At 71.8% G+C, this 56,807-nt stretch carries 47 protein-coding genes and 1 tRNA gene (2 of these 48 cut by a window edge); 19 read left to right on the top strand and 29 right to left on the bottom strand.

Translation table 11 applies throughout. From position 1 onward, the window contains the following. Positions 1 to 919, bottom strand: partial view of a dynamin family protein gene (locus OG259_RS26990; RefSeq protein WP_443052142.1) — the 5' portion only. The gene continues 692 nt to the left of window position 1, outside the view; the window shows 919 of its 1,611 coding nt (coding positions 1-919); its start codon is at positions 917 to 919; the stop codon falls past the left edge of the window. A 303-nt stretch (positions 920 to 1,222) separates the two neighbouring features. On the opposite strand from OG259_RS26990, the gene OG259_RS26985 reads away from it, so the two are divergent. Then, positions 1,223 to 1,295 (top strand) — tRNA-Arg (locus tag OG259_RS26985). Positions 1,296 to 1,405: 110 nt separating this feature from the next. Further along, positions 1,406 to 2,221 (top strand): sortase domain-containing protein, encoded by an 816-nt coding sequence (locus tag OG259_RS26980; protein ID WP_443052019.1) that lies wholly within the window; start codon positions 1,406 to 1,408, stop codon positions 2,219 to 2,221. Positions 2,222 to 2,265: 44 nt separating this feature from the next. Here the strand turns inward: OG259_RS26980 and OG259_RS26975 are convergent, their stop codons facing one another. From OG259_RS26975 to OG259_RS26965, 3 genes are all read right to left on the bottom strand, one after another. Continuing rightward, complete coding sequence (locus OG259_RS26975; protein ID WP_328944608.1) at positions 2,266 to 3,603, bottom strand: esterase-like activity of phytase family protein; 1,338 nt, start codon at positions 3,601 to 3,603, stop codon at positions 2,266 to 2,268. A 140-nt stretch (positions 3,604 to 3,743) separates the two neighbouring features. Further along, the gene (locus tag OG259_RS26970) at positions 3,744 to 4,658 is read right to left on the bottom strand and encodes a hypothetical protein (protein ID WP_328944607.1); all 915 of its coding nucleotides are present in this window, start codon (positions 4,656 to 4,658) and stop codon (positions 3,744 to 3,746) included. Between the two features lie 130 nt (positions 4,659 to 4,788). Continuing rightward, on the bottom strand, positions 4,789 to 6,480 hold the full coding sequence (locus tag OG259_RS26965; RefSeq protein ID WP_328944606.1) for a DUF2079 domain-containing protein: 1,692 nt from the start codon (positions 6,478 to 6,480) through the stop codon (positions 4,789 to 4,791). A 52-nt stretch (positions 6,481 to 6,532) separates the two neighbouring features. On the opposite strand from OG259_RS26965, the gene OG259_RS26960 reads away from it, so the two are divergent. Further along, on the top strand, positions 6,533 to 7,687 hold the full coding sequence (locus tag OG259_RS26960) for a winged helix DNA-binding domain-containing protein (protein WP_328944605.1): 1,155 nt from the start codon (positions 6,533 to 6,535) through the stop codon (positions 7,685 to 7,687). Positions 7,688 to 7,787: 100 nt separating this feature from the next. Here OG259_RS26960 and OG259_RS26955 read toward each other — a convergent pair whose 3' ends face one another. The 4 genes from OG259_RS26955 to kdpF are packed head-to-tail and all read right to left on the bottom strand — an operon-like array spanning position 7,788 to position 12,332. Further along, a complete protein-coding gene (locus OG259_RS26955; RefSeq protein ID WP_328944604.1) occupies positions 7,788 to 8,462 on the bottom strand; it encodes a potassium-transporting ATPase subunit C in 675 nt (224 codons plus the stop codon). Between the two features lie 5 nt (positions 8,463 to 8,467). Next, entirely contained in the window at positions 8,468 to 10,573 is a 2,106-nt protein-coding gene (kdpB, locus tag OG259_RS26950) for a potassium-transporting ATPase subunit KdpB (protein WP_328944603.1), read from the bottom strand. Then, the gene (gene kdpA, locus OG259_RS26945; RefSeq protein WP_328944602.1) at positions 10,570 to 12,234 is read right to left on the bottom strand and encodes a potassium-transporting ATPase subunit KdpA; all 1,665 of its coding nucleotides are present in this window, start codon (positions 12,232 to 12,234) and stop codon (positions 10,570 to 10,572) included. Before kdpA ends, kdpB begins: the two co-directional genes overlap by 4 nt. An 8-nt stretch (positions 12,235 to 12,242) precedes the next feature. Beyond that, entirely contained in the window at positions 12,243 to 12,332 is a 90-nt protein-coding gene (kdpF, locus tag OG259_RS26940) for a K(+)-transporting ATPase subunit F (RefSeq protein WP_150264922.1), read from the bottom strand. 452 nt (positions 12,333 to 12,784) lie between these two features. On the opposite strand from kdpF, the gene pucL reads away from it, so the two are divergent. Beyond that, entirely contained in the window at positions 12,785 to 13,702 is a 918-nt protein-coding gene (pucL, locus tag OG259_RS26935) for a factor-independent urate hydroxylase (protein WP_328944601.1), read from the top strand. A 9-nt stretch (positions 13,703 to 13,711) separates the two neighbouring features. Here pucL and crcB (OG259_RS26930) read toward each other — a convergent pair whose 3' ends face one another. Beyond that, positions 13,712 to 14,065: a fluoride efflux transporter CrcB gene (crcB, locus tag OG259_RS26930; protein WP_328944600.1), complete on the bottom strand. Its 354-nt coding sequence runs from the start codon at positions 14,063 to 14,065 to the stop codon at positions 13,712 to 13,714. Beyond that, positions 14,062 to 14,505, bottom strand: a complete 444-nt coding sequence (gene crcB / locus OG259_RS26925) for a fluoride efflux transporter CrcB (RefSeq protein WP_328944599.1) — start codon at positions 14,503 to 14,505, stop codon at positions 14,062 to 14,064. Before crcB (OG259_RS26925) ends, crcB (OG259_RS26930) begins: the two co-directional genes overlap by 4 nt. A 363-nt stretch (positions 14,506 to 14,868) precedes the next feature. Between crcB (OG259_RS26925) and OG259_RS26920 the strand changes: the two genes are divergently transcribed. Beyond that, entirely contained in the window at positions 14,869 to 16,131 is a 1,263-nt protein-coding gene (locus tag OG259_RS26920) for an IS701 family transposase (protein ID WP_328944598.1), read from the top strand. A 33-nt stretch (positions 16,132 to 16,164) separates the two neighbouring features. On the opposite strand, the gene OG259_RS26915 is transcribed toward OG259_RS26920, so the two are convergent. The 4 genes from OG259_RS26915 to OG259_RS26900 form a co-directional block, all read right to left on the bottom strand. Beyond that, entirely contained in the window at positions 16,165 to 18,195 is a 2,031-nt protein-coding gene (locus OG259_RS26915; RefSeq protein WP_328944597.1) for a helix-turn-helix domain-containing protein, read from the bottom strand. Between the two features lie 190 nt (positions 18,196 to 18,385). Further along, on the bottom strand, positions 18,386 to 19,270 hold the full coding sequence (locus tag OG259_RS26910; RefSeq protein WP_328944596.1) for an AfsR/SARP family transcriptional regulator: 885 nt from the start codon (positions 19,268 to 19,270) through the stop codon (positions 18,386 to 18,388). Between the two features lie 298 nt (positions 19,271 to 19,568). Continuing rightward, positions 19,569 to 20,036, bottom strand: a complete 468-nt coding sequence (locus tag OG259_RS26905) for an anthrone oxygenase family protein (protein WP_328944595.1) — start codon at positions 20,034 to 20,036, stop codon at positions 19,569 to 19,571. A 73-nt stretch (positions 20,037 to 20,109) separates the two neighbouring features. After that, positions 20,110 to 21,780 (bottom strand): vWA domain-containing protein, encoded by a 1,671-nt coding sequence (locus OG259_RS26900; RefSeq protein ID WP_328944594.1) that lies wholly within the window; start codon positions 21,778 to 21,780, stop codon positions 20,110 to 20,112. 215 nt (positions 21,781 to 21,995) lie between these two features. Between OG259_RS26900 and OG259_RS26895 the strand changes: the two genes are divergently transcribed. Further along, positions 21,996 to 22,691 (top strand): DNA-binding response regulator, encoded by a 696-nt coding sequence (locus tag OG259_RS26895; RefSeq protein WP_328944593.1) that lies wholly within the window; start codon positions 21,996 to 21,998, stop codon positions 22,689 to 22,691. 21 nt (positions 22,692 to 22,712) lie between these two features. On the opposite strand, the gene OG259_RS26890 is transcribed toward OG259_RS26895, so the two are convergent. Further along, complete coding sequence (locus tag OG259_RS26890; protein WP_328944592.1) at positions 22,713 to 23,600, bottom strand: ABC transporter permease; 888 nt, start codon at positions 23,598 to 23,600, stop codon at positions 22,713 to 22,715. Beyond that, entirely contained in the window at positions 23,597 to 26,320 is a 2,724-nt protein-coding gene (locus tag OG259_RS26885) for a CocE/NonD family hydrolase (RefSeq protein ID WP_328944591.1), read from the bottom strand. The genes OG259_RS26890 and OG259_RS26885 overlap by 4 nt, the downstream gene beginning before the upstream one ends. Before the next feature lie 127 nt (positions 26,321 to 26,447). Here OG259_RS26885 and OG259_RS26880 point away from each other — a divergent pair, with 127 nt between their 5' ends. Beyond that, a complete protein-coding gene (locus OG259_RS26880) occupies positions 26,448 to 26,870 on the top strand; it encodes a GNAT family N-acetyltransferase (protein ID WP_328944590.1) in 423 nt (140 codons plus the stop codon). A 91-nt stretch (positions 26,871 to 26,961) separates the two neighbouring features. Here OG259_RS26880 and mmsA read toward each other — a convergent pair whose 3' ends face one another. The 4 genes from mmsA to iolC are packed head-to-tail and all read right to left on the bottom strand — an operon-like array spanning position 26,962 to position 32,152. Further along, positions 26,962 to 28,464, bottom strand: a complete 1,503-nt coding sequence (gene mmsA / locus OG259_RS26875) for a CoA-acylating methylmalonate-semialdehyde dehydrogenase (protein ID WP_328944589.1) — start codon at positions 28,462 to 28,464, stop codon at positions 26,962 to 26,964. A 14-nt stretch (positions 28,465 to 28,478) separates the two neighbouring features. Next, entirely contained in the window at positions 28,479 to 30,365 is a 1,887-nt protein-coding gene (gene iolD / locus OG259_RS26870) for a 3D-(3,5/4)-trihydroxycyclohexane-1,2-dione acylhydrolase (decyclizing) (RefSeq protein WP_328944588.1), read from the bottom strand. Then, positions 30,362 to 31,186 (bottom strand): 5-deoxy-glucuronate isomerase, encoded by an 825-nt coding sequence (gene iolB / locus OG259_RS26865; protein WP_328944587.1) that lies wholly within the window; start codon positions 31,184 to 31,186, stop codon positions 30,362 to 30,364. The genes iolD and iolB overlap by 4 nt, the downstream gene beginning before the upstream one ends. 9 nt (positions 31,187 to 31,195) lie before the next feature. Further along, a complete protein-coding gene (gene iolC / locus OG259_RS26860) occupies positions 31,196 to 32,152 on the bottom strand; it encodes a 5-dehydro-2-deoxygluconokinase (protein ID WP_328947184.1) in 957 nt (318 codons plus the stop codon). 202 nt (positions 32,153 to 32,354) lie between these two features. Here iolC and OG259_RS26855 point away from each other — a divergent pair, with 202 nt between their 5' ends. Together OG259_RS26855 and OG259_RS26850 are read left to right on the top strand one after the other, a co-directional pair. Further along, on the top strand, positions 32,355 to 33,290 hold the full coding sequence (locus OG259_RS26855) for a sugar phosphate isomerase/epimerase family protein (RefSeq protein ID WP_328944586.1): 936 nt from the start codon (positions 32,355 to 32,357) through the stop codon (positions 33,288 to 33,290). A gap of 262 nt (positions 33,291 to 33,552) precedes the next feature. Beyond that, positions 33,553 to 33,750 carry a helix-turn-helix transcriptional regulator gene (locus OG259_RS26850; RefSeq protein WP_328944585.1) on the top strand — a complete coding sequence of 66 codons (198 nt, stop codon included), beginning with the start codon at positions 33,553 to 33,555 and terminating at the stop codon, positions 33,748 to 33,750. Positions 33,751 to 33,825: 75 nt separating this feature from the next. Here the strand turns inward: OG259_RS26850 and OG259_RS26845 are convergent, their stop codons facing one another. Continuing rightward, complete coding sequence (locus OG259_RS26845) at positions 33,826 to 36,096, bottom strand: MMPL family transporter (RefSeq protein ID WP_328944584.1); 2,271 nt, start codon at positions 36,094 to 36,096, stop codon at positions 33,826 to 33,828. 163 nt (positions 36,097 to 36,259) lie between these two features. Here OG259_RS26845 and OG259_RS26840 point away from each other — a divergent pair, with 163 nt between their 5' ends. After that, positions 36,260 to 36,928 (top strand): TetR/AcrR family transcriptional regulator, encoded by a 669-nt coding sequence (locus OG259_RS26840; protein ID WP_328944583.1) that lies wholly within the window; start codon positions 36,260 to 36,262, stop codon positions 36,926 to 36,928. Here the strand turns inward: OG259_RS26840 and OG259_RS26835 are convergent. Continuing rightward, the gene (locus tag OG259_RS26835) at positions 36,906 to 38,114 is read right to left on the bottom strand and encodes a cation:proton antiporter (RefSeq protein ID WP_328944582.1); all 1,209 of its coding nucleotides are present in this window, start codon (positions 38,112 to 38,114) and stop codon (positions 36,906 to 36,908) included. The two genes, OG259_RS26840 and OG259_RS26835, sit on opposite strands and share 23 nt — an antisense overlap. 199 nt (positions 38,115 to 38,313) lie before the next feature. Here OG259_RS26835 and OG259_RS26830 point away from each other — a divergent pair, with 199 nt between their 5' ends. Together OG259_RS26830 and OG259_RS26825 are read left to right on the top strand one after the other, a co-directional pair. Continuing rightward, positions 38,314 to 38,538 (top strand): heavy-metal-associated domain-containing protein, encoded by a 225-nt coding sequence (locus OG259_RS26830; protein ID WP_266892055.1) that lies wholly within the window; start codon positions 38,314 to 38,316, stop codon positions 38,536 to 38,538. Positions 38,539 to 38,609: 71 nt separating this feature from the next. After that, positions 38,610 to 40,853: a heavy metal translocating P-type ATPase gene (locus OG259_RS26825; RefSeq protein WP_328944581.1), complete on the top strand. Its 2,244-nt coding sequence runs from the start codon at positions 38,610 to 38,612 to the stop codon at positions 40,851 to 40,853. Positions 40,854 to 41,368: 515 nt separating this feature from the next. On the opposite strand, the gene OG259_RS26820 is transcribed toward OG259_RS26825, so the two are convergent. Together OG259_RS26820 and recD2 are read right to left on the bottom strand one after the other, a co-directional pair. Beyond that, positions 41,369 to 42,658 carry a citrate synthase gene (locus OG259_RS26820; protein ID WP_328944580.1) on the bottom strand — a complete coding sequence of 430 codons (1,290 nt, stop codon included), beginning with the start codon at positions 42,656 to 42,658 and terminating at the stop codon, positions 41,369 to 41,371. Between the two features lie 179 nt (positions 42,659 to 42,837). Continuing rightward, the gene (gene recD2 / locus OG259_RS26815) at positions 42,838 to 45,069 is read right to left on the bottom strand and encodes an SF1B family DNA helicase RecD2 (RefSeq protein WP_328944579.1); all 2,232 of its coding nucleotides are present in this window, start codon (positions 45,067 to 45,069) and stop codon (positions 42,838 to 42,840) included. 189 nt (positions 45,070 to 45,258) lie between these two features. Between recD2 and OG259_RS26810 the strand changes: the two genes are divergently transcribed. Beyond that, entirely contained in the window at positions 45,259 to 45,495 is a 237-nt protein-coding gene (locus tag OG259_RS26810; protein WP_328944578.1) for a type II toxin-antitoxin system VapB family antitoxin, read from the top strand. Beyond that, on the top strand, positions 45,492 to 45,908 hold the full coding sequence (locus OG259_RS26805) for a PIN domain nuclease (RefSeq protein ID WP_328944577.1): 417 nt from the start codon (positions 45,492 to 45,494) through the stop codon (positions 45,906 to 45,908). The genes OG259_RS26810 and OG259_RS26805 overlap by 4 nt, the downstream gene beginning before the upstream one ends. 34 nt (positions 45,909 to 45,942) lie before the next feature. Here the strand turns inward: OG259_RS26805 and OG259_RS26800 are convergent, their stop codons facing one another. From OG259_RS26800 to OG259_RS26790, 3 genes are read right to left on the bottom strand one after another with little or no spacing between them, the layout of a single operon-like run. After that, positions 45,943 to 46,746, bottom strand: a complete 804-nt coding sequence (locus OG259_RS26800) for a sugar phosphate isomerase/epimerase family protein (protein WP_328944576.1) — start codon at positions 46,744 to 46,746, stop codon at positions 45,943 to 45,945. Beyond that, positions 46,743 to 47,894, bottom strand: coding sequence for a dihydrodipicolinate synthase family protein (locus OG259_RS26795; RefSeq protein ID WP_328944575.1), 1,152 nt, complete (start codon positions 47,892 to 47,894; stop codon positions 46,743 to 46,745). Before OG259_RS26795 ends, OG259_RS26800 begins: the two co-directional genes overlap by 4 nt. Continuing rightward, a complete protein-coding gene (locus tag OG259_RS26790) occupies positions 47,891 to 49,042 on the bottom strand; it encodes a Gfo/Idh/MocA family protein (RefSeq protein ID WP_328944574.1) in 1,152 nt (383 codons plus the stop codon). Before OG259_RS26790 ends, OG259_RS26795 begins: the two co-directional genes overlap by 4 nt. A gap of 110 nt (positions 49,043 to 49,152) precedes the next feature. On the opposite strand from OG259_RS26790, the gene OG259_RS26785 reads away from it, so the two are divergent. The 3 genes from OG259_RS26785 to OG259_RS26775 all read left to right on the top strand — a co-directional run bounded on the left by OG259_RS26785 (position 49,153) and on the right by OG259_RS26775 (position 53,479). Next, a complete protein-coding gene (locus OG259_RS26785; RefSeq protein ID WP_328944573.1) occupies positions 49,153 to 50,238 on the top strand; it encodes a LacI family DNA-binding transcriptional regulator in 1,086 nt (361 codons plus the stop codon). A gap of 205 nt (positions 50,239 to 50,443) precedes the next feature. Continuing rightward, positions 50,444 to 51,115 carry a DUF4097 family beta strand repeat-containing protein gene (locus OG259_RS26780; RefSeq protein ID WP_328944572.1) on the top strand — a complete coding sequence of 224 codons (672 nt, stop codon included), beginning with the start codon at positions 50,444 to 50,446 and terminating at the stop codon, positions 51,113 to 51,115. 78 nt (positions 51,116 to 51,193) lie between these two features. Next, the gene (locus OG259_RS26775; protein ID WP_328944571.1) at positions 51,194 to 53,479 is read left to right on the top strand and encodes a S9 family peptidase; all 2,286 of its coding nucleotides are present in this window, start codon (positions 51,194 to 51,196) and stop codon (positions 53,477 to 53,479) included. Positions 53,480 to 53,535: 56 nt separating this feature from the next. Here OG259_RS26775 and OG259_RS26770 read toward each other — a convergent pair whose 3' ends face one another. Together OG259_RS26770 and OG259_RS26765 are read right to left on the bottom strand one after the other, a co-directional pair. After that, on the bottom strand, positions 53,536 to 54,099 hold the full coding sequence (locus OG259_RS26770) for an AAA family ATPase (protein ID WP_328944570.1): 564 nt from the start codon (positions 54,097 to 54,099) through the stop codon (positions 53,536 to 53,538). A gap of 47 nt (positions 54,100 to 54,146) precedes the next feature. Next, positions 54,147 to 55,142: an EamA family transporter gene (locus OG259_RS26765; protein WP_328944569.1), complete on the bottom strand. Its 996-nt coding sequence runs from the start codon at positions 55,140 to 55,142 to the stop codon at positions 54,147 to 54,149. A 110-nt stretch (positions 55,143 to 55,252) separates the two neighbouring features. Here OG259_RS26765 and OG259_RS26760 point away from each other — a divergent pair, with 110 nt between their 5' ends. Both OG259_RS26760 and OG259_RS26755 read left to right on the top strand, forming a co-directional pair. Then, on the top strand, positions 55,253 to 56,182 hold the full coding sequence (locus OG259_RS26760) for a LysR family transcriptional regulator (protein ID WP_328944568.1): 930 nt from the start codon (positions 55,253 to 55,255) through the stop codon (positions 56,180 to 56,182). 113 nt (positions 56,183 to 56,295) lie between these two features. Continuing rightward, a protein-coding gene (locus OG259_RS26755; RefSeq protein WP_328944567.1) for a glycoside hydrolase family 3 protein crosses the window boundary here: on the top strand, positions 56,296 to 56,807 show its 5' end (the start). 1,321 nt of this gene lie beyond the right edge of the window; only the first 512 of its 1,833 coding nucleotides appear in the window; the start codon lies at positions 56,296 to 56,298; its stop codon lies beyond the right edge, outside the window.

Here is a 56,807-nt window from a genome sequence, read left to right as displayed (position 1 = left end):
CGCCGGCCAGTTCGGGGAGCCGGGCGTCGAGGGAGTCGATGACGCCGCCGGCGGTGCGGTCGGCGGCCTGCTGGCGGGCGGCGGGGTCCTCGGCCCGGTGGGCGAGCCAGCCGCGGAGGGCGGCGACGGCGGAGTCGGGGAGCAGCCCGCTGCCGCCGTCGGCGGATTCGGGGAGCTCGGGGATGGTGAAGCGGGGCACGTCGCCGAGGCCGGCCTTGTCGAGCAGGGCCTCGTACTGGCGGGAGACCTCGCCGATGACCGTGTGGGGGACGCGGTCGAGGACGGTGACGAGGGTGGCGTCGTACTCCTTGGCGGTACGGAGCAGATGCCAGGGGACGGCGTCGGCGTACCGCGAGGCGGTGGTGACCATCACCCAGATGTCGGCGGCGCAGATCAACTCGGAGGCGAGGAGCCGGTTCTCGACGACGAGGGAGTCGATGTCGGGCGCGTCGAGGAGGGCGAGGCCGCGGGGCATGGAGGCGGCCGTCTCGACGCGCAGGGAGTTCTCCTCGGGGGGCGCCTCGTCGGCGGGGTGGTCCTCGTCGGCCTGGGGCAGCCAGACGCGGGTGAGCTGGGGGAGGACGCGCATCCCGGCGAACCAGTGGTGGTCCTCGGGGTGGCAGACGAGCACGGGGGTGCGGGTGGTGGGCCGGAGCACGCCCGACTCGCTGACGCGCCGCCCGACAAGGGAGTTGACGAGGGTGGACTTGCCGGCGCCGGTGGAACCTCCGACGACGGCGAGGAGCGGGGCATCGGGATCTTTGAGCCGGGGCACCAGATAGTCGTCGAGTTGGGCGAGCAACTCGGCCCGGGTCTGCCGGGCGCGTGGTGTGTCGGGGAGAGGGAGGGGGAGACGCACGGCGGCGACACGGTCGCGCAGGGCGGAGAGTGCGTCGATCAGCTGAGGCCGTTCGTCCAAGGTCACCACATGCGAAGAATGCCCAATTTATGAGTGTTTTTGAAGCCTATTGCGGCCCTGCGCGCCGAAGAGAGGGGTGGTGACCGGAACCTCAGGCATAACGAGTGCACAACACCCGCCCCGAGCGATGCGAAAAGCGCTGCGCGAATCGCACCTGCCTGCGATTATCGTTCCGCTTCACCGAACCTCCACATCGTGCCACGCAGGTGAAGCAACCGGGCCAAGGCGATCGGAGCCCTATCCTTGTCCCGGCGGGCCACACCCCACCCCACAAGGGGCTCCTGGCCACACGGCCACCACCCGGCCCCCGTAGCTCAGTGGATAGAGCAGGTGCCTTCTAAGCACTTGGCCGCAGGTTCGAGTCCTGCCGGGGGCGCACGGAACGAGACCCTCCTTCGGGAGGGTCTTTTTGCTGGTCGCCGAAATCCGCGGGTCCGGTCCTCCCCCGTGGGTGCCGGGCCGTGCGGAGTGGGTCATTCTTGGGGTATGGGTGCCAAGCGTGGTGGGTCCCTCCGGAAGGGCGCGCGTGGCGGCCGGGGTTCCCGCTGGGCACTGGCCGCCGTTGTCGCCGCGGTCCTCGCCTTCGTCGCCGCGGTGGCCGGCTACTCCGGCCGTGGGGAGAGCGGTAGCGGTAGCCGTACGTCCGCGGGAGTGCACGGTCCGGCGTCGGCAGTGGTCCCCTCGGTCTCGGCGCCGGGCCCCTCGGCCTCCCCATCGGTCCCTTCCGCCGGGGCTCCTTCCCCCGCTTCCTCGGTCGCTCCGGTCGCCGCGCCCGTTCCCTCGCCCGGGGAGCCCGTCGTCGCCGAGATGTCCATACCGTCGATCGGGGTCGAGGACCTGGATGTCATGCCGTACGAGGGGACGACCGACGACCGCGCGGGTACCCGCATCCAGGATCGTGGCGTGGCGGCGAGTCCCTACGGCGAGCGCGGTGGCGTCGGGCCGGGCGGGATCGGCAACTATCTGGTGACCGCGCACCGGCTCTCGGCCGGCGGGCCGCTGCGTGAGCTGCCCTCGGTCGCGGTGGGGGATCTGGTGCACGTCACCGCCCGGGGCACCGTCTACACCTACGAGATCGTCGAGACCCGGACCACGTCCTTCCGCTCGGCCCGCTCGCTCGCCGAGCAGCGGGCCGCGGTGCCGGGTGAGCCTGGCGAGAAGCCCACCCGGGCCATGATCACGCTCTCCACCTGCGCGACGCCGGAGGACAACGCGGCGGGTAACTTCTGGCGGGACGCCCAGCACAATCCCGAGCACCGGATAGACAAGATCGGCGTCCTGACCTCGACGCGGCCCGCATAGGAGGACCTCCCGCCCCTGGCGCCGTCCCTCGCGTACGGCTGCGGTCAGCGGAGGCGGCGGGGCAGGTGGACGCGGACCAGGGTGGTGTCCACGTCGCTGTCGACCAGGCGGCCGTTCGCGTCGAAGGCCTCGGGGCCGTCCGTCATGCCGAAGTCGTTGTCGTTGAGGAGGACCAGGGTCGACGGGCCTTCGACGGCGATGCCCTCGATCTTTCCGGGGACGCCCTCGACCGTGTTCAGGTCGACCACCAGACGCTTGGCGAGGAACGGGCCGTCGGCGGCCGTCTCGTCGTCGAGCTGCTCCAGGGTCGGGGCGGCCGTGGTGTCCCAGGTGGTGCCGAGGATGTTCGAGCCGCGGCGGAGGCGTACCTCGTAGACGCGGGAGGACTTGTCCGTGCGCTCCTGGACGAGGAGGCGGTCGCCGCCCGACGCCACGACGGAGGAGATCTTCAGCTCGGACGTCTTCGTCTGGCCCGGCTCGACGACGCCGACCTGGTCGAAGCGGTACGCGTACTCCGCCGTGACCCTGTTCTCGCGGGTCGAGAAGCGCAGCAGGCGGGTGCTACGGGAGTCCTCGCCGGACGCCTTGTCGGGGTTGAGCAGCGGGCTCTGGAGGGCCATGACCAGGTCGCCGCCGGGGAGCAGCGCGAGGCCCTCGAAGCCGCGGTTGATCTTGCGCTTGAGGAAGACGGCCGGGAGGGACTCGATCACCGGGTAGTCGGCGCCGGTCAGACCGAGGCCCTTGGGGACGTGCCGGGCGAGCACCCGGCCCTTGGCGGAGACGTGCACCAGCGACGGGCCGTACTCGTCGACCAGCCAGAAGCTGCCGTCCCGGTCGCGCACGAGGCCCTCCGTGTCGAGGCCGTTCGCGTTGTACGGGAGCGGGGTCGTGGCCCTGTAGTCGTACGGGGCCTCGTCGCGGCCCGGCTGGTTGGGCAGGCCCGTGACGGGGGCGCCGGAGGTCGTGGTGAGCGGGATCGCCTTCAGCACCTGGATCCGGTCGCCGACCGCGCGGACCTTCACGATCGCCGGGTCGAAGCCGGGGACCGGGAACGTCCGCCGCTTGTCCTTGCCGACGGCTATCTGGCCGTTGGGGCCCCGGTCGGTGACCGTCCAGTACTCGCCGCGCCGCTCGGCCGGGTAGAGGTCGCTGCCGATGCCGCCCAGGTCGACGTCCCGGTCGTCGTCGACGCTGCCGGGCAGCAGGCCGTTGCTGAAGGCGGCCAGCGGGATGTCCGGCAGGGTCGAGGTCGAGACGACCCGGGCGGCGGAGCCGTGCCGTGCGGGCTCCGCCTCGGCCGTACCCATGACCACCGAGAGCGCGAGCGCGGTGGACAGGGGCAGGACCACGGTGGCGGGCCGGCGCAGGAGGCGCGGAATCATCTGAACTCCCTTGAACACGTGGAATGTCGCCCGTGGAGGCGCCTCATGGTCCAATTCCGGCCACAACGGCGGGCATCGTGTTCGCGACGGCGAGGGGAGTCCTGGGTGAACGCGTGGCTCCACTCCGGAGGAATCGGGGCTCAGTAGCGGTCGAGGATCAGCTGCGTCTTGAGGATGTCCCCGTGGTACAGCCAGCCGTTGGCCTCGGCGACGGCGATGGCGTCGTCGTGCAGGTCGGCCGCGTCGGCGTGGGAGTCGGTCTTGAACGACAGCTCGACCACGTACTCCGTGCCCGTCCCGCCCGCCCCGACGACCGGCAGCACCTCGATGCTCGCGTCGTCCGAGGCGCCCCACGCTCCGCCGTACACCTTCGCCGTCACGGGACCGTGGGCGCGGGAGGCCTGGAGGGTGGTCTTGCCCCAGGCCGCGCTGCGCCAGTCCTCCAGCTTGCCCGGGATGTCGTCGACCAGCCAGGTGCGGCCGGTCGTACTCGTCGGCATCGCCGTGCCCGAGTAGCCCGTGGCGCTGTGGCTCTTCTCGGTGCTGAAGCTGAGCGTCTGCTTCGCGTAGCCCCAGTCCACCTCGGCGTCGTAGTTGGTGTCGCCGCTGTCGAAGCCGGCGGCGTTGGCCGTGGTGAGCGCGGCGTCGATGTTCCCGTCGGTGACCGGGAAGCGCTTCTTGTACGTCTCCTCGAACGAGGACCCGGACTTGTGACGGAGCCGGACGCTCCAGCCCTCGGCATCGAGTGCCAGGGCGTCGGTGTCGTAGTAGCTGTAGGAGCGGGACTTGGCCGAACCGGTGATCCCGAAGGCCGACTTGACCGCCGAGGTCGGGGCGTGGGACGCGTCGAGCGCCACCGCGGTGAGGTTGATCTTCACCTCGTACGTCGGGACGGCGTTGCTCGCGGCGTACGCCGGGGAGGTCGGGGCGAGGAGCGCGACGGCGACGGCGAGGGCGACGGCGGAACCGACCGCGGCCGGGCGCGCGGCCCGCGCGGTGGACGCGCCGGTGGACGTACCGGTGGACGTACGGGCGAACGTACGGGTGAAGGTCATGCGGCGATGGTCACGAGGGAGGGTGAGAACCGTGTGTCTCCCGGAGGTGGGTTCGGTGAACCGGCGGCGTCGGGCCACCTCTCCTCTCGGTCCCTCCCCCGGGCGTCTCCCGGTCCTCTCTTCCGTGCGGCTACCGCAGCAGGAGGCTCGTGCCCACGTCCCCGGGTACGGCCTCGCGGATCGGGGTGCTGTCCGGGCCCGGGAGGCGCATACCGGGGATCGGGGTCCGGGTGGTGCGGTGGAGGAGGACCGTGCCGTCCTCCTGCCAGACCCGCGTGTAGCCGTGGGCGAGGAGGAGTTCGACCTGTCGGCGCTGGTCCTCGGTGGAGGCGAAGGGGAAGGTGCGGTCCTTCACCCGGAGGAGGAACCAGTCGGCGCCGCGCGGGGTCCCGTCGGCGATCACCACGTGCGTACGGGCGGTCAGGCGGGGCGCGATGGTGTTGTCCGCCTCCACCGTGGCGCCGTCCGGGATGAGTTCGGCCGCCGTGGCTAGGGGGCGTTTGTCCGGGGAGGGCTGCCAGAAGTCCGGGCGGACGAGGAGGCCGAGACCGAGGCCGACGGCGGCCGCCGAGGAGAGGGCGATCCCCGTGATCGCCCACCGACGGGACAGGATTCCCCCCTTCCGGTGCAGCCGCCCCAGCGTTTCGAGCGCCGCCGTCAGGAGGATCGGCCACAGGAAGGCGTCGTAGTGGTTGATCACGGGCCAGTGGTTCGGGTTGTCCGAGAGGACCCGTTCCGCGAGGAGCGGTAAGGCGAGCAGGAACGTCGGGGAGCCCAGCGGGAGCAGGGCCAGGGTGCCCAGGATCCAGGCCACCATGGCGACCTTCACCGCCGGGGCGACGGCGACCTGGAGCAGCACCCACGGCTCGGTGAGGACACGGGCCAGGGCGGCGCCCGGGTCGGCGCCGAGGCTGCCGTACGACCAGTAGTAGCCCTCGGGGCCGCCCATCGCAGGCAGGAACCAGCTGATCACCACGGCGGACACCAGCGGTCCGGCCAGGGCCAGCCCGACCCCCGTGATCCTGCCCGTGCGGTGGCCCGCGCGATGGGCCCGTACCGCCAGGACCAGGCCGAAGGCGCCGACGACGAGGCCCATGTCCTCCTTGGCCGTGCACAGCAGCGCCGCCCAGCAGGCCGCCGCGCCGTACCGGTGGGCGAGGCCCCGTTCCAGCATGAGGAGGGTGAACGGGACGGCGAAGGCCACCTCGTGGAAGCCGTTGTACGAGGCGTTCAGGAGCGGCCATCCCAGGGCGTACACCAGGCCGCCGAGGTCCGCCGCCCTCCGTACCGTGCGCGGGTCCGCGCCCGCGAAGCAGTGGCGGGCGATGCGGCGGACCACCGGCACGCCCACCGCGAACAGCGCGGCCTGCGCGAGGACCAGGACCCGCGGGTCGTCCCACACCCAGTACAGCGGCGCGAGCAGGGCCAGCGCCGGGGTGAAGTGGTCACCGAGGAGGGAGAAACCGGGCGGGAACTCGTGGTGCACGTTCTTGATCGGCGACCTCGGCAGCTCGAAGTGCGCGTACGCGCGGACCGCCTGGTCGAAGATGCCGAGGTCGAAGCCGGTGAGCCGCATGGCCGTCCAGGACTGCAGCCCGAGGCCGCAGCAGACGAGGAAGCAGAGGACGGTGAGGGCGATCCCCCTGCTCGCCGCCCCGCGCCCGCGTGACGCGGCCTCGCCGCTCCCCTGCGCCCGTGTCCCCGGTGTGCGTGGCGCGGCATCCGGACCGGCTTGAGGGACGACCGGCGTACGCGCACGTGGCACGCGGGCCGTTTCCTCCGGCTGCGGTCGTACGGGTGTGCGCGTCGATATCTCCCCCATGGCCAAGACCCTACGGTGTGTGTTCGACGCCCCGGGGAGGGAGAATCGCGCCATGGTGATCAGCGCGCGCGCCCTCAACCGTTCCACCCTGGCCCGGCAGTTGCTGCTCGACCGGGTGCCGATCGGCGTCGAGGACGCCGTACGGCGGGTGGTGGCGCTGCAGGCGCAGCAACCCGGTTCGCCCTACGTGGCGTTGTGGAACCGGGTGGCGGACTTCGATCCGGCGCGGCTCGACAAGGCCGTGGCGGGCTTCGAGTTGGTCCGGTCGACCCTGATGCGGCTCACGCTGCATCTGGTGCACGCCGAGGACTACCGGGCCTTCCGGGAGGGCATGGAGCCGACGCTGCGCGGTTCACGGCTCCACGACCCCCGGTTCAAGGCGGCGGGGTTCACGGCCGGCGACGCCGACGCGCTGCTGCCCGAACTCCTGGCGTACGCCGGGGAGGCGACGCGGACCGGGGCCCAGATGCGGGAGCGCCTCGAAGCGGCGCGGGGCGGGCCGGTGGACGCCGTGGTGTGGCGGATGATCCGGCAGTACGCGCCGCTGTGGCACGCGCCGACGGGGCCGCCGTGGTCGTTCGGGGCGGCGCAGGCGTTCGTGACGGCGAGCACGCCGCTGCCGGTGCTGGGCGACCCTGAGGCGGCGACGGCGGGACTCGCCGTGCTGATCCGGCGCTATCTGGAGGGCTTCGGGCCCGCGTCCGTACCCGACATGGCGCAGTTCACCCTGGCGCCGCGAGGGAAGGTGCGCGAGGCGCTACGGCTGCTCGACGGCCACCTGGAGCAGCTGGAGGGGTCCGACGGGACCGTGCTCCACGACGTGCCCGGGGCGGTCCTGCCCGACGAGGACGTCCCGGCACCGCCCCGGCTGATGGCGATGTGGGACAGCATCCTGCTGGCCTACGCGGACCGCAGCCGCGTGATCCCGGCCGAGTACCGCAAGCACGTGATCCGCGTGAACGGCGACACGCTCCCGACGCTGCTCGTCGACGGGTACGTGGCCGGCGTCTGGCGTCCCGTCGAGGGAGGCATCGAGGCCTCGGCCTTCCACCCGCTGCCCGCCCGGGTCTGGGCGGAACTCGCGAGCGAGGCCGAGGCACTCGACGGCTTCCTCGCCGCCCGGGACCCCCGCGTCTACAGCCGCTACGACCACTGGTGGGTCAAGGGGCTCCCGGCGGCCGAGACCCGGATGCTCCCGGGCGCCTGACCGGCGCGGTTCAGCCACCGGGGCTCCCGGAGGGGCTGTTCCAGCCACCGGGGCTCCGGGCGGGGACTGTTCAGCCACCGGGGCTCCCGGCAGGGCCTGTTCAGCCCTTCGCCGTCGCCAGCTGCTTGAGGGCGATGTTGAGCTGGAGGACGTTGACGCGGGGTTCGCCGATGAAGCCGAGGATGCGGCCGTCGGTGTGGTCGGCGACCAGCTTGTCGACCGCCGCGACGGTGAGGTGGTTCTCCTCGGCGATGCGGTGGACCTGGAGCTTCGCGTACTCCGGGGAGATGTGCGGGTCCAGGCCGGAACCCGAGGACGTGACGGCCTCGGCGGGGACGTCCGACGGCTTCACCTTGTAGTCGGCCGTCGAGTTGTCCTTGATGACGGCCGCCTTGGCGTCCTTCACCCACTGGACCAGGTCCGCGTTGTCGCCCGAGCGGTTCGTGGCGCCGGACAGGATGATCGAGTACTGGGTGTTGACGCTGTTGGAGCCCAGGCCGTTCGACGGGCGCGGCTGGAACCACTTCAGGTCCGGGGCCGCCGTCTCCTCGCCGTCCTTCAGCGGGAGGTTGTAGGTCTGGCCGATCAGTTCCGAGCCGACGACCTTCCCACCCGCGTCCTTGATCTCGGAGCCGTCGGCCTTGTCGGGGAAGGCCACTTGGGCGATCCCTGTGACGGCCAGCGGGTAGAGGACACCGCACACGACGGTCAGGACGAGCAGGGCGCGGAGGCCGGCCCAGAGCAGACGTCCGGTGCTTCCTACGGAGTTGTTCATGATCGTCAGCCGATTCCGGGAATGAAGGAGATGAGGAAGTCGATGATCTTGATGCCGATGAACGGGGCGCCCAGGCCGCCCAGGCCGTAGATCCCGAGGTTCCGGCGGAGCATCGAGTCCGCGCTGCTCGGGCGGTAGCGCACGCCCTTCAGGGCGAGCGGGACGAGGGCCACGATGATCAGGGCGTTGAAGATGACCGCGGAGAGGATCGCCGACTCGGGCGAGGACAGGCCCATGATGTTGAGCTTGTCGAGCGACGGGTAGGCGACGGCGAACATCGCGGGGATGATCGCGAAGTACTTCGCCACGTCGTTGGCGATGGAGAACGTCGTCAACGCACCCCGGGTGATCAGGAGTTGCTTGCCGATCTCGACGATCTCGATGAGCTTGGTCGGGTTGGAGTCGAGGTCGACCATGTTGCCGGCCTCCTTCGCGGCCGACGTGCCCGTGTTCATCGCCACGCCGACGTCCGCCTGCGCGAGCGCGGGCGCGTCGTTCGTACCGTCGCCGGTCATCGCGACCAGCTTCCCGCCCGCCTGCTCCCGCTTGATGAGGGCCATCTTGTCCTCGGGCGTCGCCTCCGCGAGGAAGTCGTCGACGCCCGCCTCCTCGGCGATCGCCTTCGCGGTCAGCGGGTTGTCACCCGTGATCATGACCGTCCTGATGCCCATGCGGCGCAGCTCGTCGAACCGCTCCCGCATGCCCTCCTTGACGACGTCCTTCAGGTGGATGACACCCAGGACCCGCGCGCCCTCGCCGTCCTCCAGAGCCACCAGCAGCGGCGTGCCACCAGCCTGGGAAATCCGGTCCGTGAGCGCCTGCGCGTCCTCGGAGACACTGCCGCCCCGCTCCTTCACCCACGCCACGACCGAACCGGTCGCGCCCTTGCGGACCTTCCTGCCGTCCACGTCCACGCCCGACATCCGGGTCTGCGCCGTGAACTCGACCCACTCGGCGCCGACCAGCTCGCCCTGGTGGCGCTCGCGAAGGCCGTACTTCTCCTTCGCCAGGACCACGATCGAGCGGCCCTCGGGCGTCTCGTCCGCGAGCGACGACAGCTGGGCGGCGTCGGCCAGTTCGGCCTCCGTCGTCCCGGCGACCGGCGCGAACTCCGAGGCCTGCCGGTTGCCGAGCGTGATCGTGCCCGTCTTGTCCAGGAGCAACGTCGACACGTCACCGGCCGCTTCGACCGCGCGCCCCGACATGGCCAGGACGTTGCGCTGGACCAGGCGGTCCATGCCCGCGATGCCGATCGCGGAGAGCAGCGCACCGATGGTGGTCGGGATCAGGCAGACCAGGAGCGCCGTGAGGACGATGAGGGAGGTCTGCTCGTCGGCGCCCGCGTAGATCGCGAACGGCTTCAGGGTGACGACGGCGAGCAGGAAGACGATCGTCAGCGACGCGAGCAGGATGTTGAGCGCGATCTCGTTCGGCGTCTTCTGCCGGGCCGCGCCCTCGACCAGGCTGATCATCCGGTCGATGAAGGTCTCACCCGGCTTCGTCGTGATCCTCACGACGATCCGGTCGGAGAGGACCTTCGTGCCGCCCGTCACCGCGCACCGGTCGCCACCCGACTCGCGGATGACCGGGGCCGATTCGCCCGTGATCGCGGACTCGTCGACCGACGCGACGCCCTCGACGACGTCACCGTCGCCGGGGATGATGTCGCCGGCCTCGCAGACCACCAGGTCGCCGATCTTGAGCTCGGTGCCGGGCACCCGCTCCTCGTGCGTGCCGATGATCCGGCGCGCCACGGTGTCGGTCTTGGCCTTGCGCAGGGTGTCGGCCTGCGCCTTGCCCCGGCCTTCCGCAACGGCCTCCGCCAGGTTGGCGAAGATCGTGGTCAGCCACAGCCAGGCGGTGATCGCCCAGCCGAACCAGTCCCCCGGGTTCATGACGGCGAGGACGGTGGTGACGATCGAGCCGATGAGCACCACGAACATGACCGGCGACTTGATCATCACGCGCGGGTCGAGCTTCCTGATCGCGTCCGGGAAGGACGTGACCAGCTGCTTGGGGTCGAACAGTCCGCCGCCGACGCGTCCGGCCTCGGCCGGTCGGCCGCTGGGTGCCTCCGGCTGCGGAGGCCGGGTGGGAGTGATGGTGCTCATGCTGCGAGCCCTTCGGCGAGCGGTCCCAGCGCGAGCGCCGGGAAGTAGGTGAGACCGGTGATGATGAGGATCGTGCCGACCAACAGGCCCGTGAACAGCGGCTTCTCCGTGCGCAGGGTGCCCGCCGTCTCCGGCACCGGCGTCTGCTCGGCCAGCGAACCCGCCAGCGCGAGCACGAACACCATCGGGAGGAACCGGCCGAGCAGCATCGCGATGCCGATCGTCGAGTTGAACCACTGCGTGTCCGCGTTCAACCCCGCGAACGCCGAACCGTTGTTGTTGGCACCCGAGGTGTAGGCGTAGAGGATCTCCGAGAAGCCGTGCGCGCCGGAGTTCGTCATCGAGTCCGCCGGCGTGTCCAGCGCCATCGCCACCGCCGTGAAGCCGAGGACGAGAGCGGGGGTGACCAGGATGTAGCAGGCCGCGAACTTGATCTCGCGGGTGCCGATCTTCTTGCCCAGGTACTCCGGGGTGCGGCCGACCATCAGACCGGCGATGAACACCGCGATGACCGCCATGATCAGCATGCCGTAGAGGCCGGAGCCGACACCGCCGGGCGCGATCTCGCCCAGCTGCATGCCCAGCATCGTGATCCCGCCGCCGAAACCGGTGTACGAGGAGTGGAAGGAGTTCACCGCTCCGGTCGAGGTCAGGGTGGTGGCGACCGCGAAGATCGACGAGCCGCCGATCCCGAACCGGGTCTCCTTGCCCTCCATCGCCCCACCGGCGATGTCGAACGCCGGGCCGTGGTGCGCGAACTCCGTCCACATCATCAGCGCGGTGAAGCCGAGCCAGATCGTGGCCATCGTGCCGAGGATCGCGTACCCCTGCTTGATCGAGCCGACCATCCGGCCGAACGTCCGCGTCAGCGCGAACGGGATCACCAGGATCAGATAGATCTCGAAGAGGTTCGAGAGCCCGTTGGGGTTCTCGAAGGGGTGGGCCGAGTTGGCGTTGAAGTATCCGCCGCCGTTCGTGCCCAGCTCCTTGATGACCTCCTGCGAGGCCACCGCCCCGCCGTTCCACTGCTGCGTCCCGCCCATGAACTGACCGACCTCGTGAATGCCGGCGAAGTTCTGGATGGCGCCACACGCGACCAGCACCAGAGCGCCGATCACCGAGATCGGGAGCAGGATGCGGACCGTGCCCCGGACCAGATCGGTCCAGAAGTTGCCCAGCTCACCCGTACGGGACCGGGCGAAGCCGCGGACCAGGGCGACCGCGACCGCGATGCCCACGGCCGCCGACACGAAGTTCTGCACCGCCAGGCCGCCGGTCTGCACGACGTGGCCCATGGCCTGTTCGCCGTAGTACGACTGCCAGTTGGTGTTGGCGACGAACGAGGCGGCCGTGTTGAAGGCCTGGTCCGGGTCGATCGACACGAAGCCGAGCGAGCCGGGCAGCGAGCCCTGCACCCGCTGCAGGAGATACAGGAACAGCACACTCACCGCGGAGAAGGCGAGGACACCGCGCAGATAGGCGGGCCAGCGCATCTCCACCGACGGATTCGCGCCGATGCCCTTGTAGATCCACTTCTCGACGCGCAGGTGCCTGTCGGAGGAGTACACCCTCGCCATGTAGTCACCCAGCGGCCGGTACGACAGACCCAGCGCGACCAGGAGAGCAAGGAGCTGGAGCACTCCAGCAAGAACGGGACTCATATCCGTGCTCAGAACCTCTCCGGCTTGACGAGGGCGAGGACGAGATAGACCAGCAGGGCGGCGGCCACGAGCAGACCGACGATGTTCTCGGCACTCACAGCTTGGCCACCCCCTTGGCGATGAAGGCCACCAGCGCGAAGACCGCGATCGTGGTGACGACGAAGGCCACGTCGGCCATCGTGAGCTCCCGGATGCAGGAAGAAGGAAGAACGGATTCTCGGACGAGACGAGGAAACCTCTCCCCGGCTGCTTCGCCGCCTCCGTTGACGTGCCCCTAACGCCGTCAATGCCCGTCTTGACGCGTCCCGTACGTACGGGTGACCCGGCCCACGGGTTTCGGGCTCCCCCTGGTTCGGCGCTCACCCATTGCCAGTGGCCGGAAGGGGACATATCTTCGAGCGAAACCTACGGACCGGGATGCTCGTCAGTCCCGGGGCGGCCCGCCGTTCACGGGTCGGACGGCGGGGAGCGGACCCTCAGGGACGACGGGGGCGCTGGACGCCGGGCGTACGGGATATCCGTATCCACGTACCCGCAGGAGCTGAGCAGCATGAGCAAGCACGTCCTGGCGCAGAACCAGTACGGCAAGGCCGAGAACCGCATCGTCGCCGTGACCCGCAAGGGCGACGACGGCGCATGGCACGAGATCCGCGACCTGAACGTGTCGGTGGCGCTGCGCGGTGAGTACCGCGACGTCCATCTGACCGGCGACAACGGCAACTGCCTGCCGACCGACACCACCAAGAACACGGTCTACGCCTTCGCCAAGGAGCACGGCGTGGCCTCCCCCGAGGCCTTCGGCATCCTCCTGGCCAAGCACTTCGTGACCTCGCAGCCGGTGATCCACGAGGCGCAGATCCGGGTGGAGGAGTACGCCTGGGAGCGGATCTCGGTACCCACCCGCAAGGAGCAGCACTCCTTCGCCCGCAAGGGCCAGGAGGTCCGCACCGCGCAGATCACCTACTCGGAGAACACCGGTCTCCAGGTCCTCTCGGGCCTCAAGGACCTCACCGTCATGAACTCGACGAACTCCGAGTTCCACGGCTTCATCAAGGACAGGTACACGACGCTCCAGGAGGCGTACGACCGGATCCTCGCCACCAAGGTCACCGCCCGCTGGGCGAACTCGGCCCCGGCGGCGGCGGACGAGGAGCACGACTGGGACCGCTCGTACCAGAAGGTGCGCCGGCACATGCTGGAGGCGTTCGCGGAGACGTACAGCTACTCGCTCCAGCAGACGCTGCACGCGATGGCCGACCGCGTCCTGGACAACGTCTCCACGGTCAACGAGGTCCGGCTCAACCTGCCGAACAAGCACCACTTCCTGGTGGACCTGGAGCCCTTCGGCCTCAAGAACGACAACGAGGTCTACTTCGCGGCGGACCGGATGTACGGCCTCATCGAGGGCACCATCCACCGTGACGGCGTGCAGCCGGTGATCGCGACCAGCGACTGGATCACCGCCTGAGGAACCGGATCACCACAGCCTGGCCGTCTCCACTCCCAGCCATACGGCTCCGAGTCCGGCGGCCAGGCTCGCGGCGACGTTGAGCGCCGCGTACCCCTTCGCCCCGCCCTCGTACAGCTTCAACGTCTCGTACGAGAAGGTCGAGTACGTCGTGAGCGCCCCGCACAGGCCCGTGCCGAGCAGCAGATGGAGCTGGGCCGACGTCACCCCGGTGAGCAGTCCCAGGACGAACGAGCCCACGACGTTCACCGTGAACGTGCCCCAGGGGAAGCCGGGGCCGAAGCGGGCACGCGCCGCACGGTCCGTGAGGTAGCGCAGGGGCGCGCCGACGGCGGCGCCCGCGACGACCAGCAGCCAGTTCACGCGCGCCCCACCCGGCCCCGTCCCACCCTGGCGTGCGCGGCCCTGGCGCCGGCGACGCCGGCCCAGACGGCGGCGAGCGCGGTGACGAGGGTGCCGCCCAGGTAGAGCAGACCGCGCGTCGGGTCCCCGGCGCTCAGCAGCCGCTCCGTTTCGAGGCTGTACGTCGAGAAGGTGGTGAACCCGCCGCAGAATCCGGTGCCCAGGAAGGGGCGGAGGAGCGGGTGCGGGGGCGCCGTCGACCATTCGGTCGGCCGCTCCGTCAGCAGGACCATCAGGGTGCCGAGGAGCGCGCACCCGATCACGTTCACCGTGAACGTGGTCCACGGGAAGGCGCTTTCGGGGGTCGGCCAGACGAGTCCCGCGCCGTAGCGGGCGGAAGCGCCGAGCGCGCCGCCGGCGGCCACCACCGCGACGACCGGCAGTTCCGCGCGCAGCCCCATGGCCGCAAGCCTAAGCGGGACGGTTCAAGGCGAGGCGCACAGGCGCGGCCCCCGGCCTGGGGCATTAACCGGGGTCCGGCCTGTGCAGCCTCGCTCTGCGATGGTCCGGCCACGCCCTGCGACGGGTCAAAGCGGGGCCGCCGAGTGTGTCAGATCCCCTGCGGGGTATTCCGGAGGGCCCTGGCGGGGCTCCGTGCGGGGTGGGTGGAGACGGCTGTGACCTGCGACGACACGGCGGGAGGTGGTCCGGCCACCATCCGGCGGCCGATTCGGGTGCCGGGTACACCTCGTCCCCGGGGGTGGTGTCGGGCGACGGTGGTGGAGCAGCGGGAGGGAGCTGCGCAACCTTCGGGCAGGAGTGTCGTGAGTACATCCGTCGCAATCAAGCGCAGGGCCGTCACCGGGGCTGTTCCTCCGGCTGTCCCCCTGGGCGTCGTCAGGTCCGTCGGCGCGGCCGGCTCGCGCGAGGACGTCTACGCCGAGCTGTGTGCCGCGCTGTTCTCCGGCTTCCCGCGCCGTGACCAGCGTCTGAAGGCCGAGCAGTACCTGCACGGCCTGCTCACCGCGCAGGGCCGCAAGTCCATCCGTAACATCGCCGCGCAGATAGGCGGTCCCGCCGCCGAGCAGAGCCTGCACCACTTCGTGTCCAGCTCCACCTGGGACTGGCAGCCGATGCGGGCGTCGCTGGCCCGGTACCTGGAGCGGAACAGCTGCCCGCAGGCCTGGGTGGTGCGGCCGATGCCGATCCCGAAGGCCGGGGAGCACTCGGTGGGCGTGGACCGGCGCTTCGACCCGGAGCGCGGGCAGGTCTTCCACGGCCAGCAGGCGTTCGGCGTGTGGTTCGCGAGCGACGAGCTGAGCGTCCCCGTCAACTGGCGGCTGTTCCTGCCGGACCCCTGGGTGAACGACCGCACGCGGCGCGACCGCGCGGAGGTTCCCCAGGAGGCCGGCGAGGAGACCCTGGAGGAGTGCGCGGTGGCGGCGGCGCTCGACACCGCCCGCTGGCCCGACGTGACCCGCAAGCCGGTGCTGCTCGACATCCGGGGCGGCGCGGGGCGGGCGGCCCTCACCCGGCTCGCCGGGGCCGGGGTGCCGGTCGTGGCCCGGATCGGTCCGGGCTCCCGGCTCGCGATCGCCGACCGTTCACTGCCCGGTTTCGGGGCGGGCCCGCTGTCCGCGCTGCAGATCCTGGAGTCCCTCAAGGGCCTGCGCAGGCCGGTGAGCTGGGTGGACACGGTGGCCGGTGCGCGGACCTCGCGGACCTCGCTCGCCACGGCCGTCCGGGTGGCACTGCCCACGCCGGGCGGGGAGCGGATGCGGCCGCTGGTGCTGCTCGGCGAGTGGGACGACCCGCGGCGGCCCCCGGCCCGGGTGTGGATCAGCGATCTGACCGGTTCGCCGGTCGGTTCCCTGCTGCGGCTCACCAAGCTGGCCCGCCGGGTGGAGCGGGACTTCGTGGAGGTCGGCGAGGGGGCGGGGCTCCGGGACTTCGTGGGCCGTTCGTTCCGCGGCTGGCACCGGCACATCACGCTTGCCTCGGCGGCCCACGCGGCGACGGCCATGTCGTCCACCGACTGGGAGGCGTCCTACGGCTCCGGTTACGGATCGGGGCGTACGGCGAGCTGACCCGGCCGGGCGATCGGGTGCCGCGCTCCGGCGTCAGACACCGCGCTCCGGCGGACCCGGCAGCGGTCGGACCGGGTCCGTCGTGGCGCGGCCCCTGGCCAGGACCTCCCGGGTTCGCTGGAGGCGCAGTGCCAGCTGGACCTCCAGGACCTGGCCCGGTTTCTGCCACTCGGGGCCGAGGAGTTCACCGATGCGTTCCAGGCGGCGCGAGACCGTGTTGGGGTGGACGTGGAGCGCCTCGGCCGCGTTCGTGGGGCTGCCGCCGGAGGCGAAGTACGCCTCCAGGGTGTGGGTGAGGTCGGTGAACCTCTCGGCGTCGTAGTCGAGTACGGGTCCGATCGCCGCCTCGACGAAGCCGTCGACGTCGTTGTCGTCGGAGAGCAGCAGCCCGAGGAAGCCCAGGTCCTGCACGGAGGCCGCCGAGCCGGTGCCGCCTAGCGCGCTCATCGCGTCGAGGCAGCGTCCGGCCTCCTGGTGCATCCGGGCGACGCCGTCCGGGCTCCAGCCGGGGCCGGCGGCGGCGACGGAGACGGGGTGTCCGAGCAGCGGGGACAGTTCCGCGGCGACGGCCTTGGCGGCGGCCGAGGCGTCGATGCCCGGGAGGAGCAGCACGATGCAGCCTCCCTGCACGGTCTTCAGACCGCTGAGCCGGTACGCGTACGAGGACGCCCACACCACGGCCCTGCCCTGTTCGCCGCCCTCCGGTCGTGCGAGCACGAGGACGTGCGGTTTGCGCAGGTCGACGCCGAGGCGGCGGGCGCGCTGGGCGATCTGCTGGGGTGCGTGCGGCGGGTCGGCGATGAGGTCGTCGAGGAGTTCGTCGCGGACGGGGCCTTCGGCGACGGCGGTGGAGCGGCGCATGAGGAGGAGGAAGGCGACGGACTGGGCGGCGAGTTCGAGGAGTCGCTCGTCCTCGCCGGTGAGGCCGCCGGCGGCGCGGATGACGAGGCCGCCGAGGTCCTCGGAGCCGGCGATGACGGGGGCGACCCAGGTGTCGTCGTCGGCGAGGACCGGGCGGCGGCGGGCGTGCGCGTCGAGCGAGGCCTTGGCGACGGCCTCCTCGTCGAGGCCGGGTATGTCACCGGCCGTGGCGAGGGACTGGCCGCCCTGGTCGCGGATCGTCACGGTCGCGTCGAGGGCGTCGGCGGCGGCCTTGGCGACGCTGCCCAGGTCGCCGCCCGCGAGGACGAGGTTCATGATGCGGCCGTGGGCCTCGCTGACGTGTCGCATCCGGGTGAGGCTGGTGCGGACCCGGGAGCTGTCCCGTTCGAGTTCGGAGACTTCGGCCCGGGTGCGGTCGAGGAGTCCGGCCTTCTCGACGGCGAGTGCGGCGAGGTCGGCGAGGGCGGAGAGGAGTCCGATCTCCTCGGCGGTGTGGTCGCGGACGCGCCGGTCGGCGCCGTGGAGTACGCCGATCACGGTGTCGCCGCTGCGCAGCGGCGCGGCCATGATCGCGTGCAGGTCCTCGGTGCGCAGGGCCGCTTCGGCGGCCTCGTCGAAGGCCGGTGCGTGGACGCCCGCGTCGAGGGAGCCGGAGGGGGCGAAGCGTTCGTCGGCGAGGTAGTCGGCTGTCCAGACGGCTTCGCCGTGCAGCTGGACGGCGCCGGCCAGCCCGTACCCCTCGGCGATCCTGAGTCCGGGGGTGAGCCGCGGGCCCTCGGCGCGGCCGGGGCGGGAGCCCTCGGTGGTGTGGACGTAGCAGGCTCCGTGCGGGCCGCGCAGGGTCACGTACGCGAGGTCGAGGCCGAGGAGCCGGCGGGCGCGGCGGGTGATGACGCGCAGCAGGCTGTCGAGGTCGTACGAGAAGGTCAGGTCGCGGGCGGTGTCGGTGAGGGTGGCGAGCCCGGCCTCGCGGCGCGCGTCCTGCTCGCGTCCGGCGTTCACCTCGGCGGCGAGGGCGACGGCCCGTTCGAGGCGGTCGAGTTCCCCGTCGGCGAGTCCGGAGAGCCGGGCCTCGTCGAGGAGGCCGTCGAAGTCGGTGGCCGGGGCCCGTCGGGCGAGCAGTTCGAGGACCGTGAGCAGCGCGTCGGCACCACCGGCTCCGTCCGCGCCGTGCAACGTCATGGCCCCAACCCCCGTAGTCGAGCGAAATCGGGCACCTAGGAGGAAACCCGCACTGCTCGCCGAAACTAATTCGGCTTCGGGAGTCGGTCAACGGTGAGTTGCCGCACTTCATTCCCCACCGGTAACTACCGGGGTCGGATCGTGGTTCCCTCCGCCGGTCCGCCCGGCCGTCGGCGGCCCCGCCGGACCGTCAGCCGACGGAACCCGCCGGTACCAGCCGGGCCCGGGCCGGGTTGTACTGGGCGGGGATGCGGGGCGCGTACACGGGACGGACCGTGGTGTGGCGTACGGCGAGGACCGAGCGCTGGAGGCGGCGGAGCCGCGCCGAGGGCTCCATGCCGCTCTCCCCCTTGAGTGCCACGCGCAGCCGCTCGTACACGGTGAGGGCCTCGTCGTGCTGTCCGCAGCGCAGCAGGGCCACCATGTAGTGGGCGTGGAGGGGCTCGTTGGTGCGGTAGCGGGCGACGAGTCCGGAGAGCTCGGAGACGAGTTCGGCGTGTCGGCCGAGGCCCAGCTGCGCTTCCATCCACTGGTCGAGGACGCTCAGCCGGGAGGTTTCGAGTCGCTCGATCTCCCTGCGGAGGCGGGGTCCGGCGGCGACGCCCGCATAGGGTTCGCCGCGCCAGAGGGCGAGTGCCTCACCGAGGCGGAGCGCGGCGCGCGAGAGGTCGCCGGCCTCCATGGCGCGGTAACCGGCGCCGGCGGCGCGCTCGAACTGCCGGACGTCGTTGGTGCCGCCGCCGGTGTCGAGCCGGTAGCCGCCGGGCTGGGAGACGAGGATCGCGTCGGCGGTGCGCCGGTCGGACCAGCCGGGACCGGGTTCCGCCGGAGCGGCGACACCGCGCAGCGCACCGGCGATCAGGGTGCGCAACTCGATTATGTGGGCCTGGAGTTCGACGCGGGCGCCGCGCGGCGCGCCGGACGGCCACAGTTCCTCGGTGAGCACGGTCACCGGGACGACCTGGTCGGCGCTGGCCGTGAGCAGGGCGAGGAGTTGCCGGGGCGCGGCGGCTGTCGGCGTGATCGACACCCCGTGCTCACGTACCGACAGTCCCCCCAGAATCCGGACGTCCACCTTGCCCCCTCAGTGCCTGTGCGGTGTCAGCGCGTGGGATGACTCTCGATGATTAGAAAAGACCCCCGTAGGCATGTCAATAAGAAACCGGAGGGTATGGAAACCCAACCCGGGATATCGGGGTGATTCACCCCCTTTGGGTAGGTATAGCGGCGTAAGATTTTCGTCACTGGCGCAGACCAATACATGCCGGAAGACGGTTTCCGGACTCAGGGGTACGCTTTCGCAGGGCTCTTGCGGATGCGGAGGAGGCCGACACGCACGAGTTCACGCCAGAAACCGGCCGCGGGGTACGGTTCTACAGAACCGCCGCTGCGGTCAGCAGCCCGAACGCGACGACGATCAGGGGCGTACGGACACGGTGGAAACCGTTCCAGCGCTTCTCGAAGGCGGCCCGGACGGCCGACGGGTCGTCACCCGTGGCCTCCGAGGCGGCCAGCGCGCTGTTCAGCGGGATGTTGCCGCCGAGGGTGACCGCGTGATTGAGGGCCGCGCACACCAGCCCCGCGAGGACCAGCCACTTCTGGGTGTCCGTCCGCCCGTCGACGGGGACGAAGAACGCGGCGGCGGGGAAGGCGATCACCCCGAGGAAGACGATCAGGAACACACCCCTCGGCACGGCTTCGTTGATCCGGCGCATCGCCGTGACGAACTCGGCGTCCGTCAGGCGCGCGAGGGCGGGCATGATCCCGGTCTGGAAAATCAGCATGAAACCGGCGTACAGGCCGGTGGTTCCAACAGCGAGGGCGAGCAGTAGGGAGGCCATGCGGCCATTCTGGCCCGCGAGCGGCCGTCGTGACCCGCAAGCGGCCGATCCGACCCACTGCCCGCCGCGCGCCTCAGCTGTACGGGTCGCCCGACCGCAACTCGCCCTCACGGGTGGCGCCTTCGCCGGAAGCGCCGCCCGGCTGACCGCCCGAGCCTCCGTCCTGACCCCCGTCCCGACCTCCGTCCTGGCCTTCGGTCTGCCTGATCAGCCCGTCCGCCTGCCGTACGGCCTCGGCCAGCTCGCGCACCACCGCGGAACCCGACCGGCCCGAGATCGACTCGGCGCGCTCCGCGAGCGCCGGGAGACCCGGGGCGCCCGGCAGCGCGCCGCCCCGCAGCGCGTCGGCGAAGTAGGCGGTGATCGCGGTCAGTTGCAGGCTGTCGTGGCCGTCGCCCCAGATGTCGGCGGTGAGGCCGGCCGTCCCGACCGTGCCGGAACGCTCGTGGGGCGCGCGCGTGGCCGGGTCGAGCCAGCGGACGGTGGCGGTGGCGACCGGGCCGGTCGCCCCGGCCCTGGTCCGCACCGCGTACAGCGCGGTGACGGTGTGACCCGCACCGACCTCGCCGCCGTCGACCCGGTCGTTCCGGAAGTCCTCGTCGGCGACCTCCCGGTTCTCGTAGCCGATCAGCCGGAACTTCTCGACGGTCCGCCGGTCGAAGGACACCTGCGCCTTGGCGTCACGCGCGCGCAGTTCGACATGGGCGGGCAGCTGGTCGACGAAGACCTTGCGGGCCTGCGCGGAGTTGGAGACGTACGTGGTCTGGCCGTCGCCCCGGTCGGCGAGCTGCTCCATGAACGCGTCGCCGTAGTCGCTGCCCACGCCGACGCCGAACAGGGTGATCCCGTACTCCTTCCGCTCCTCCTCGATGCGTTCGAGGATCGTCCCCGCCTCGGTGGAGCCGGTGTTGGCGAGCGCGTCGGAGAGCAGCACGACCCGATTGGTGGCGCCCTTGCGGTGACCGTCGACGGCCACGTCGTAGCCGGTGCGGACGCCCGCCTCGACGTTGGTGGAGGAACTCGTCGCGAGGGAGTCCACCACCTCGCGGATCCGGCCGCGGGCGTCACCCACCCGCGTCAGCGGCAGCCGGGTCTCGGCCTGGTCGCTGAAGGTGACGAGGCCGATCGAGTCGTCGTCGCGGAGCTCGTCGGCGAGCAGCCCGAGCGACTCCTTGACCAGGTCGAGCCGTCCCGGCTCGGCCATCGAGCCGGAGACGTCGACGACGAAGGTGAGGGCGGCAGGCGGGCGTTCGGCGCCCCGGTCCGCCGCGCGCGTGGCCAGTCCGACCCGGACCAGGGACCAGCCGTCCCGCCCGGCGCGGGCCCCGTCGAGGGTCACGCTGAAGCCGTTGTCCTCCGGTCGCGGGTAATCGGGCCGGAAGCTGTTGACGAACTCCTCAGGCCGTACGGTCGCCGGGTCGGGCAGCCGCCCCTCGGAGAGGGTGCGGCGGGCGTAGCCGTACGAGGCGGTGTCCACGTCCAGCGCGAACGTGGACAGGTAGTCGGGGGCGGGCGGCCGGGAAGGCCTGCCGTCCTCCTGGACGCCCTCGGGGTTCGCGTTCCCCCCTCCGTCCGGGGCCGCCGGAGCGGTCCGGCCGGTCTCGCGTCTGCCGTGGTCGGCGCTGCTTCCGTCACCTCCCGCCCCGCATCCTCCGACGGCGAGTCCGGTCGCGAGCAGACCCGCGACCGTGGCCGCGAACCGTGCCCGGCGGCGTCCGGCCGCCACGGTGTCCTGTCGCCCCATGTCATCTCCCCCTCCTGGTAGGTCACTTGTGAATGTGACGAACGAGAGGCCCGCCGGGAGCAGTCGAAGGAGTTGCGGATGCATCTCGATGCGGCAACGGCGACGGGGGTGACAGCGGGTGGCATGGATTCGCCATCCTTTTCAACAGGGGTTGTCACCGTGTGCAGTCGCATGCGTACATGGAGTGGACATCGATCGGGCGGGGGTGGTCAGCGGTGGCAGAGAGCGCGGGCTCCGTGATGCTCGCCCGTTCGGCGATGAACCGGGCCGCGACCGAGGGACAGCGGCCCGCGGGGCGCCCGGTCCGGGGTGCGCGGCGCATCAGCGCGGCGCTCGCCGGGCTGGCCGCCTCCACGCGGTACGAGTTGCTGACCTTCGACGACCCGGTCGCGTCGGCGGGCTGCGCGATCCCCGAGCCGTTCCTGGAGCTGGCGGGAGCGTGCATGCGGGCCGCGGCCGAGCGGGCCGGCGAGGTCAGACGGATCGTGCCGCGGCACGCCCTGCCCCGGCTGGAGGGCGGGCTCGGGCTTCCCGGCCGGGCCCGTCTCGCGGAGGCCATCCCGTTCAAGATGATCGTCGTCGACCGGACGGTGGCCGCGGTCCCCCTCGACCTGGAACTGCTCTACAACGGACTGTTGCTGATCCGCGACCCGGTGGTGGTGCAGGCCCTCGCCCGGGCCCATCACGCCTGCTGGGCGACGGCCGAGGAACTGACGTACAGACCGCCTCCCCCACGGCCGCCGTGCGATCTGCCGCCCCAGCTGCGCCCGGTGCTCGACGCCCTCCTGTCGGGGCTCACGGACGAGACGGCGGCGGCCCGGCTCGGCATGTCCGCGCGGACGTACAGCCGGCGGGTGGGCGAGCTGATGGCGGCCCTCGGCTCGAAGGGGGTGGGTATGAGAAGACCCTGAGTCCCTCTGGGGCAGGTGGCCCTAGGACACGATGTCCTTGCGGGCGAAGCCGCGGAAGGCGAGCGCGAAGAGGACGAGGGCGTACGTCAGCGAGATCGCCGTGCCCTTCACCATGCCGCCCCACTCCAGCTGCGGCTGGAGCGCGTCGATCCAGGCGAACTGCCAGTGCGCCGGCAGGTATTCGCGCCAGTCGCCGAGGGCGGTGACGGCGTCCAGGACGTTGCCGACGATGGTCAGACCGACGGCGCCGCCCACCGCGCCGAGCGGGGCGTCGGTGCGGGTGGACAGCCAGAAGGCGAGTCCCGCGGTGACCAGTTGGGAGGCGAAGACGAAGGCGACGGCGACACCGATGCGGAGCACCGCGTCCCCGGCGGGCACCGCGCCGCCGGTCGGCAGCTGCAGCGGCCCCCAGCCGTAGGCGACCGTGCCCACGGCCAGGGCCACGAGCGGCAGGAGGACCATGGCCGCCGCGCTGTAGGCGAGGGCGACCGTCAGTTTGGAGGCGAGGAGCCGCGACCGGGGCACCGGCGCGGCCAGGAGGTAGCGCAGGGAGGACCAGCTCGCCTCGGACGCGATGGTGTCCCCGCAGAACAGCGCCACCGGGATGACGAGGAGGAATCCGGCGGAGACGAAGAGGCAGGTCGCCGCGAAGTTGGCGCCGGAGGCGGTCGCCGTGTCCATCAGGGTGATGCGGCCGTCGCGGCCGCCGTCCGAGTCGCCGCCGATCGCGAAGGCGATCAGCAGGACGAACGGCAGGGCGACCAGGATGCCGCCCATGATCAGGGTGCGGCGGCGCTTCCACTGGCGCAGGGCCTCGACGCGCAGCGGCAGGGTGCGCCCGGCGCGGTAGCCGGGGGCGGACTCCGCGGGGGCCGTGGGAGCCGTGGGGGTGTCGAGCAGCGGGCTCATGCGGCTCCTCCTCCGATCAGGGTCAGGAACGCGTCTTCGAGGCGCCGGTGCGGTCCGACGCCGGTCAGCGGTACGTCGAGGCCGACGAGTTCGCCGATGAGGGCGGTCGGGTCGAGGCCGTCGAGGCGGACGAGGATCCCGCCCTCGGTCCGGGCCGCCGTGGAGACGCCGGAGAGGGCGCCGATCTTCTCCACGAGGGCGTCGGGGACGGGGGCCCCGAGCGTGACGAGCAGGGTGTCGCCGGAGCCGGTGATCTCGGCGACCGGTCCTGCCTGCACGAGCTGTCCCCGGTCCATGACGACGAGGTGGGTGCAGGACTGCTCCACCTCGGCGAGGAGGTGGCTGGAGACGATGACGGTACGGCCGCCCGCCGCGTACCGGATCATCACCTCGCGCATCTCGCGGATCTGCGGCGGGTCGAGTCCGTTGGTGGGCTCGTCCAGGATCAGCAGGTCCGGCAGGCCGAGCATGGCCTGGGCGAGGGCGAGGCGCTGCCGCATGCCCTGCGAGTAGGTGCGGACGGCCCGGTCGAGGGCGCTGCCCAGGTTCGCGATGCGCAGGGCCTCGTCGACATGGGCGTCCTCGGCGGGTCGGCCGGTGGCCTTCCAGTACAGGTCCAGGTTCTCCCGGCCGTTGAGGTGCGGCAGGAATCCGGCGCCCTCGACGAAGGAGCCGACCCGGGAGAGCACGGGGGCTCCGGGCCGGATGGCCTGGCCGAAGACCCGGATCTCACCCTCGTCGGGGGTGATCAGGCCCATCAGCATGCGCAGGGTGGTGGTCTTCCCGGCGCCGTTGGGTCCGAGGAGGCCGAGGACCTGGCCCTGCTCGACGCGGAAGGACAGGTCCTTGACGCTGTACCGGTCGCCGCCCTTGTACTTCTTGGAGAGCCCGGTGATCTGGAGCGGTACGACGGCCAGTGCGGGGTCGGGCGCGGGGGCGGCGGTGCGGCGGCGGGCGGTGAGGAGCAGTGCGGCGGCGACGGCGACGCCGAGGAGCGGCAGCCCCCAGACCCACCAGGGCAGGGCGGCGGCCTGGGTGTCGAGGCCGGGCGCGGTGGGGACGGTGAGCGGGCTCTCGACGGCGACGGTGTAGCCGGCGGGGGCGGTCGGGGAGGCGTAGCCGAGGTCGGTGGCGGCGACGACGAGCCGGAGCCGGTGTCCGGCCTCCACCTCGTGGTCGATCGCGGGGAGGGTGAGCGTGACGCTCTTCCCGGTCCCGGCGCCGTCGACGCGGACGGGGGCGACGAGTTGGGCGGGCAGCACCTGCTGCCGGCCGTCGGGCCCGACGTCGTACACCTTGGCGAAGAGGACGGCGGAACCGTCGGCGGCGGTGGAGGTGACCTTGACGCGGACGGTCGGGCTGCCGGTGATCCGGAGCGGCTCGGTCTGCGGCTTCGCGTCGAACCGGGCGTGCTGGCCGGGGAAGTCGAGGGAGAGGCCGACGCCGAGGGAGGAGAGTCCGGCGACTCCGCCGCCGAGGCCGGGGACGGCCGAGACGGCGGGCGGTGCGGCGCCGGCGGGGTTGGCGAAGGTCTGCGCCGGTCCGGCGAGCGGGACGCTCGTGGCCCCGGCGGTGAGCCCCGGGTAGCGGTCGGCGGTCGCGGCGCGCAGGGTGGCCCGGCCGTCGGTGGAGTCGACGCCGCCGGTGCGGCTGACGCGGAACGCGGGGCCGGTGTCGACGGAGGTGTCCTTCTTCAGCCAGCGGTCGAACCAGGTGCTGATCCGCCGCTCGACGCGCTCGGTCTCGCGGTCGCCGCCGTCGTGGCCGCCGGCGATCCAGTCGACGGCGACGGGAGCGCCGTTGGCGGCGAGGGTACGGGCCATGGCGTCGGACTGGGCCAGGGTGAAGAGCGAGTCGGACTGGCCCTGGACGAGCAGCGCGGGCACCTTGACCTCGGCCCCGACGGCGGACGGGCTGCGGGCTTCGAGGAGCGCGCGGGCGGCGGCGTCGGGCTTTCCGGCGACGGCGACGCGCTCGTAGAGGGAGCACAGTTCGGGGGTGAAGCGGCCACAGGCGGCCGCGTTGCCCGGGGAGGCCTTACCCGTGGCCGCCTTCCCCGTGGGGGCCTCACCCGTGGGCTTCTCCGTGGGGGTCTTCTCCGTCGTCGCCGGGGCTCCCGGCTGGTTGCCCGCCGAGAAGAAGATCCCGGCCCAGAGCTTCTTGAACACGCCGTCCGGGAAGAGCGCGTCCGCGAGGTTCCAGTAGGTGATCTGCGGGGCGATGGCGTCGACGCGTGCGTCGTACCCGGCGGCGAGCAGGGAGATCGCCCCGCCGTAGGAGGCGCCGGTGACGCCGACGCGCGGGTCGCCGGGCTTGTCGAGGAGGACCTCGGGCCGGGCGGCGAGCCAGTCGATCAGCTTCCGGGCGTCCTTGACCTCGTGGTCGGGGTCGTTGAGCCCGATCTCGCCGGTGGAGGCGCCGAAGCCGCGCGCGGACCAGGTGAGGACGGCGTATCCGTCCCGGGCCAGTTGCTCGGCCTGGGCGCGGACGTCGCCCTTGGAGCCGCCGAAGCCGTGGCCGAGGAGGACGGCCGGCCGTCGTCCGTCACCGTCCCCGGTGAAGTACGAGGTGTCGATACGGGCGCCGTCGAGGTCGAGCATCCGGTCCGCCCGGTGCACGGGCGGCGGATCGTCCGAGGCGACGGCGGTCCAGGTGCCGGCACCCGCGAGAACGGCGAGGACGGCGGTGACCGCGGCCCACCGGGGAAGTCGGAGTCGCATGGTGTCGAGCCTAAGCGGGGACGCTGTGCACCACGGCTGCCGCGAGACGGAGGTGCCGCACCTCCTCCGGTCGTACGCAGTACGGTCCGCGTACAGCAGGCGCGGTACGCGGAGACAGGGAGACGGCATGGAGATCCGGCGGGCGACGACGGTGTCCGAACTGCTCGCGGCGGAGCATCTCTACGACGGTCCGGCGCGCGAGGACTGGGCGACCCGCTTCCTGGCGGCACCCGGGCACCTGATGCTCATCGCCTATGCGGAGGACGGCTTCCCGGCCGGGTTCGTCTCCGGGATCGAGATGCTGCACCCGGACAAGGGGGCGGAGATGTGCCTCTACGAGCTGTCGGTGGACGAGGGCCACCGGCGGCGTGGGGTGGGGCGTGCGCTGACGGAGGCGCTGCTCGCGGCGGCCCGGGAGCGGGGCTGCCGGGGTGCGTGGGTGGGCGTGGACACGGACAACGATCCCGCGCTGGCGACGTACCGGGCGGCGGGCGCGGCGGACGAGGGCGTGTTCTCGATGCGCGGCTGGACCTTCACCGAGGACCACTGAGGCCGGAGACGGCCGACGGTGCCGAAGACGGCCGACGGCCCCCGGGGTGTGCTGTCAGCACCCCGGGGGCCGTCGCCGTGAACCGCCCGCGTCAGTGGTTGCGCGGGAAGCCCAGGTCCACGCCCGCCGGGGCGTCCGACGGGTCCGGCCAGCGGGTGGTGACGACCTTGCCGCGGGTGTAGAAGTGCACGCCGTCGTTGCCGTAGATGTGGTGGTCGCCGAAGAGCGAGTCCTTCCAGCCACCGAAGGAGTGGTAGCCGACCGGCACGGGGATCGGCACGTTCACGCCGACCATGCCGGCCTCGACCTCCAGCTGGAAGCGGCGGGCGGCGCCGCCGTCGCGGGTGAAGATCGCGGTGCCGTTGCCGAACGGCGAGGCGTTGATGAGGGCGAGGCCCTCCTCGTACGTCTCGGTGCGCAGCACGCAGAGCACCGGGCCGAAGATCTCATCCTGGTAGGCCTTGGCCGTGGTCGGCACGTGGTCCAGGAGGGAGAGGCCGATCCAGTGGCCGTCCTCGTGGCCCTCGACCGTGTAGCCGGTGCCGTCGAGGACGACCTCGCAGCCCTCGTCCGCCGCGCCGTGGACGTACGAGGCGACCTTGTCGCGGTGGACGGCCGTGATGAGCGGGCCCATCTCGGAGGTGGGGTCGGTGCCGGGGCCGATCTTGATCTTCTCGGCGCGCTCGCGGATCTTCTGGACCAGCTCGTCGCCGATGGAGCCGACGGCCACGACGGCCGAGATGGCCATGCAGCGCTCGCCGGCGGAGCCGTACGCCGCCGAGACGGCCGCGTCGGCCGCCGCGTCGAGGTCGGCGTCCGGGAGGACCAGCATGTGGTTCTTCGCGCCGCCGAGCGCCTGGACGCGCTTGCCGTTGGCGGAGGCGGTGGTGTGGATGTAGCGGGCGATCGGGGTCGAGCCGACGAAGGAGATCGCGGAGACGTCCGGGTGCTCCAGGAGGCGGTCCACGGCCACCTTGTCGCCGTGCAGGACGTTGAAGACACCGTCCGGGAGGCCCGCCTCGGCGAGCAGCTCGGCGATCTTCAGGGACGGCGACGGGTCCTTCTCGCTCGGCTTGAGGATGAAGGTGTTGCCGGTCGCGATGGCGATCGGGAACATCCACATCGGCACCATGGCCGGGAAGTTGAAGGGCGTGATGCCGGCGACGACGCCGACGGGCTGGCGGATGGACGCCACGTCGACCCGGTTCGACACCTGGGTGGACAGCTCGCCCTTGAGCTGGGTGGTGATGCCGCAGGCCAGGTCGACGATCTCCAGTCCGCGGGCGACCTCGCCGAGCGCGTCGGAGTGGACCTTGCCGTGCTCGGCGACGATCAGCTCGGCGATGGCGTCGCGGTTGGCGTCGAGCAGCGCGCGGAACTTGAAGAGGATGGTGGTGCGCTGGGCGAGCGAGGAGGTGCCCCAGGTGGCCCAGGCGTCCTTGGCGGCGGCGACGGCGGCGTCGACCTCGTCGACGGAGGCGAGCGCGACCTGCGTGGTGACGGCACCGGTGGCCGGGTCGGTGACCGGGCCCCAGTTGCCCGACGTGCCCTCGACGGTCTTGCCACCGATCCAGTGGTGGACGGTCTTCGTCATGACGAGTTACTCCTTCAGAGATGGCGGCGTCGGGCGGTGACGTGCCGGTCGTACTCCTCGCGTGCCTTGACCGCCGACGGGCGGGTCGAGGTCTCGGCCACGGGCACATCCCACCACGCCTGGGCCGGGGGCGGGCCCGACACAGTGTCTGGCGTTTCGGTCTCGACGTAGACACATGTGGGAACCGTTGCGGTCCGCGCGTCCGCGAGGGCTTCCCGCAGGTCACGCACGGTGCGGGGGCGTAGCACCCGCATACCGAGGGAGGCGGCGTTGGCACCGAGGTCGACGGGGAGCGGCGGGCCGGTGAAGCCGCCGAAGGCGTCCCGGTGGCGGTAGTCGGTGCCGTACCGCTCGGCGCCGACCACCTCCGAGAGGCCGCCGATCGAGGCGTAGCCGTGGTTCTGGAGGACGATCAGCCTCAGGGGGAGGCGTTCCTGCACGGCGGTGACGATTTCGGTGGGGTTCATCAGATATGTACCGTCGCCGACGAGTGCCCAGACGGGCCGGTCGGGCGCGGCGAGCAGGACGCCGAGGGCGGCGGGGATCTCGTAGCCCATGCAGGAGTAGCCGTACTCGACGTGGTACTGGTCGGGCGAGCGGGTCCGCCACAGCTTGTGGAGGTCGCCGGGGAGCGATCCGGCGGCGTTGATCAGGATGTCGCTGCCGTCGACCAGAGTGTCGAGTACGCCGAGGACCTGGGCCTGGGTGGGGCGGGCGTCCTCGTCGGGGACGGCGTAGGCGGCGTCGATCCGCTCCTGCCAGTCCTGCTTGGAGGTCGTCCACCGGGTCGTGTCCTGCCGGTGTCCGCCGAGCGCCTGAGTAAGGGCGGTGAGGCCCTCGCGGGCGTCGGCGACGAGCGGCAGTGCGCCCAGTTTGTGGGCGTCGAAGCCGGCGATGTTGAGGTTGACGAAGCGGACGCCGTCGGGGAAGAGGGTGCCGGAGGCGGTGGTGAAGTCGGTGTAGCGGGTGCCGACGCCGAGGATCAGGTCGCTGGTGGCGGCGAGGGCGTTCGCGGTGGAGCTGCCGGTGTGGCCGATGCCGCCGGTCTCGCTGGGGTGGTCGTACGGCAGGGCACCCTTGCCGGCCTGGGTGGTGGCGACGGGCATGCCGGTCCGCTCGGCGAAGGTCCGCAGGGCGTCCTCGGCACCGCTGTGCCCGACCCCGCCGCCCACCACGATCAGCGGGCGCTCCGCCGCGCGGATCGCCCGTACGGCGGCATCGAGTTCGACGGTGTCGGGGCGGGGGCGGCGGACCCGCCAGATCCGCTCGGCGAAGAACTCCTCCGGCCAGTCGTACGCCTCCGCCTGCACGTCCTGCGGCAGGGCGAGGGTCACCGCGCCGGTCTCCACGGGGTCGGCGAGGACCCGCATCGCGGCGAGCGCGGCCGGGATCAGGGCCTCGGGGCGCCCGACCCGGTCGAAGTACTTCGAGACGGGACGCAGACAGTCGTTGACCGACACGTCGCCCGCGTACGGGACTTCGAGCTGCTGGAGTACGGGGTCGGCGGGGCGGCCCGCGAAGGTGTCGCCGGGCAGGAGCAGGACCGGGAGGTGGTTGACGGTGGCGAGGGCGGCGCCGGTGACGAGGTTGGTGGCGCCGGGGCCGATGGAGGTGGTGACGGCGTGCGCGGAGAGCCGGCGGGACTGCCGGGCGTAGCCCACGGCCGCGTGCACCATGGCCTGTTCGTTGCGGCCCTGGTGGAAGGGCATGAGGGCGGGGTCCTCGACGAGGGCCTGCCCGATTCCGGCGACGTTCCCGTGGCCGAAGATGCCCCAGGTGGCGGCGATCAGGCGCTGCCGGGCGCCGTCGCGCTCGGTGTACTGGGCGGCGAGGAAGCGGACGAGCGCCTGAGCGACGGTCAGCCGGAGAGTCGTGCCGCGCGCGCTGCTCGCGCCACTCATGCGTATCCCTCCGTGTGGTCCGGGTGGAAACAGATCTTCCACTCCCGCTCGGGTCCGGGGCCCGCCATGACGTTGAGATAGAAGAGAGCGTGACCCGGCTGGGCGATCGAGGGGCCGTGCCAGCCGTCGGGCACGAGGACGGCGTCGCCGTCCCGGACCTCGGCGAGGAGGTCGGCGCCGCCGGGCCGGGAGGGTGAGATCCGCTGGTAGGCGAAGGCGCCCGGGCCCTCGATCTCGTAGTAGTAGATCTCTTCCAGGACGGACTCGGCGCCCGGGCGGTGCTCGTCGTGCTTGTGCGGCGGGTAGGAGGACCAGTTGCCGCCGGGCGTGACGACCTCGACGGCGATGAGCCGGTCGCAGGCGAAGGCGTCGGCCGAGGCGAAGTTCCGCACCTGGCGGGCGCGGTTGCCGCTGCCCCGGGTCTCGACGGGAACCTCCGGCGCGGGGCCGTAGCGGGCGGGGAGTCGTCGCTCGCACTTCGCTCCTGCCAAAGCGAAGCGGCCTCCCGCACCGGAGGCGATCTGGGCGTGGGCGTCGCGCGGTACATAGGCGAAGTCGGTCACTCCGTCGAACACGCTCGCGCGGCCCTGGAGTTCGAGGATCTCGCCGTCGACGCGCACGCTACAGGCACCGGAGAGGGGAAGCACGACCCATTCGGAATCCCCGCTCTCGAAGGAGTGGATCCCGCCGGGCCCGAGGGTGAGGACGCGGAGGGCGGAGTACGTCCAGCCGGCCCGCCCGGGGTCGATGTCGAGCCCGTACGGGCCCCGGGCGGCGGTCCCGGCGGGGAGGTGGAGGGACGGGGGGTGATCGGTACGCATGACTGCCCCCTACCCCTTTTCCGCGAGGGTGCCGCTTCCGCTCGCGAGTGCCCGGGTGATCTGCGTCAGGTCGGGCATGGCGGACGAGCAGGCGAGACGGCCCGCGACGATCGCGCCGGCGGCGTTGGCGTGGCGCAGGGTGGTCTCCAGGTCCCAGCCGGCGAGCAGTCCGTGGACGAGCGCCCCGCCGAACGCGTCGCCCGCGCCGAGGCCGTTGACCACCTCGACCGGCAGCGGCGGCACCTCGGCGCTCGTCCCGTCGGCGGCGAGCGCGAGGACGCCCTTGGGGCCCTGTTTGACGACGGCGAGCCGGAGGCCGCGACCGCTGTCCGAGGTGAGCAGCGCGCGGGCCGCCGCGTACGGCTCGCGCTCTCCCGTCGCGATCTCGCACTCGTCGAGGTTGCCGACGGCGACGGTCGCGTGCCGCAGCGCCTCGGCGTAGTACGGGCGGGCCGCCGCCGGGTCGGCCCAGAACATCGGCCGCCAGTCCAGGTCGAGGACGGTCACCTCCCGCCCGGAGCGGGCCCGCAGCGCCGCCAGGGTGGCCGAGCGGCTCGGCTCGGCGCAGAGTCCGGTGCCGGTCGCCCAGAAGACCCGTGCGGCGGAGATCGCGTCGAGGTCCAGCTCGTGCGGGTGGATCTCCAGGTCGGGGGCCTTGGGGCGGCGGTAGAAGGTGAGCGGGAAGTCGTCGGGCGGGAAGAGCGCGCAGAACGTGACGGGGGTGGGGTACTCCTCGACCTCGGTCACCCAGCGGTCGTCGACTCCGAAGCCCTTCAGCTCGCGGCGCAGATACGTCCCGAAGGGGTCGGCGCCGGTGCGGGAGACGAGCGCGGTGCGGCGGCCGAGCCGGGCGGCGGCGACGGCCACGTTGGCCGGGGAGCCGCCGAGGAACTTGGCGAAGGTGTCGACCCGGTCGAGGCCGACCCCGGCCTGGAGCGGGTACAGGTCCACGCCGAGGCGCCCCATGGTGATCAGGTCGTACGGCTCCGACTCCACCCGCGCCACCTCTCGCGTCCGGCTTCCCGCACCCAGGTCTAGCCGTCCGCCCGGAGGCGTGTCAACGATATGTCCGGACATTCTGACGACCAGGCCGCCAGCGCGGAACAGCCCGTGCGGGCCGGGGCGGCGTCCTTGACGCTGCTCTCACGCCCCGGTCAAGGTGGCAGGCATGACGAAGCCGTCACCGCAGCCGTCCTCGCCCTCCGCCCCGTCGCCGTCCCGGATCCGGATCGGCTCCGCCCCGGACTCCTGGGGGGTGTGGTTCCCCGACGATCCCCGGCAGGTGCCCTGGCAGCGCTTCCTCGACGAGGTGTCCGGCGCGGGCTACGAGTGGATCGAGCTCGGCCCGTACGGCTACCTGCCCACCGATCCGTCCGTCCTGACGGAGGAGACCGCGCGGCGCGGCCTCAGGGTCTCGGCGGGGACGGTCTTCACCGGGCTCCACCACGGGCCGGACGTCTGGGAGCGGACCTGGGCGCACGTCGCCGAGAACGCGGCCCTGGCGCAGGCCGTGGGCGCGGGCCATCTCGTCGTCATCCCGTCGTTCTGGCGGGACGACCGCACGGGCGAGGTCCTGGAGGACCGGACGCTCACCGCCGGCCAGTGGCGGGACCTGACGGGGCTCACGGAGCGGCTGGGCCGGGAGGTGCGGGAGCGGTACGGGCTGCGGATCGTCGTCCATCCGCACGCGGACACCCATCTCGACGACGAGGAGAGCGTGACGCGGTTCCTCGACGCCACCGATCCGGAGGCGGTCTCGCTCTGTCTGGACACCGGGCACTACGCGTACGCCGGCGGGGACAGCGTCAAGCTGATCGAGACGTACGGCGAGCGGATCGGCTATCTGCATCTCAAGCAGGTCGACCCGGAGATCCTGGCCGGGGTGGTGGCCGAGGGGGTGCCCTTCGGTCCCGCCGTGGGGCGCGGCGTGATGTGCGAGCCGCCGTCCGGGGTGCCGGCCCTGGAACCGGTGCTCGCCGCCGCGTCGGCACTGGACGTGGACCTGTTCGCGATCGTCGAGCAGGACATGTACCCGTGCGAGCCGGATGTTCCGTACCCGATCGCGCTGCGCACCCGGCGCTTCCTCCGCTCCTGCGGCGTGTGACCGGCGCATACCTCTCTGGCCAGGGGTGACGCACCTGGACACACCGATGTCCCGATGCCCCGGTTTCGTCACGTGCGTCCCATCGGTGTCACACATATCCGCGTCACGCGGGTTTTCCGTCACAGGCGCTCGACAGGCGCTCTCCTCCGGTCTGGAGGGGTCGTTGCAGGGGGCAATGGCTCAGTGATCGCCATCGCACGCCCGCAGCGCCCCCGAACGGCACCCCCGCCGCCGCTGCGCGGCGCGCAGGGAGGTACCAGGCATGACGGACAGAAGGCTCTGGTCGTACAAGGACATCGCCGCACACATCCGGGTGCAGCCCGACACGGTCCGCTCCTACCGGAAGCACGGACTGCTGCCGACCCCGGACCACGTGGAGTCGGGCAAGCCCTTCTGGTACGCGGACACGATCCGCGCCTGGGTCGCCAGCCGCCCCGGCAACCGGGGCCGCCGCGACTGACCTGACGTACCGCCCCACCCCCACAGCCCCAGGGCCGGACCCGGTGATCCCGGGTCCGGCCCTGTGCGTGCGGTGTCACGGGTGGAGCGGGCTCATCTCACGGCGCTCCTCGGGTGTCTTCCCGGACGGCTCCCGAAGGTCCGGCTCGGGTGCGGGGGCCGGCGTGTCCGACTCGCTGATGCCGAAGCGGTCGTGGAAGCGCCGCAGCGGGCCGGGGGCCCACCAGGTGAGGCGGCCGGTCAGCTTCATCACGGAGGGGACGAGGAGGCTGCGGACCACCATGGCGTCCATGAGGACGGCGAGGGCGATGCCGAGGCCGAGCATCTTGGTGTTGGTGACACGGGAGGTGCCGATGGCGACCATGACGACGGCGAGGATCACGGCGGCCGCGGTGATGAGCCCGCCGGTGTGGCGCAGGCCGAAGCGGACGGAGTGCTCGTGGTCGCCGGTGCGGTCGTACTCCTCCTTGATGCGGGAGAGCAGGAACACCCCGTAGTCCATGGAGAGTCCGAAGGCCACGCAGAACATCAGCACGGGCAGGGTGGTCTCGATGTCGCCGGTGGGGGTGAAGCCGAGGAGTCCGGCGAGGTGCCCGTCCTGGAAGACCCAGACCACCGCGCCGAACATGGCCGTGAGGCTGAGGGCGTTGAGGACGACGGCCTGGACGGGGATGAGGACGCTGCCGGTGAGCAGGAAGACCAGGAGCAGGGTGACGAGGACGATGACGGCCGCCGCCCAGGGCAGCCGTTCGGCGAGGGCGTCCTTGGAGTCGACGAGGACGGCGGCCTGCCCGGTGACGGAGGTCTCGAACGGGGCGGGCGCGGCGCGCAGTTCGGTCACGGCGCGCTGGGCGTCGGCGCCGACGGTCTCGCCCTCGGGCACGACGGTGAAGTAGGCGTGGCCGCCGGGGGCGGTCACGGGTCCGTCGACCCGGACCACGCCGTCGAGGGTGCCGATCCGCTCGCGGTAGGCCGCGTACTGCGCGGGGGTGGCCTCGCCCTCGGCGAGGACGGTGAGGGTGCCGCCGGGGTCGCCGGGGAAGCCGTGCCGCAGCTCGTCCTGGACGACCCGGGAGGAGGCGGTGACGGGGAGCTGGCGGTCGTCGGCGGTGCCGAGCTTCACACCGAGGAAGGGCAGTCCGAGGAGGACGAGTCCGGCGGTGGTGAGGACGGCGAAGACCGGCGCCCTGCGCATCACGAGCGCGGCGGCCCGCGCCCAGCCCGCCCCGGCGCCGTCCTGACCGGAGGCCCGGCCGCGCCGGAGGAGGCGCCGCAGGTCGAGTGCGTTGATCCGGTCGCCGAGCAGCACGAGGGCCGCCGGGAGCAGGGTGAGTGCGGCGGCCGCGGCGAGCAGGACCACGGCGATCCCGGCGTACGCGAAGGAGCGCAGGAAGTACTGCGGGAAGAGCAGCATCGCGGCGAGCGAGACGGCGACGGTCAGGGCGGAGAAGAGCACGGTCCGCCCGGCGGTGCGCAGGGTGGTGCGGACGGCGGTGTACGTGTCGGCCCCGGCGGCGAGTTCCTCGCGGTAGCGGCGGACGACGAACAGGGCGTAGTCGATGGCGAGTCCGAGGCCGAGTGCCGTCGTCAGGTTCTGCGCGAAGACGGAGACGTCGGTGAACTCGGTCAGGCCGCGCAGGACGGCGTTGGTGCCGAGGATGGCGACGATGCCGACGCCGAGCGGCAGCAGGGCGGCGACGGCGCTGCCGAAGACCATGACGAGCAGGACGAGGGTGAGGGGCAGGGCGATGAGCTCGGCCCGCAGCAGGTCCTCCTGGATGACCGTCTGCATCTCGTGGCGCACGGCGAGTCCGCCGCCGAGGGAGACCTCGACGGGGCCGTGCGTGCCCCGGTACTCGGGGGCGATGCGGTCGAGGACGGCGGCGGCGTCCTTCTCCTCGCCGGCGATACGGGCGGCGATCACCGCCTTGCGGCCGTCCTCGGAGCGGAGGGCGGGCGAGCCGGTGGACCAGTAGGAGCCGACGCCGTCGACGCCGGGCTCGGCGTCGAGCCGCTCGGCGAGCCGGCGGGCCTCGGCGGCGACGGCCGGCGCGTCGGTGCCGGCGGCTCCGGCGTCGACGAGCAGGAGCAGGTTGGGCTGGGAGCCGGGGAACTGGCGCCCGAGGGCCTCGGTGGCGTACGTGGACTCGGCGGCCGGGTCCTCCCAGCCGCCGCTGCCCATCCGGTCGGCGACCCCGCCGCCGGCCAGGACGGCGAGGGCGGTGAGGACGAGGGCCACGAGAAGGGTGAGGCGCGGCCGGGCGGTGACGAAACGCGTCCAGCCGCCCGCCTTCTCCCCGCTCGGAGGCCTGCCCCCTGCGGGTGCGGTCTTCTTGACTTCGGCCATGACGAGGTGTCCCCTTCACCTGACCCATGTGCTCGCTTCCCGGCAGGTCACATGGGTCGCCCGTTGCCATAGACTGGCAAACACGAGTGATCACTCGCGTTTCTCAAGAATGCGAGCGACCTCTCGTGTTTGTCAAACGCGTAGAGGAAAGCTGGAGACAGCCATGTCCGAGGACAGGACCGAAGAGCCGAAGGCGCCCCGCCGCCAGGCGCGCGGCGAGCGCCGTATCGCACAGCTGCTCCAGGCCGCCGCGAACGTCTTCTGCGCGAACGGCTACACCGCGTCCAGCACCAACGCGATCGCCCGCGAGGCCCATGTCTCGCCGGGCACGCTCTACCAGTACTTCCCGAACAAGGAAGCCATCGCGATAGAGCTCGGCGAGCGCCTGCTGCAGGAGATGCGGGAGGCCCACGGCCAGGCGTTCACCCCGGAGAACCTCGCCCTGCCGCTGCCCGCACTGCTCGACGTCGTCGTCGACCCGATGATCGAGTTCAACTGCGAGAACCCGGTCTTCCTCGCCCTGATGCACGGCTCCGAGGTCCCCGGCCGGATCGCGGAGGAGCACGACGCCCTGCACGCCTCGCTCCTCGCGCGCGTGCAGGAGGTGATCGCCCACTACGCCCCCGACCTCTCCGAACGGGAGCGCGCCCGCGTGGCCGACATGACCTTCGTGACCTTCAAGGGCGGCCTGGAACTCATCCTCGCCGCACCGGAGGGGGCCGAGCGGAACGCGACGATCGCCGAGCTGAAGACCCTCCTCCTCCGCTACCTCGGCCCGCTGACCGACGGGCCGAGCCCGCAACCGTCGGTCACCACGACTCCGAGCCGCTGACCTGCTCGGACGGGAGCGCCTTCGCCCCCGACCGCGACTTCAGCGCGAGCAGCGGGAAGACGAGCACGGACACCATGCCGGCCCCGACGAGCGCCGCCGCCTCGCCGGCCGTCATCGCCTTGTCGTCCACGCCGATGGTCGTGATGGCGACGACGAGCGGCAGCGCGGTCGAGCCGTAGAGGACGAGCCCGCCCCGGTCCTTGCGGTCCAGGTCGCGCGGGGCGAGGAACCAGATCGGTCCGCCCCGCACGACGAGGAAGAGCAGCAGGAAGACCGGCAGCAGGAGCAGGGTGCGGCCGCCGTCGAGCAGCGAGGCCAGGTCGAACTCGATCCCGGTGACGACGAAGAAGAGCGGCACGAGGAAGCCGAAGCCGACGCCCTCGATCTTCTCCAGGATCTGCGGCCCCGACTCGGGCGCGGCCCCGGTCAGCACGAGCCGGGTGATGAGTCCGGCCGCGAAGGCGCCGAGCAGGACGTCGAGCCCGAGGGCCTGCGAGGCACCCAGCATCAGGGCGAGCAACAGGAAGACGAACCGGACCGCGAACTGACCACTGCTGTGCAGGGTCTTGGCGATGATCCGGGAGAACCACGGCGGACGCGGCCGCAGCGCCCAGAACACGGCCCCGGCGGTGAGCGCCGCGAAGACCGCGAGCAGCACGGTCGACTCGGCCGCGCCGCGCCCGCTGAGCAGCAGGGCCATCGCGATGATCGGGCCGAACTCGCCGACCGCGCCGAAGGCCATGACCACCGAGCCGAACCGCCCGTGGAGGTCGCCCGCGTCGCGGAGCACGGGCAGGACGGTGCCGAGCGCGGTGCTGGTGAGCGCGACGCCGATGAAGACGCCCTTGGCGTATCCGCCGCCGAGGAGGACTCCGGTGGCGAGTCCGAGCCCGAGGGTGATCAGCCAGGCCCGGACGGAGCGCCGGAGGGTGTCGCCACGGACCTTGCCGAACTCGATCTCGTACCCCGCGAGGAAGATCAGCATGGTGAGGCCGAGCTCCGAGAGTCCGTCGATCAGGGCGTCGGGGTGGGCCCAGTCCAGGACGTCGGGGCCGATCAGGATGCCGAGCAGGATCTCGAAGATGACGAGGGGGACGGGGAGCTTGCGCCCGACTCCGTAGGCGAGCAGCGGCGCCAGGACGGCGATCGCCATGATCAGGATGAGCGTGGCCCCCGAATGCGACATATCGGGTATTTACCATAAGCTCCAGTCAGACGGCCCGCCGCTGGAGGGACTTGGAGGTCTTCGCGTGCTCGCCCCGGTGACCGCCGCCGGAATCCTCCGACCGGGGCCGCCGGCACGGCGCGCGCGGACCTGACTGGGAATTTATACCCCCTAGGGGTATAATCCGTGGCGTAGGCCCTGAACCCACGAGGAGAACGCCATGACCGCAGAGACGAAGACCGACCTCACCACCGTCTACCAGGTCAAGGGCATGACCTGTGGCCACTGCGAGGGCGCGGTGTCGAGCGAGATCTCCGAACTGCCCGGCGTCTCCTCGGTCACGGCGGTCGCCGCCACCGGACAGGTGACCGTCGTCTCCGCCGCCCCGCTCGACGAGGAGGCCGTCCGCGCCGCCGTCGACGAGGCCGGCTACGAACTGGTCTGACCGCTCCCCCTCGGCACCTCGCAGGGTCGTACCGTTACCTGGTACGGCCCTGCTCCCGTTTGGAACCGCACATGACCTCCAGCACCACCGCACCCCTCGTCGATGTCGCGGTCACCGAGCTGACGATCGGCGGGATGACCTGCGCCTCCTGCGCGGCCCGCGTCGAGAAGAAGCTCAACCGCATGGACGGGGTCACCGCGACCGTCAACTACGCCACGGAGAAGGCGCGCGTCGAACACCCCCCGGAGGTCGGGGTCGAGGCGCTGATCGCCACCGTGGTCAAGACCGGCTACACCGCCGAGGAACCCCCGCCGCCGGAGCCCCCGGTCGAGGCTCCGGAGCAGGGACCCGAGCGGGACCCCGAGCTCGCCCCGCTGCGGCAGCGGCTCACCGTCTCCGCGCTCCTCGCCGCGCCGGTCGTCCTCCTCGCCATGGTCCCGAGCCTCCAGTTCGACAACTGGCAGTGGCTCTCGCTCACCCTCGCCGCCCCCGTCGTCGTCTGGGGCGGGCTGCCCTTCCACCGGGCCACCTGGACCAACCTCCGGCACGGCGCCGCCACCATGGACACCCTCGTCTCCGTCGGCACCCTCGCCGCCTTCGGCTGGTCGCTCTGGGCCCTCTTCCTCGGCGACGCCGGCATGCCCGGCATGCGGCACGGCTTCGACCTCACCGTGGACCGCTCCGAGGCCTCCTCCGCGATCTATCTGGAGGTCGCGGCGGGAGTCGTCACCTTCATCCTCCTCGGCCGCTACCTGGAGGCCCGCGCCAAGCGGAAGGCGGGCGCGGCACTCCGAGCCCTGATGGAACTCGGCGCCAAGGACGTGGCCGTCCTGCGCGGGGGAACGGAGGTACGGGTGCCGGTCGCCGCGCTGCGGGCCGGCGACCTCTTCGTCGTACGCCCCGGGGAGAAGATCGCCACCGACGGCACCGTCACCGAGGGCGCCTCCGCCGTCGACGCCTCCCTGCTCACCGGCGAGTCGCTGCCGCTGGACGTCGCCGCGGGCAGCGACGTCACCGGCGGCTGCGTCAACGTCTCCGGCCGGCTCGTCGTCCGGGCCACCCGGGTCGGCGCCGACACCCAGCTCGCGCGGATGGCGAAGCTCGTCGAGGACGCCCAGAACGGCAAGGCCGAGGTACAGCGGCTCGCCGACCGGATCTCCGCCGTCTTCGTCCCGGTGGTCCTGCTCATCGCACTCGGCACCCTCGTCACCTGGCTGCTGGCGACCGACGACCCGACGGCCTCCTTCACCGCCGCCGTCGCCGTCCTGATCATCGCCTGCCCCTGCGCCCTGGGCCTCGCCACCCCCACCGCCCTCATGGTCGGCACCGGGCGGGGCGCGCAGCTCGGCATCCTGATCAAGGGCCCCGAGGTCCTGGAGTCCACCCGCCGCGTCGACACGATCGTCCTCGACAAGACCGGGACGGTCACCACGGGCCGCATGCGACTGACCGGGGTGCGCGTGTACGGCGGGAAGTACGGCACCGACGCCACCGACGAGACCGAGCTGCTCCGGCTGGCCGGGGCCCTTGAGCACTCCTCCGAGCACCCGGTGGCCCGCGCGGTCGCGGCCGGCGCCGTCGAGCGCTGCGGGGAGCTCCCCGTACCGAAGACCTTCGAGAACGTCCCCGGGCTCGGCGTACGCGGCTCGGTCGACGGCCACCTGGTCCTCGTCGGCCGCGCCGCGCTGCTGACGGCGGAGGGCGTCGACGTGCCGACGAGGGCGGAGCCCGGCGCCGTCCACGTCGCCTGGGACGGGGTCGCCCGGGGCACCCTGACCGTCGCGGACACCGTCAAGGACACCAGCGCGGAGGCGGTGGCCCGGCTGCGCGGCCTCGGGCTGCGGCCGGTCCTCCTCACCGGGGACCACCGGGCGGTGGCGGAGGCCGTGGCGGCGCAGGTGGGCATCGACGAGGTGATCGCCGAGGTGCTGCCGGAGGAGAAGGCCGAGGCGGTCCGGCGGCTCCAGGCGGAGGGCCGGACGGTCGCGATGGTCGGCGACGGGGTGAACGACGCGGCGGCCCTCGCCACGGCGGATCTGGGCCTGGCGATGGGGACGGGCACGGACGCGGCGATCGAGGCGAGCGATCTGACCCTGGTCCGGGGCGACCTGCGGGTCGCGGCCGACGCGATCCGGCTCGCCCGCCGCACCCTGGCGACGATCAAGGGCAACCTCGGCTGGGCCTTCGGCTACAACGTGGCGGCACTCCCGCTCGCGGCGGCCGGACTGCTCAACCCGATGATCGCGGGTCTGGCGATGGCCTTTTCGTCCGTCTTCGTCGTATCCAACAGCCTTCGGCTACGGCGCTTCGTCTGAATTCACCTACACGTGACGCACAGGACCTTCACAAGGAGACCTAGATCACAGATATTGGGGGGTAACCATCTGGGCTGTTCGCGAGTCTAAGTGGGCGATGCCGAGAACGTCTTGGGGGACGTTCATGGAATGTCTTGGGGGATGTTCCAGGCAAGCGTTGGCCGGGGCACGTGCACCGGGGAGCTTTGAGCGGCCCTCCCGTACGTACCCCGGCAGACCGCGTCGCGCCGACCCGCGCAGCTTCTGCTGACACCCGCAGACGCCCGGCCCGGATCCCGTGGGGGGAATCCGCACCGGGACATGGGAAGCGCCCCGCTCGTCGACCCGTGGGGGGATCGACGGCGCGGGGCGCTTCCTCTTTTTCGGGGCTCGGTACTCCCCCTGGCTTCGCCGGGGGACACCCGCCGGGGCGCTACAGCCGGTGCCGGCGCGCCCCTTCGGCTCACTCGCCCTCGGGCGCACCCCGCGGCCGTCGTGGACCGACCAGGGGTACGCCCTCAGTCATGGCGAGGGGTTCAGCGGCCTTCGACCGGGACGAAGTCGCGGAGGACCTCGCCCGTGTAGATCTGGCGCGGGCGGCCGATGCGGGAGCCGGGCTCCTTGATCATCTCGTGCCACTGGGCGATCCAGCCGGGAAGGCGGCCGAGCGCGAAGAGCACGGTGAACATCTCGGTCGGGAAGCCCATCGCGCGGTAGATGAGGCCCGTGTAGAAGTCCACGTTCGGGTAGAGGTTGCGCGAGACGAAGTACTCGTCGGAGAGCGCGTGCTCCTCCAGCTTGAGCGCGATGTCCAGCAGCTCGTCGGACTTGCCGAGGGCCGAGAGGACGTCGTGCGCCGCCGCCTTGATGATCTTGGCGCGCGGGTCGAAGGACTTGTACACCCGGTGGCCGAAGCCCATCAGGCGGACGCCGTCCTCCTTGTTCTTCACCTTGCGGATGAAGGAGTCGACATCGCCACCGTTGGCCTTGATGCCTTCGAGCATCTCCAGGACCGACTGGTTGGCGCCACCGTGCAGGGGGCCCCACAGGGCCGAGATGCCGGCGGAGATCGAGGCGAACATGTTCGCCTGCGAGGAGCCGACCAGACGCACGGTGGAGGTCGAACAGTTCTGCTCGTGGTCCGCGTGCAGGATCAGCAGCTTGTCGAGCGCGGAGACGACGACCGGGTCCAGGTCGTACTCCTGCGCCGGGACCGAGAAGGTCATGCGCAGGAAGTTCTCGACGTACCCGAGGTCGTTACGCGGGTAGACGAACGGGTGACCGATCGACTTCTTGTACGCGTACGCCGCGATCGTCGGCAGCTTGGCGAGCAGCCGGATCGTGGAGAGGTGGCGCTGCTCCTCGTCGAACGGGTTGTGGCTGTCCTGGTAGAAGGTGGACAGCGCGGAGACCACCGAGGAGAGCATCGCCATCGGGTGGGCGTCCCGCGGGAAACCGCGGAAGAAGTTCTTGACGTCCTCATGGACGAGCGTGTGCTGCGTGATCTCGTTCTTGAAGGTCGCCAGCTCGTCGACCTTGGGCAGCTCACCGTTGATCAGCAGGTACGCCACCTCAAGGAAGGTGGAGCGCTCGGCCAGCTGCTCGATGGGGTAACCGCGGTACCGCAGAATCCCCTGCTCACCGTCGAGGTAGGTGATCGCGGATTTATAGGCGGCGGTGTTGCCGTATCCGCTGTCGAGGGTGACCAGACCGGTCTGGGCTCGGAGTTTCCCGATGTCGAAGCCCTTGTCGCCGACGGTGCTCTCGACCACCGGGTAGGTGTATTCACCGTCCGCGTACCGCAGTACTACAGAGTTGTCGCTCACGTCATCCCTCACCGACGTAGTGCCTCTTCTTCGAGGTGCCCTGACTGTCTCTACCATCCCCCATTTGGCTCAGGAGAGTGCACTCGGGGTCGACCATTGGGCCAATCGGCGGCACTCAGTGCCGCCAACCTTCATATCCTGCCCCCTTCGCCCCGGTTCCGGTAGTCCTCCGTGATCTTTCACACGGGGGCGCCGCCTGTGAGCCGAAACGCGAGTGCGGTAAAGCGTCTGCCTGCGGAAACCGTTCGGACCGCCTGGGCGATCGCCCGGCGGGAGCCGACCAGGACGACGAGCTTCTTGGCCCGGGTCACGGCCGTGTAGAGAAGGTTCCGCTGAAGCATCATCCAGGCACTCATGGTGACCGGAATCACCACGGCCGGATACTCGCTGCCCTGCGAACGGTGGATGGTGACCGCGTACGCGTGGGCCAGTTCGTCCAGTTCGTCGAAGTCGTACGGCACCTCCTCGTCCTCGTCCGTCCGCACGACCAGGCGCTGCTCGACCGCGTCCAGCTGGGTGACGACGCCGACCGTGCCGTTGAAGACTCCGTTGGCCCCCTTGTCGTAATTGTTCCTGATCTGGGTCACCTTGTCGCCGACACGGAAGACCCGGCCGCCGAAGCGCTTCTCCGGCAGATCGGGGCGGGCCGGGGTGATGGCCTGCTGCAGGAGTCCGTTGAGCGAGCCCGCACCGGCCGGGCCCCGGTGCATGGGGGCGAGGACCTGCACGTCACGGCGCGGGTCGAGCCCGAACTTGGCCGGAATCCGGCGGGCCGCGACCTCCACCGCGACCCGGGCGGCGTCCTCGGTCTCCTCCTCGACGAAGAGGAAGAAGTCCGGGAGGCCTTCGGTCTTCGGCGGGGTGCCGGAGTTGATCCGGTGCGCGTTGGTGACGACGCCGGACTCCTGGGCCTGCCGGAAGATCCGGGTCAGCCGCACCGACGGTACGGGGCTTCCCGGGGCGAGCAGATCGCCGAGGACCTCGCCCGCGCCCACCGACGGAAGCTGGTCCACATCGCCCACGAGCAGCAGATGGGCCCCCGGTGCGACGGCCTTGACCAGCTTGTTCGCCAGGAGCAGGTCGAGCATGGAGGCCTCGTCGACGACGACGAGGTCGGCATCGAGGGGCCGGTCCCGGTCGTAGGCCGCGTCGCCGCCCGGCTTGAGCTCCAGGAGCCGGTGGACGGTGGAGGCCTCGGCGCCGGTCAGCTCGGCGAGCCGCTTGGCGGCCCGGCCGGTGGGGGCGGCGAGGACGACCTTGGCCTTCTTGGCGCGGGCCAGCTCCACGATCGAGCGGACCGTGAACGACTTGCCGCAGCCGGGGCCGCCGGTGAGCACGGCGACCTTACGGGTGAGGGCGAGCCGGACGGCCTCCTCCTGCTCGGGCGCCAGGGAGGCCCCGGTCCGGTCCGCGAGCCAGGCGAGGGCCTTGTCCCAGGCCACGTCCCGGAAGGCGGGCATCCGGTCCTCGTCGGTCCGCAGAAGGCGCCGGAGCTGGCCGGCCAGCGACAGCTCGGCCCGGTGGAAGGGGATCAGGTACACGGCGGTGACGGGTGCCCCCTCGGGCCCCGGGACCGTCTCCCGCACGACCCCCTCGGGGTCCTCGGCCAGCTCGGCGAGGCATTCGATGACAAGCCCGGTGTCGACCTGGAGGAGCTTCACCGCGTCGGCGATCAGCCGCTCCTCGGGGAGGAAGCAGTGCCCCTGGTCGCTCGACTGCGACAGCGCGTACTGCAGGCCGGCCTTCACCCGGTCGGGGCTGTCGTGCGGTATGCCCACGGACTGGGCGATCTTGTCCGCGGTGAGGAAGCCGATGCCCCAGACATCGGCGGCGAGCCGGTAGGGCTGGTTGCGGACGACGGAGATCGAGGCGTCCCCGTACTTCTTGTAGATCCGCACCGCGATGGAGGTGGAGACGCCGACGCCCTGGAGGAAGACCATGACCTCCTTGATCGCCTTCTGCTCCTCCCAGGCCGCGCTGATCTTCTTCGTCCGCTTGGGGCCGAGGCCCGGAACCTCGATCAGGCGCGCGGGGGCCTCTTCGAGGATGTCGAGCGTGTCCAGACCGAAGTGCTGCGTGATGCGGTCGGCGAAGACGGGGCCGATGCCCTTGACGAGACCCGAGCCGAGATAACGGCGAATGCCCTGGATCGTGGCGGGCAGCAGGGTCGTGTAGTTCTCGACGGTGAACTGCTTGCCGTACTGCGGATGCGAGCCCCAACGGCCCTCCATCCGCAGCGACTCCCCCGGCTGCGCCCCGAGCAGCGCCCCCACCACGGTGAGCAGGTCCCCGGCCCCGCGCCCGGTGTCGACGCGGGCGACCGTGTACCCGCTCTCCTCGTTGGCGTAGGTGATCCGCTCCAGGACCCCTTCGAGCACGGCCGACCCCGGCCCCCGACCCTCGTTGGACATGCCCCGACGGTAGCGAACCGGTCGGACAGTGCGGGCGGCACTGTGGACAACCGCCCCTCCGGGGCGCCCGGGTCGGATGGAAGGGCTTTCGCAGCAGGCGGCGCGCTCGCGATGCCCGGGACGCGACACAAGCGCTACGATGTATAGAAGGTGCGTGTTCTTCCCACATGACCCACATGGAGGGTGATCATGGGTGTGACCAACGTGGATGTGGACGACGACGTTCTCGCCGAGGCCGCGAAACTGCTCGGTACGACCACGAAGAAGGACACGATCAACACGGCCCTGGAAGAGGTCATAAGGCGGCATCACCGCCGGGAGGCGTTCCAGCGGCTCGCAGAGCGCGGCGCGCGCGGCCAGTTGGAGCGCACACGCCGGGACTGGGAAGCACGCAAGGCCGTCCAGCACGCCGGGGACGGCGAGTGATCACGTACCTCATCGACACCAGCGCGTACGTCCACCTCGGCACCGATCCCGCCGCGCAGCGGCGCTGGGACGCCGAGATCGAGACAGGCGCCATCGGAATGTGCGAGGCCACCCGGACGGAGATCCTTTTCAGTGCCGTGAGCGCGGAAGACCGCGATGAGATCGATGAGGACCTCGTTGCCATGTTCGCGCCGGTACGCGTCCCGAAGGACGCGTGGCGATGGGTGGAAACCGCCCAGTACAAGCTGACGCAGAAGGGGCAGCACCGCGCGGCGGGTGTCGTGGATCTGCTTCTCTGCGCCACGGCGGTCCATCACGGTCTGACCCTCCTGCACCGTGACAACGACTTCGCCACGGTCACTCGCGTCCTCAAAGAGGTCGAGCAGCAGGACGTGCGGCGCCCGGGCGAGTGACAAGCTCGCGCGCGGCGCCGCCGGGCCCGGTCGGTCAGACCTCCAGGAACCTTTCCAGCGTCTCCTCCAGGACCTCCACGCCGTCCCTCGCCCACAGGGCGTCGTTGAAGATCTCCACCTCCACCGGGCCCGTCCAGCCCGCCTTCTCCACCAGGTCGGCCCACGCCCGGAGGTCGATCGCGCCGTCGCCCAGCTGGCCCCGGCCGGTCAGGACGCCGGCCGGGAGCGGGGTGGTCCAGTCGGCGAGCTGGAAGGAGTGGATGCGGCCCGCCGCGCCCGCGCGTTCCACCGCCGCCGGGGCCCGGTCGTCCCACCAGAGGTGGTACGTGTCGACCACCACGCCCACGTGGTCGGCGGGGAAGCGCTCCGCGACGGCCAGCGCCTGGTCGAGGGTGGAGACGGCGCAGCGGTCGGCGGCGTACATGGGGTGGAGGGGCTCGACGGCCAGGCGGATTCCGCGTTCGGCCGCGTAGGGGGCCAGGGCGCCGATGGCCTTGGTGATCTGGGCGCGGGCCGAGGGCAGGTCCGGGAAGGCGGGGGTGAGGCCGCCGGAGACCAGGACGACGGTGTCCGTGCCGAGCGTGACCGCCTCGTCGATCGCCGCCCGGTTCTCCGCCTCCCAGCCGTCCGAGGTGAAGAAGCCGCCGCGGCAGAGGGTGGTGACGGTGAGGCCCGCGTCCCGTACGAGATCGGCCGCCGCCTCGACCCCGTACTCCTGGACCGGTTCGCGCCACAGGCCCACGCCCCGGATGCCGAGGCGGACGCAGTGGGTGACCAGGTCCGGCAGGGCGAGCTGCTTGACCGTCATCTGGTTGACGCTGAAGCGGTCGAGGTTCATCGCAGGCCTCCCTGGACGGTCAGGAGGGAGCGCATGCGCTCCTCGGCCAGTGCCGGGTCCGGGAACAGGCCCAGTCCGTCCGCCAGTTCGTAGGCGCGCGCGAGGTGCGGGAGCGAGCGGGCGGACTGCAGGCCGCCGACCATCGTGAAGTGGTCCTGGTGGCCGGCCAGCCAGGCCAGGAGGACGACTCCCGTCTTGTAGAAGCGGGTCGGGGCCTGGAAGAGGTGGCGGGAGAGCGCGACCGTCGGGTCGAGGGTGGCACGGAAAGCGTTTACATCACCCGTGTCGAGAGCCCGTACCGCCTCCGCCGCCAGCGGCGCCAGGGGGTCGAAGATGCCCAGCAGGGCGTGGCTGAAGCCCTGTTCGTCGCCCGCGATCAGCTCCGGGTAGTGGAAGTCGTCGCCCGTGTAGCAGCGGACGCCCTCCGGGAGGCGGCGGCGGAGTTCGACCTCGCGGCGGGCGTCGAGGAGGGAGACCTTGATGCCGTCGACCTTGTCGGGGTGCGCGGCGATGACCTCCAGGAAGGTCTCGGTCGCGGTGTCGAGATCTGCCGAGCCCCAGTACCCGTCGAGCGCCGGGTCGAACATCGGGCCGAGCCAGTGCAGGATCACCGGCTCGCTCGCCTGGCGGAGGAGGTGGCCGTACAGGTCGAGGTAGTCGTCCGGGCCCGCCGCGGCGGCGGCGAGGGCGCGGGAGGCCATCAGGATGGCCTGGGAGCCGGTCTCCTCGACGAGCGCGAGCTGCTCCTCGTACGCCTTGCGCACCGCCACCAGGTCGGCGGGGCCGGAGAGTTGGTCCGTTCCGACGCCGCAGGCGATCTGCCCGCCGACGGCCTTCGCCTCCGCCGCGCTGCGGCGGATCAGCTCCGCCGCTCCCGCCCAGTCGAGGCCCATCCCGCGCTGGGCGGTGTCCATGGCCTCGGCGACCCCGAGGCCCTGGGACCAGAGGTGGCGACGGAAGGCGAGGGTGGTGTCCCAGTCGACGGCGGCGGCCGAGTCGGGGGTGGTGTCGGCGTACGGGTCGGCGACGACATGGGCGGCGGAGAAGACCGTTCGGGAGGCCAGGGGGCCGCCCCCGCTCAGGGAGAGGGGCTCGGTGCGGCGCGTGTACTCCCGTACGCCGCCGCCGATCTCGGGCAGGCGGATCACAGGCTCACCTCCGGGACGTCGAGGCGGCGGCCCTCGGCGGCGGACTTCAGGCCGAGTTCGGCGAGCTGGACGCCGCGGGCGCCCGCGAGGAGGTCCCAGTGGTACGGCTCGCCGAGGGTGACGTGCCGCAGGAACAGCTCCCACTGGGCCTTGAAGCCGTTGTCGAACTCGGCGTTGTCGGGGATCTCCTGCCACTGGTCGCGGAAGGGCTCGGTCGCCGGGATGTCCGGGTTCCAGACCGGCTTGGGGGTGGCCGAGCGGTGCTGGACGCGGCAGTTGCGCAGTCCGGCGACGGCGGAGCCGTGGGTGCCGTCGACCTGGAACTCGACGAGTTCGTCGCGGTTGACGCGGACGGTCCAGGAGGAGTTGATCTGGGCGATGGCGCCGCCCTCCAGCTGGAAGATGCCGTACGCGGCGTCGTCGGCGGTGGCCTCGTACGGCTTGCCCTGCTCGTCCCAGCGGCGCGGGACGTGGGTGGCGACCTGGGCGGTGACGGAGGTGACGCGGCCGAACAGCTCGTGGAGCACGTACTCCCAGTGCGGGAACATGTCGACGACGATGCCGCCGCCGTCCTCCGTGCGGTAGTTCCAGCTGGGGCGCTGGGCGTCCTGCCAGTCGCCCTCGAAGACCCAGTAGCCGAACTCGCCGCGCACGGACAGGATCTCGCCGAAGAAGCCGCCGTCGATGAGGCGCTTGAGCTTGAGCAGGCCCGGCAGGAACAGCTTGTCCTGGACGACGCCGTGCTTGACGCCCTTCTCCGTGGCGAGCCGGGCGAGTTCCAGGGCGCCCGCGAGGTCGGCGGCCGTCGGCTTCTCGGTGTAGACGTGCTTGCCGGCGTGGATGGCCTTGGTGATCGCCTCGGCGCGGGCGGAGGTGACCTGGGCGTCGAAGTAGATGTCGATGCCGTCGTCGGCGAGGACGGCGTCGAGGTCGGTCGACCACTCGGTGAGTCCGTGGCGCTCGGCGAGCGCGCGCAGGGCGGGCTCGCGGCGGCCGACGAGGACCGGCTCGGGCCAGAGGGTCTCGCCGTTGCCGAGGTCGAGGCCGCCCTGTTCGCGCAGGGCGAGGATCGAGCGGACGAGGTGCTGGCGGTATCCCATGCGTCCGGTGACGCCGTTCATGGCGATGCGGACTGTCCTGCGTGTCACGAAAGGTTCCTCTCCCCGGTGTTCCGCGCCCCGATAGAAAGCGCTTTCCATCGGCGATGACGCTAGCCTGCCGACATCGCCGTCGACAAGGCCCTGGAGGTACGCACACGATGACCGTCACCCTGGCGGACGTGGCCGCCCGCGCACGGGTCTCACCCGCCACCGTCTCCCGCGTCCTCAACGGCAACTACCCGGTCGCCGCGTCGACCCGCGAGCGGGTCCTGCGGGCCGTGGACGAGCTGGACTACGTCCTCAACGGGCCCGCCAGCTCGCTCGCCGCCGCCACCTCCGACCTGGTCGGCGTCCTCGTGAACGACATCGCCGACCCGTTCTTCGGGATCATGGCGAGCGCGGCGCAGAGCGCCATCGGGGAGGGCGCGTCGGGACGCGGCGGCGGCGAGAAGCTCGCCGTCGTCTGCAACACCGGCGGCTCCCCCGAACGCGAGCTGACCTACCTCACCCTGCTCCAGCGGCAGCGGGCCGCGGCCGTGATCCTCATGGGCGGCTCCCTGGAGGACCCCGGGCACCTGACGGCGACGGCGGCCAAGCTGGCCAAGCTGGCGGAGGCGGGGACCCGGGTCGTGCTGTGCGGGCGGCCGCCGGTCACCGGCGACGGGAACGCGGCGGCGCTCGTCTTCGACAACCGGGCGGGCGCGCGGCGCCTCACCGAGCACCTGATCGAACTCGGCCACCGGCGCATCGGCTACGCCGCGGGCCCCGCCGACCGGACCACGACCCGGCACCGCCTCGAAGGCCACCGCGAGGCGCTCGCGGCGGCGGGCGTGCCCGAGGGCCCGACGGTCCACGGCGCGTACGACCGGCAGGCCGGCTACGAGGCCACGGCCGAGCTCCTGGCCCGCGACCCGGACCTCACGGCGGTCGTCGCCGCCAACGACACGGTGGCCCTCGGCGTCTGCGCGGCCCTGCGGGAGCGGGGCCTGTCCATCCCGGGCGACGTCTCCGTGGCGGGCTTCGACGACCTGCCCTTCTCGGTGGACGCGGTCCCGTCCCTGACGACGGTCCGTCTGCCGTTGCACGAGGCGGGGGTACGAGCGGGCCGTCTGGCGATGGGCACGGAGGAGCCCCCGGCGAACGGCCTGGAGCGGGTCCCGGCGGAGCTGGTGGTACGGGGGTCCACGGGGCGGCCGCGGGGGCGCACCCTGCCCGCGACGGCGGACGCAACACCCTCCGCATAGCGTTCACTTCCATTCCATTGCAACGCAACGGCATCCAGTCATTGCGTTAGCTTCAGAATCGTTGCAACGAAATCCTGACCCTCACCTGCACTGATGCAGATTTCGCGCAACGAACGCGTTGCCAGACCTATGAACGCAACGTAGCTTTTCCCTCATCGGAAACGGCGGGCCCGGGAGTGGGCCCGCCCCATGAAGGAGAAGAACCTTGCAGAAGTTCGCCGCCACCGCCGCGATCATCACCGTCCTCGACATCCCCGCCGGGCGCATCCAGCTCATCGCCGCCGACCGTGACGACGCCACCGTCGACATCCGGCCCGCGAACGCCGCCAAGTCCGCCGACCAGAAGGCCGCCGAGCAGGTCTCGGTCGAGTACGCCGACGGGGTCCTGCGGATCACCGCCGCCCCGGCCGGGAACCGGCTCCTGGGCGACTCCGGAGCGGTCGAGGTGACCGTCCAGCTGCCCGCCGGCTCCCGGATCGAGGCGAAGACCGCCGCCGGCGACCTCCGCGGCGTCGGACGCCTCGGCGACGTCACCTTCGAAGGCGCACAGGGCACCGTCACCCTCGACGAGACCGCCACCGCCCGCCTCACCCTCCTCGCCGGCGACATCACCGTCGGCCGCCTCGGCGGCGCCGCCGAGATCAGCACCCAGAAGGGCGACCTCCGCATCACCGAAGCCGTCACCGGCTCCGTCGTCCTGCACACCGAGTCCGGCGGGATCACGGTCGGCGCCGCCCGCGGCGTCTCCGCCACCCTCGACGCCGGCACCGCCTACGGCCGCGTCCACAACACCCTCACCAACACCGACGGCCCCGCCGCAAGCCTGAACATCCACGCCACCACCTCCTACGGCGACATCACCGCCCGCAGCCTCTGAACCGCTACGGCAGACCGCTACGGCGACACCTCACCGACCAAGACCATCAGCGACCGACACCGAGGACGGGCAAGAAGAATGAGCACTACTCAGAACTACAAGGCCGCAGAGCAGCTCCTCCGCCGTCCCGCCCGCCCGGGCGAGCTCGTCGTCGGTGACAAGGTCAGGCCGCAGTGGATCGACGGGGGCGCGCGCTTCTGGTACGCGGTGAGCAACGGGGTCGGCAGGCGGTTCGTGCTGGTCGACCCGGCGGCGGGCACGCGTGAGCCCGTCTTCGACCACGCCCGGCTGGCCGCCGCGCTGGCCGGCGCCGCCGAACAGCAGGTCGACCCCGAGGCCCTGCCGTTCATGGGCATCGAACTGACCGAGAACGACGTGAAGTTCGTGGCGTTCGGCGCGTACTGGCGCTGCGACCTGAACAGTTACGCCTGCGAGCCGGCCGAGTTCACCGCCCCGGGCAACCCGCTCGACGTGACCTCGCCCGACGGCAAGTCGGCGGTCTCCCAGCGGGGGCACGACCTGTGGGCGCGGTCGCTGTCCGACGGCCGCGAGTGGCCGCTGACCACCGACGGCGCCCCTGATCACGCGTACGGTCCGGGCCCCGCGGCGACCGGCAACGCCACCCTGCTGCGCAAGCTCGGCGTGCCCTACCTGCCGCCCGCGGTGGCCTGGTCGCCGGACTCGACGAAGGTCCTCGCCCACCGGACGGACGAGCGTGAGGTCCGACAGACCCACCTCGTGGAGGCCGGGCCCGCCGACGGCGGCGCGCCCCTCCTGCACACCCAGCGGTTCGCGTACCCCGGCGACGAGCACCTGCCGCAGGCCGAGCTGGTCGTCCTCGACGTCGCCGAGGGCACGGTGGTCCGCGCCCAGGCCGAGCCGCTGATCATGACCCACGTGTCGCCGATCACCGTCAAGTGGGCCTGGTGGGCCGCGGACGGCTCGGCCGTGTACTTCCTCGCCCGGCCCCGGGACCAGCACTCCCTCACCCTGAACCGCCTCGACCCCGTCACCGGCGAGGTCACCACCGTGATCAGCGAGACCGGGGCGACCCGGGTGGAGCCCAACCAGTGGATGACCGAGCCGCCCCTCGTGCGCGTGCTCGCCGACGAGGTGCTCTGGTTCTCGCAGCGCGACGGCTGGGGCCACCTCCACCGCTACGACCTGCACACCGGCGAGCTGCTCGGCCAGGTCACCTCCGGGCCGTGGCTGGTGCGGCAGATCCTGCGCGTCGACGAGGCCGAGCGGGTCGTGTACTTCACCGCCTCCGGGCTCGTCGACGAGGACCCCTACCGCCGCACGGTGTGCCGGGTCGGTCTGGACGGCTCCGGCTTCGCGAAGCTCACCGACGACACGCTCGACCACATCGCGACCCTGCCGGAAAGCCCGTACGACCAGGAGTACTTCATCGACTCCGCGTCCACCGTCGACACGGCCCCGGTCACCACGGTCCGCGACTGGACCGGGCGGGTGCTCGTGGAGCTGGAGCGCGCCGACATCACCAAGCTCGCCGCCACCGGCTGGACCGCGCCGGAGCGGTTCCGCGTGAAGGCGGCCGACGGCGAGACCGACATCTACGGAGTGCTCTACCGGCCGCGGGACTTCGACCCCGCCAAGAGCTACCCGGTGATCGACAACCTCTACCCCGGCCCGCAGGTCAACCGGGTCGCCCCGTGCTTCGACCCCGGCGGCATGGGCATGGACGCCGAACCCCTCGCGGCACTCGGCTTCGTGGTCATCGCGCTCGACGGCCGGGGCACCCCGGGACGGAGCAAGGCCTTCCACGACGCCTCCTTCGGCCGACTGGCCGACGCGGGCTCCCTCGCCGACCACGCCGCGGCCCTGCCGCAGCTGGCCGAGACCCGGCCGTGGATGGACCTGGACCGGGTCGGTGTCTTCGGCCACTCCGGAGGCGGGTTCGCCGCGGCGCGGGCGATGCTGGACCTCCCCGAGGTGTACAAGGTCGGGGCCGCTCTCTCCGGCTCCCACGACGCCCGCTCCTTCAACGCCGGCTTCGTCGAGTCCTACGACGGCGCGGACGACACCGAGGCCTGGGACCGGACGTCCAACCTGCACCTCGCCGACCGGCTGGCGGGCAGACTGCTGCTCATCCACGGCGACATGGACGACCAGGTCCACCCGCACCAGACCCTGCGGCTCGCCGACCGGCTGCTCGCCGCCGGCAAGGACGTCGAACTGCACGTCGTGCCCGGCGCCGAGCACACCTTCATCGACGTCCTGGCCCATGTCCGCACCCGCTCCTGGGACTTCCTGGTCCGCGAGCTGATGGGCACGCTGCCGCCCGCCTACCGCCCCGCGCCCATCGTCATCGGCCCCGAGCTGCTCGCCGACATGTTCGCCTGAGCACAGACCGTGGGAAGCAGCCCGTCGGAGCCCCACCTCGGTGGCGATCCGACGGGCTACCTCCGCGGGGTCAGGCCCGTCGCCGCCAGGACCGCGTCCACCGTCTCCTCCACGGTCAGGTGCGCGTTGTCGATCCAGACGCCCTCGTCCGAGAGTTCCGTGCGCATCGCCTCGTCCAGGAAGGCCCAATTGGTCGTCAGGCGCTTGTCCCGGGCGTTGTTGCGTTCCCAGGCCTTCTCCGGGCCCGGGGCCAGGAAGACCGGGTACAGCGGGCCCGTCTTCGCCTGGGCGCGGTAGTAGTCCAGGTGGGAGCGGCGTACGACGACGTCGTCCAGGACCGGGAGGAAGCCGGCCGCCGTGAAGCTCTCCGCGAGCAGGCAGGCGTTGCGGGCGCGCAGCAGGATCTGGCGGTCCGCCTCCGGGTCGCCGTCCGGGCTCGGCCAGTGGCAGCCGCTCACGATCAGGGCCTGCAGCCCGTCGACCTCGATGTGCGCCGCCCGGGCGAAGCGGGCCGCGAGGGCGGCCGCGACCGTGGACTTGCCGCTGCCGGGGATGCCGCTCAGGAGGACGGTGCCGGGGGCGGGTTCGGGGGAGTCGACGGTGATGTGCTCGAAGGTCATATGGGCGTTTCCTCGCTGTTCGTGCGCCGTGCGCCGCTGTTCGTACGCTACGCGCCGCTGTTCGTACGCCGTGCGTCCCTGTTCGTACGCCGTGCGCCGCTGTTCGTACGCCGTTCCTCGCCGAGGGGACGGCCGGACGACGATACGGGCACGGGGTTGGCCGGGGCGACGGAGTTCTTCTCCGGTCGGCGGCCCGGTGCGAAGGACGTCAGGGCCACTCCGCCGACCAGGAGCGCCGCCGCCCACCAGCGGGCCGGGCTCACTCCCTCGCCCAGGACGAGTGCCGCCGAGGACATGCCGAAGACGGGGACGAGGAGGGAGAAGGGGGCGACGGACGAGGCCGGGTAGCGGCGCAGCAGCCAGCCCCAGGCACCGAAGCCGAAGACGGTGGTGATCCAGGCTACGTAGACGATCACTCCGACGCCGGTCCAGTCGAGGCCGCGCAGGGCCGCGAGGTCGCGTTCCGGGCCCTCCAGGAGGAGGGAGAGGCCGAGCAGCGGCAGGACGGGGACGACGCTGACCCAGACCATGAAGTTGAGCGCGTCGGGCGGGGAGGCCTTGCGGGTCAGGACGTTGGAGACGCCCCAGCAGGCCGCCGCGCCGATCACCAGCGCGAAGCCCACGAGGGACCCGGCCCCGCCCTCGTCGGCCGCCGCCACTCCGATGCCCACCAGGGCGACGCCCATCCCCGCCGTCTTGAGGCGGCCGGGGCGTTCACCGAGCGCGACGAAGGCGAAGAGAGCGGTGAAGACGGCCTGGACCTGGAGGACGAGGGAGGAGAGTCCGGCCGGGGCGCCGAGGTCCATGCCGGTGAAGAGCAGCCCGAACTTGGCGACGCCGAGGACGAGTCCGACCGCCAGGATCCACTTCCAGGCCACGGTGGGCCGGCCCACCAGGAACACGGCGGGCAGGGCTGCGGCGAGGAAGCGGAGCGCGGAGAAGAGCAGCGGCGGGAAGTGGTCGAGGCCGATCTCGATGACGACGAAGTTGACTCCCCAGACGGCGGCGACCAGGGCGGCGAGGGCGAGGTGGGCGGGGCGCATGCTGTCGAGCATCGCCGCCCCGACCGTTTAGCACCAGCACGGAGTTCTTCATGGTGGGATGTAGCGATGCTTCATCCATCCGTCCCGCGCTTCGAAGAGGAGGACGCACCGTGCTGGATCTCGGCCGTCTGCGCGCTCTGCACGCCGTCGCCGTCCACGGCAGTGTCGGCGCCGCCGCCACCGCTCTCGGCTACACGCCGTCGGCGGTCTCCCAGCAGATCGCGAAGCTGGAGCGCGAGACGCGCACGACCCTGCTGGAACGCAGCGGCCGGGGCATCCGGCTCACCGACGACGCCCATCAACTCGCCGCCACCGCAGGCCAGTTGCTGAAGCTCGTGGAGGAGGCCGAGGTGCGTCTCGAAGAGCGGCGCGGTCGGCCCGCCGGGCGGCTCGCGATCGGCTGTTTCGCGAGCGCGGCGCGCGGTCTGATGCCCCGGGTGCTCGCGGAGCTCGGCCGGGCCCATCCCGATGTCGACGCCCGTCTCTCGGAGGTCGACCCGCACGTCTCGGTCGACCTGGTGGCGCGGGGAGTGATCGATCTGGCGGTCGCGCACGACTGGGACATCGCCCCGCTGCCGGTGCCGCCGGGGGTGGAGCAGGCGGTGATCGGCGACGACCTGTGCGACATCCTCGTCCACCGGGACCATCCGCTCGCGGCGCGGGAGTCTGTGCGCCGGGAGGAGCTGGCGGCGGAGCGGTGGATCTCGCAGCCGCCGGGGACGGTCTGCCACGACTGGCTGACGCGGACGCTGCGGCAGACGGGCTTCGAGCCGCTGATCGTGCATCAGGCGGAGGAGAACCACACACAGGTCGCCCTGGTCGCGGCCGGACTGGGGATCGCGCTCGTGCCGCGCCTCGGGCGCGGGACGCTACCGCCGGAGGTGGCGCCGGTGCGGCTCGACCCGATGCCGACGCGCCGTCTGCACGCCATGTGGCGGACCGGGGCGGCGCGGCGCCCGGCGATCCGGGAGACGGTCCGTACGCTCCAGGAACTCTGGCCCGGGATCGCCGCCGTGGGTGATTCGTGCGCGGGTCCTTGACCTGGCAGTTACTTTCGGGCTATCCGTGACCCTTGGAAGTTTCCTTCAGAGGCGGCTTCCGGGGATTCCCGACACGGATTTCCTTCAACCTCGCACGGCCGGAAGGAGCATCAGTGCACCACCGCGCCCCCGCCCCCTCCCCCTCCCGACGCGCCCTTCTCACGGTGACCGCCGCCGCGGCAGCGGCCGCCGTCACCGGGGCGACCACCCCCGCCCTCGCCGTTCAGGACCGGCACGACGACCGGAAGCTCCGGCGGATCATCGACCGCATGTCCCTTGAGGAGAAGGTCGGCCAGCTCTTCGTGATGCGGGTGTACGGCCATTCCGCGACCGCCCCCGACCAGGCCGACATCGACGCCAACCTCACGGAGATCGGCGTCCGTACGGCCGCCGAGCTGGTCGAGCGCTACCACGTGGGCGGCGTCATCTACTTCTCCTGGGCCCACAACACCCGGGACCCGCAGCAGATCGCCGCCCTCTCCAACGGCATCCAGCAGGCCGCCCTCGCGCAGCCCACGCCGATCCCCGCGCTCATCTCCACCGACCAGGAGCACGGCATCGTCTGCCGGGTCGGCGAGCCCGCCACCCTGGTGCCCGGCGCGATGGCCCTCGGCGCCGGGGGCTC

It is taken from the genome of Streptomyces sp. NBC_00250 (genome assembly GCF_036192275.1).
In the GTDB taxonomy this organism is placed as follows: Bacteria; Actinomycetota; Actinomycetes; order Streptomycetales; family Streptomycetaceae; genus Streptomyces.
Note: the sequence above shows the minus strand (reverse complement) of the source record. Positions and strands in the feature narration are given on the sequence as shown.

Bases quoted from the DNA above. Each gene is read 5' to 3' on its own strand.
- OG259_RS26980 (WP_443052019.1), top strand. From the start codon at position 1,406: ATGGGTGCCAAGCGTGGTGGGTCCCTCCGGAAGGGCGCGCGTGGCGGC.
- OG259_RS26975 (WP_328944608.1), bottom strand. From the start codon at position 3,603: ATGATTCCGCGCCTCCTGCGCCGGCCCGCCACCGTGGTCCTGCCCCTG.
- OG259_RS26970 (WP_328944607.1), bottom strand. From the start codon at position 4,658: ATGACCTTCACCCGTACGTTCGCCCGTACGTCCACCGGTACGTCCACC.
- OG259_RS26965 (WP_328944606.1), bottom strand. From the start codon at position 6,480: ATGGGGGAGATATCGACGCGCACACCCGTACGACCGCAGCCGGAGGAA.
- OG259_RS26960 (WP_328944605.1), top strand. From the start codon at position 6,533: ATGGTGATCAGCGCGCGCGCCCTCAACCGTTCCACCCTGGCCCGGCAG.
- OG259_RS26955 (WP_328944604.1), bottom strand. From the start codon at position 8,462: ATGAACAACTCCGTAGGAAGCACCGGACGTCTGCTCTGGGCCGGCCTC.
- kdpB (WP_328944603.1), bottom strand. From the start codon at position 10,573: ATGAGCACCATCACTCCCACCCGGCCTCCGCAGCCGGAGGCACCCAGC.
- kdpA (WP_328944602.1), bottom strand. From the start codon at position 12,234: ATGAGTCCCGTTCTTGCTGGAGTGCTCCAGCTCCTTGCTCTCCTGGTC.
- pucL (WP_328944601.1), top strand. From the start codon at position 12,785: ATGAGCAAGCACGTCCTGGCGCAGAACCAGTACGGCAAGGCCGAGAAC.
- crcB (WP_328944599.1), bottom strand. From the start codon at position 14,505: ATGGGGCTGCGCGCGGAACTGCCGGTCGTCGCGGTGGTGGCCGCCGGC.
- OG259_RS26915 (WP_328944597.1), bottom strand. From the start codon at position 18,195: ATGACGTTGCACGGCGCGGACGGAGCCGGTGGTGCCGACGCGCTGCTC.
- OG259_RS26905 (WP_328944595.1), bottom strand. From the start codon at position 20,036: ATGGCCTCCCTACTGCTCGCCCTCGCTGTTGGAACCACCGGCCTGTAC.
- OG259_RS26900 (WP_328944594.1), bottom strand. From the start codon at position 21,780: ATGGGGCGACAGGACACCGTGGCGGCCGGACGCCGCCGGGCACGGTTC.
- OG259_RS26890 (WP_328944592.1), bottom strand. From the start codon at position 23,600: ATGAGCCCGCTGCTCGACACCCCCACGGCTCCCACGGCCCCCGCGGAG.
- OG259_RS26885 (WP_328944591.1), bottom strand. From the start codon at position 26,320: ATGCGACTCCGACTTCCCCGGTGGGCCGCGGTCACCGCCGTCCTCGCC.
- OG259_RS26880 (WP_328944590.1), top strand. From the start codon at position 26,448: ATGGAGATCCGGCGGGCGACGACGGTGTCCGAACTGCTCGCGGCGGAG.
- mmsA (WP_328944589.1), bottom strand. From the start codon at position 28,464: ATGACGAAGACCGTCCACCACTGGATCGGTGGCAAGACCGTCGAGGGC.
- iolD (WP_328944588.1), bottom strand. From the start codon at position 30,365: ATGAGTGGCGCGAGCAGCGCGCGCGGCACGACTCTCCGGCTGACCGTC.
- iolB (WP_328944587.1), bottom strand. From the start codon at position 31,186: ATGCGTACCGATCACCCCCCGTCCCTCCACCTCCCCGCCGGGACCGCC.
- iolC (WP_328947184.1), bottom strand. From the start codon at position 32,152: ATGGGGCGCCTCGGCGTGGACCTGTACCCGCTCCAGGCCGGGGTCGGC.
- OG259_RS26855 (WP_328944586.1), top strand. From the start codon at position 32,355: ATGACGAAGCCGTCACCGCAGCCGTCCTCGCCCTCCGCCCCGTCGCCG.
- OG259_RS26850 (WP_328944585.1), top strand. From the start codon at position 33,553: ATGACGGACAGAAGGCTCTGGTCGTACAAGGACATCGCCGCACACATC.
- OG259_RS26845 (WP_328944584.1), bottom strand. From the start codon at position 36,096: ATGGCCGAAGTCAAGAAGACCGCACCCGCAGGGGGCAGGCCTCCGAGC.
- OG259_RS26840 (WP_328944583.1), top strand. From the start codon at position 36,260: ATGTCCGAGGACAGGACCGAAGAGCCGAAGGCGCCCCGCCGCCAGGCG.
- OG259_RS26835 (WP_328944582.1), bottom strand. From the start codon at position 38,114: ATGTCGCATTCGGGGGCCACGCTCATCCTGATCATGGCGATCGCCGTC.
- OG259_RS26830 (WP_266892055.1), top strand. From the start codon at position 38,314: ATGACCGCAGAGACGAAGACCGACCTCACCACCGTCTACCAGGTCAAG.
- OG259_RS26825 (WP_328944581.1), top strand. From the start codon at position 38,610: ATGACCTCCAGCACCACCGCACCCCTCGTCGATGTCGCGGTCACCGAG.
- recD2 (WP_328944579.1), bottom strand. From the start codon at position 45,069: ATGTCCAACGAGGGTCGGGGGCCGGGGTCGGCCGTGCTCGAAGGGGTC.
- OG259_RS26810 (WP_328944578.1), top strand. From the start codon at position 45,259: ATGGGTGTGACCAACGTGGATGTGGACGACGACGTTCTCGCCGAGGCC.
- OG259_RS26800 (WP_328944576.1), bottom strand. From the start codon at position 46,746: ATGAACCTCGACCGCTTCAGCGTCAACCAGATGACGGTCAAGCAGCTC.
- OG259_RS26785 (WP_328944573.1), top strand. From the start codon at position 49,153: ATGACCGTCACCCTGGCGGACGTGGCCGCCCGCGCACGGGTCTCACCC.
- OG259_RS26775 (WP_328944571.1), top strand. From the start codon at position 51,194: ATGAGCACTACTCAGAACTACAAGGCCGCAGAGCAGCTCCTCCGCCGT.
- OG259_RS26770 (WP_328944570.1), bottom strand. From the start codon at position 54,099: ATGACCTTCGAGCACATCACCGTCGACTCCCCCGAACCCGCCCCCGGC.
- OG259_RS26765 (WP_328944569.1), bottom strand. From the start codon at position 55,142: ATGCGCCCCGCCCACCTCGCCCTCGCCGCCCTGGTCGCCGCCGTCTGG.